Source organism: Methylobacterium sp. W2, assembly GCF_020662345.1.
Classification (GTDB): Bacteria; Pseudomonadota; Alphaproteobacteria; order Rhizobiales; family Beijerinckiaceae; genus Methylobacterium.
Map to the genome: position 1 here is coordinate 1 of NZ_VMOA01000011.1, position 56,389 is coordinate 56,389.

At 66.6% G+C, this 56,389-nt stretch carries 53 protein-coding genes, 2 tRNA genes and 3 pseudogenes (1 of these 58 cut by a window edge); 37 read left to right on the forward strand and 21 right to left on the reverse strand.

The features are described from left to right. Positions 1–395: 395 nt before the first annotated feature. The 7 genes from FPV16_RS07940 to FPV16_RS07970 form a co-directional block, all read right to left on the reverse strand. Positions 396–1,256 carry a hypothetical protein gene (locus tag FPV16_RS07940; protein ID WP_227437695.1) on the reverse strand — a complete coding sequence of 287 codons (861 nt, stop codon included), beginning with the start codon at positions 1,254–1,256 and terminating at the stop codon, positions 396–398. 95 nt (positions 1,257–1,351) lie between these two features. Continuing rightward, positions 1,352–1,657 (reverse strand): helix-turn-helix transcriptional regulator, encoded by a 306-nt coding sequence (locus FPV16_RS07945; protein ID WP_227437696.1) that lies wholly within the window; start codon positions 1,655–1,657, stop codon positions 1,352–1,354. A gap of 117 nt (positions 1,658–1,774) precedes the next feature. After that, a complete protein-coding gene (locus tag FPV16_RS07950) occupies positions 1,775–2,800 on the reverse strand; it encodes a hypothetical protein (protein ID WP_227437697.1) in 1,026 nt (341 codons plus the stop codon). Positions 2,801–3,156: 356 nt separating this feature from the next. Further along, complete coding sequence (locus FPV16_RS07955) at positions 3,157–4,326, reverse strand: alpha/beta hydrolase (RefSeq protein WP_413629225.1); 1,170 nt, start codon at positions 4,324–4,326, stop codon at positions 3,157–3,159. Between the two features lie 473 nt (positions 4,327–4,799). Then, positions 4,800–4,875: transfer RNA gene (locus FPV16_RS07960), tRNA-Phe, on the reverse strand. A 100-nt stretch (positions 4,876–4,975) separates the two neighbouring features. Next, positions 4,976–5,170, reverse strand: a complete 195-nt coding sequence (gene yacG / locus FPV16_RS07965) for a DNA gyrase inhibitor YacG (protein WP_227437698.1) — start codon at positions 5,168–5,170, stop codon at positions 4,976–4,978. Further along, complete coding sequence (locus tag FPV16_RS07970; RefSeq protein ID WP_227437794.1) at positions 5,167–5,814, reverse strand: Maf-like protein; 648 nt, start codon at positions 5,812–5,814, stop codon at positions 5,167–5,169. Before FPV16_RS07970 ends, yacG begins: the two co-directional genes overlap by 4 nt. Before the next feature lie 302 nt (positions 5,815–6,116). Between FPV16_RS07970 and FPV16_RS07975 the strand changes: the two genes are divergently transcribed. From FPV16_RS07975 to FPV16_RS26050, 4 genes and pseudogenes are all read left to right on the forward strand, one after another. Continuing rightward, positions 6,117–6,191, forward strand: a tRNA-Gly gene (locus tag FPV16_RS07975). Between the two features lie 225 nt (positions 6,192–6,416). Further along, positions 6,417–6,590: pseudogene (locus FPV16_RS07980) on the forward strand (arsenical resistance protein ArsH); the annotation flags it as partial. Between the two features lie 398 nt (positions 6,591–6,988). Beyond that, positions 6,989–7,231, forward strand: coding sequence for a cupin domain-containing protein (locus tag FPV16_RS26045; protein WP_264483749.1), 243 nt, complete (start codon positions 6,989–6,991; stop codon positions 7,229–7,231). Beyond that, positions 7,170–7,778, forward strand: a complete 609-nt coding sequence (locus FPV16_RS26050; protein WP_319802227.1) for an AraC family transcriptional regulator — start codon at positions 7,170–7,172, stop codon at positions 7,776–7,778. The genes FPV16_RS26045 and FPV16_RS26050 overlap by 62 nt, the downstream gene beginning before the upstream one ends. Positions 7,779–7,842: 64 nt before the next feature. Here the strand turns inward: FPV16_RS26050 and FPV16_RS07995 are convergent, their stop codons facing one another. After that, a complete protein-coding gene (locus FPV16_RS07995; RefSeq protein ID WP_227437699.1) occupies positions 7,843–9,015 on the reverse strand; it encodes an MFS transporter in 1,173 nt (390 codons plus the stop codon). Between the two features lie 18 nt (positions 9,016–9,033). Beyond that, positions 9,034–9,738, reverse strand: a complete 705-nt coding sequence (locus tag FPV16_RS08000; protein ID WP_227437700.1) for a type 1 glutamine amidotransferase domain-containing protein — start codon at positions 9,736–9,738, stop codon at positions 9,034–9,036. A gap of 105 nt (positions 9,739–9,843) precedes the next feature. On the opposite strand from FPV16_RS08000, the gene FPV16_RS08005 reads away from it, so the two are divergent. The 10 genes and pseudogenes from FPV16_RS08005 (at position 9,844) to FPV16_RS08050 (ending at position 17,267) form a co-directional block, all read left to right on the forward strand. Next, complete coding sequence (locus FPV16_RS08005) at positions 9,844–10,737, forward strand: LysR family transcriptional regulator (protein ID WP_227437701.1); 894 nt, start codon at positions 9,844–9,846, stop codon at positions 10,735–10,737. 116 nt (positions 10,738–10,853) lie between these two features. Next, a pseudogene (locus FPV16_RS08010) lies at positions 10,854–12,016 on the forward strand (IS3 family transposase). A gap of 267 nt (positions 12,017–12,283) precedes the next feature. Continuing rightward, positions 12,284–12,502: a hypothetical protein gene (locus tag FPV16_RS08015; RefSeq protein WP_227437702.1), complete on the forward strand. Its 219-nt coding sequence runs from the start codon at positions 12,284–12,286 to the stop codon at positions 12,500–12,502. Positions 12,503–12,617: 115 nt separating this feature from the next. Next, positions 12,618–12,830, forward strand: coding sequence for a hypothetical protein (locus FPV16_RS08020; RefSeq protein ID WP_227437703.1), 213 nt, complete (start codon positions 12,618–12,620; stop codon positions 12,828–12,830). Beyond that, on the forward strand, positions 12,827–13,603 hold the full coding sequence (locus FPV16_RS08025; protein ID WP_227437704.1) for a hypothetical protein: 777 nt from the start codon (positions 12,827–12,829) through the stop codon (positions 13,601–13,603). The genes FPV16_RS08020 and FPV16_RS08025 overlap by 4 nt, the downstream gene beginning before the upstream one ends. A gap of 100 nt (positions 13,604–13,703) precedes the next feature. Next, positions 13,704–13,916 (forward strand): hypothetical protein, encoded by a 213-nt coding sequence (locus tag FPV16_RS08030; RefSeq protein WP_227437705.1) that lies wholly within the window; start codon positions 13,704–13,706, stop codon positions 13,914–13,916. A gap of 94 nt (positions 13,917–14,010) precedes the next feature. Continuing rightward, on the forward strand, positions 14,011–14,199 hold the full coding sequence (gene rmf / locus FPV16_RS08035) for a ribosome modulation factor (protein WP_227437706.1): 189 nt from the start codon (positions 14,011–14,013) through the stop codon (positions 14,197–14,199). Positions 14,200–14,239: 40 nt separating this feature from the next. Next, complete coding sequence (locus tag FPV16_RS08040) at positions 14,240–14,425, forward strand: hypothetical protein (RefSeq protein ID WP_227437707.1); 186 nt, start codon at positions 14,240–14,242, stop codon at positions 14,423–14,425. Between the two features lie 108 nt (positions 14,426–14,533). Then, positions 14,534–15,508 (forward strand): annotated as a pseudogene (locus FPV16_RS08045) (IS630 family transposase). 535 nt (positions 15,509–16,043) lie between these two features. Continuing rightward, entirely contained in the window at positions 16,044–17,267 is a 1,224-nt protein-coding gene (locus tag FPV16_RS08050; protein ID WP_227437796.1) for a divergent polysaccharide deacetylase family protein, read from the forward strand. A 294-nt stretch (positions 17,268–17,561) separates the two neighbouring features. Here FPV16_RS08050 and FPV16_RS08055 read toward each other — a convergent pair whose 3' ends face one another. Together FPV16_RS08055 and FPV16_RS08060 are read right to left on the reverse strand one after the other, a co-directional pair. Continuing rightward, positions 17,562–18,464: a DNA-binding response regulator gene (locus tag FPV16_RS08055; RefSeq protein ID WP_227437708.1), complete on the reverse strand. Its 903-nt coding sequence runs from the start codon at positions 18,462–18,464 to the stop codon at positions 17,562–17,564. Further along, entirely contained in the window at positions 18,457–21,891 is a 3,435-nt protein-coding gene (locus FPV16_RS08060; protein ID WP_227437709.1) for an ATP-binding protein, read from the reverse strand. The genes FPV16_RS08055 and FPV16_RS08060 overlap by 8 nt, the downstream gene beginning before the upstream one ends. A gap of 336 nt (positions 21,892–22,227) precedes the next feature. Between FPV16_RS08060 and urtA the strand changes: the two genes are divergently transcribed. The 9 genes from urtA to FPV16_RS08105 all read left to right on the forward strand — a co-directional run bounded on the left by urtA (position 22,228) and on the right by FPV16_RS08105 (position 31,341). Further along, positions 22,228–23,487 (forward strand): urea ABC transporter substrate-binding protein, encoded by a 1,260-nt coding sequence (gene urtA, locus FPV16_RS08065; protein WP_227437710.1) that lies wholly within the window; start codon positions 22,228–22,230, stop codon positions 23,485–23,487. Between the two features lie 235 nt (positions 23,488–23,722). Further along, positions 23,723–24,649, forward strand: a complete 927-nt coding sequence (urtB, locus tag FPV16_RS08070; RefSeq protein WP_027171118.1) for an urea ABC transporter permease subunit UrtB — start codon at positions 23,723–23,725, stop codon at positions 24,647–24,649. Positions 24,650–24,662: 13 nt separating this feature from the next. Beyond that, positions 24,663–25,829, forward strand: a complete 1,167-nt coding sequence (urtC, locus tag FPV16_RS08075; RefSeq protein WP_027171119.1) for an urea ABC transporter permease subunit UrtC — start codon at positions 24,663–24,665, stop codon at positions 25,827–25,829. Positions 25,830–25,843: 14 nt separating this feature from the next. Then, positions 25,844–26,629, forward strand: a complete 786-nt coding sequence (urtD, locus tag FPV16_RS08080) for an urea ABC transporter ATP-binding protein UrtD (RefSeq protein ID WP_018041704.1) — start codon at positions 25,844–25,846, stop codon at positions 26,627–26,629. A gap of 77 nt (positions 26,630–26,706) precedes the next feature. Then, positions 26,707–27,396, forward strand: coding sequence for an urea ABC transporter ATP-binding subunit UrtE (gene urtE, locus FPV16_RS08085; RefSeq protein ID WP_227437797.1), 690 nt, complete (start codon positions 26,707–26,709; stop codon positions 27,394–27,396). Between the two features lie 53 nt (positions 27,397–27,449). Next, on the forward strand, positions 27,450–28,466 hold the full coding sequence (locus FPV16_RS08090) for an alpha/beta fold hydrolase (RefSeq protein WP_227437711.1): 1,017 nt from the start codon (positions 27,450–27,452) through the stop codon (positions 28,464–28,466). 114 nt (positions 28,467–28,580) lie between these two features. Next, complete coding sequence (gene fmdA / locus FPV16_RS08095) at positions 28,581–29,810, forward strand: formamidase (protein ID WP_027171122.1); 1,230 nt, start codon at positions 28,581–28,583, stop codon at positions 29,808–29,810. Between the two features lie 117 nt (positions 29,811–29,927). After that, positions 29,928–30,245: an FmdB family zinc ribbon protein gene (locus FPV16_RS08100; protein ID WP_227437712.1), complete on the forward strand. Its 318-nt coding sequence runs from the start codon at positions 29,928–29,930 to the stop codon at positions 30,243–30,245. A 67-nt stretch (positions 30,246–30,312) separates the two neighbouring features. Next, complete coding sequence (locus FPV16_RS08105; protein WP_227437713.1) at positions 30,313–31,341, forward strand: aliphatic amidase; 1,029 nt, start codon at positions 30,313–30,315, stop codon at positions 31,339–31,341. Positions 31,342–31,410: 69 nt separating this feature from the next. Here the strand turns inward: FPV16_RS08105 and FPV16_RS08110 are convergent, their stop codons facing one another. After that, positions 31,411–33,111 (reverse strand): sensor histidine kinase, encoded by a 1,701-nt coding sequence (locus FPV16_RS08110; RefSeq protein WP_227437714.1) that lies wholly within the window; start codon positions 33,109–33,111, stop codon positions 31,411–31,413. Between the two features lie 245 nt (positions 33,112–33,356). Between FPV16_RS08110 and FPV16_RS08115 the strand changes: the two genes are divergently transcribed. Together FPV16_RS08115 and FPV16_RS08120 are read left to right on the forward strand one after the other, a co-directional pair. Beyond that, complete coding sequence (locus FPV16_RS08115; RefSeq protein WP_227437715.1) at positions 33,357–34,244, forward strand: aldose 1-epimerase family protein; 888 nt, start codon at positions 33,357–33,359, stop codon at positions 34,242–34,244. Then, positions 34,241–34,924, forward strand: coding sequence for a TenA family protein (locus FPV16_RS08120; RefSeq protein WP_227437716.1), 684 nt, complete (start codon positions 34,241–34,243; stop codon positions 34,922–34,924). Before FPV16_RS08115 ends, FPV16_RS08120 begins: the two co-directional genes overlap by 4 nt. Here the strand turns inward: FPV16_RS08120 and FPV16_RS08125 are convergent. Continuing rightward, entirely contained in the window at positions 34,921–35,754 is an 834-nt protein-coding gene (locus tag FPV16_RS08125) for a class II glutamine amidotransferase (protein ID WP_227437717.1), read from the reverse strand. The genes FPV16_RS08120 and FPV16_RS08125 overlap by 4 nt on opposite strands. Before the next feature lie 254 nt (positions 35,755–36,008). On the opposite strand from FPV16_RS08125, the gene FPV16_RS08130 reads away from it, so the two are divergent. Next, a complete protein-coding gene (locus FPV16_RS08130; RefSeq protein ID WP_227437718.1) occupies positions 36,009–38,561 on the forward strand; it encodes an ATP-binding cassette domain-containing protein in 2,553 nt (850 codons plus the stop codon). Between the two features lie 132 nt (positions 38,562–38,693). Beyond that, positions 38,694–39,887, forward strand: coding sequence for a L,D-transpeptidase family protein (locus FPV16_RS08135; protein WP_227437719.1), 1,194 nt, complete (start codon positions 38,694–38,696; stop codon positions 39,885–39,887). A 287-nt stretch (positions 39,888–40,174) separates the two neighbouring features. Here the strand turns inward: FPV16_RS08135 and FPV16_RS08140 are convergent, their stop codons facing one another. The 4 genes from FPV16_RS08140 to FPV16_RS08155 all read right to left on the reverse strand — a co-directional run bounded on the left by FPV16_RS08140 (position 40,175) and on the right by FPV16_RS08155 (position 45,126). Beyond that, a complete protein-coding gene (locus FPV16_RS08140) occupies positions 40,175–41,269 on the reverse strand; it encodes an acyltransferase family protein (protein ID WP_227437720.1) in 1,095 nt (364 codons plus the stop codon). Between the two features lie 136 nt (positions 41,270–41,405). Continuing rightward, positions 41,406–43,535, reverse strand: a complete 2,130-nt coding sequence (locus FPV16_RS08145) for a TonB-dependent receptor (RefSeq protein WP_227437798.1) — start codon at positions 43,533–43,535, stop codon at positions 41,406–41,408. Between the two features lie 363 nt (positions 43,536–43,898). Further along, on the reverse strand, positions 43,899–44,267 hold the full coding sequence (locus tag FPV16_RS08150) for a restriction endonuclease (protein WP_227437721.1): 369 nt from the start codon (positions 44,265–44,267) through the stop codon (positions 43,899–43,901). A gap of 25 nt (positions 44,268–44,292) precedes the next feature. Next, complete coding sequence (locus FPV16_RS08155; RefSeq protein ID WP_227437722.1) at positions 44,293–45,126, reverse strand: alpha/beta hydrolase; 834 nt, start codon at positions 45,124–45,126, stop codon at positions 44,293–44,295. A gap of 219 nt (positions 45,127–45,345) precedes the next feature. Here FPV16_RS08155 and FPV16_RS08160 point away from each other — a divergent pair, with 219 nt between their 5' ends. The 4 genes from FPV16_RS08160 to FPV16_RS08175 all read left to right on the forward strand — a co-directional run bounded on the left by FPV16_RS08160 (position 45,346) and on the right by FPV16_RS08175 (position 48,479). Beyond that, complete coding sequence (locus FPV16_RS08160; RefSeq protein WP_227437723.1) at positions 45,346–46,125, forward strand: site-2 protease family protein; 780 nt, start codon at positions 45,346–45,348, stop codon at positions 46,123–46,125. A gap of 56 nt (positions 46,126–46,181) precedes the next feature. Further along, positions 46,182–46,436, forward strand: a complete 255-nt coding sequence (locus FPV16_RS08165) for a hypothetical protein (RefSeq protein WP_227437724.1) — start codon at positions 46,182–46,184, stop codon at positions 46,434–46,436. Between the two features lie 113 nt (positions 46,437–46,549). Next, entirely contained in the window at positions 46,550–47,557 is a 1,008-nt protein-coding gene (locus tag FPV16_RS08170) for an SDR family oxidoreductase (RefSeq protein ID WP_227437725.1), read from the forward strand. 1 nt (position 47,558) lies between these two features. After that, positions 47,559–48,479 carry an alpha/beta fold hydrolase gene (locus tag FPV16_RS08175; protein ID WP_227437726.1) on the forward strand — a complete coding sequence of 307 codons (921 nt, stop codon included), beginning with the start codon at positions 47,559–47,561 and terminating at the stop codon, positions 48,477–48,479. A gap of 28 nt (positions 48,480–48,507) precedes the next feature. Here the strand turns inward: FPV16_RS08175 and FPV16_RS08180 are convergent, their stop codons facing one another. Next, positions 48,508–48,885 (reverse strand): winged helix-turn-helix domain-containing protein, encoded by a 378-nt coding sequence (locus tag FPV16_RS08180; protein ID WP_227437727.1) that lies wholly within the window; start codon positions 48,883–48,885, stop codon positions 48,508–48,510. Positions 48,886–49,099: 214 nt separating this feature from the next. Here FPV16_RS08180 and modA point away from each other — a divergent pair, with 214 nt between their 5' ends. The 4 genes from modA (at position 49,100) to FPV16_RS08200 (ending at position 53,002) form a co-directional block, all read left to right on the forward strand. Then, positions 49,100–49,897: a molybdate ABC transporter substrate-binding protein gene (gene modA, locus FPV16_RS08185; RefSeq protein WP_227437799.1), complete on the forward strand. Its 798-nt coding sequence runs from the start codon at positions 49,100–49,102 to the stop codon at positions 49,895–49,897. Between the two features lie 12 nt (positions 49,898–49,909). Then, a complete protein-coding gene (locus FPV16_RS08190) occupies positions 49,910–50,119 on the forward strand; it encodes a TOBE domain-containing protein (RefSeq protein ID WP_227437728.1) in 210 nt (69 codons plus the stop codon). 463 nt (positions 50,120–50,582) lie between these two features. Beyond that, positions 50,583–51,938 carry an O-acetylhomoserine aminocarboxypropyltransferase/cysteine synthase family protein gene (locus FPV16_RS08195; protein ID WP_227437729.1) on the forward strand — a complete coding sequence of 452 codons (1,356 nt, stop codon included), beginning with the start codon at positions 50,583–50,585 and terminating at the stop codon, positions 51,936–51,938. Between the two features lie 2 nt (positions 51,939–51,940). Further along, positions 51,941–53,002 carry an isopenicillin N synthase family dioxygenase gene (locus FPV16_RS08200; protein ID WP_227437730.1) on the forward strand — a complete coding sequence of 354 codons (1,062 nt, stop codon included), beginning with the start codon at positions 51,941–51,943 and terminating at the stop codon, positions 53,000–53,002. Here FPV16_RS08200 and FPV16_RS08205 read toward each other — a convergent pair. Then, complete coding sequence (locus FPV16_RS08205; protein ID WP_227437731.1) at positions 52,969–53,133, reverse strand: hypothetical protein; 165 nt, start codon at positions 53,131–53,133, stop codon at positions 52,969–52,971. The genes FPV16_RS08200 and FPV16_RS08205 overlap by 34 nt on opposite strands. A gap of 29 nt (positions 53,134–53,162) precedes the next feature. On the opposite strand from FPV16_RS08205, the gene FPV16_RS08210 reads away from it, so the two are divergent. Further along, a complete protein-coding gene (locus tag FPV16_RS08210; protein ID WP_227437732.1) occupies positions 53,163–53,789 on the forward strand; it encodes a beta-class carbonic anhydrase in 627 nt (208 codons plus the stop codon). 127 nt (positions 53,790–53,916) lie between these two features. Then, entirely contained in the window at positions 53,917–54,147 is a 231-nt protein-coding gene (locus tag FPV16_RS26405) for a CLI_3235 family bacteriocin precursor (RefSeq protein WP_227437733.1), read from the forward strand. Positions 54,148–54,180: 33 nt separating this feature from the next. Here FPV16_RS26405 and FPV16_RS08220 read toward each other — a convergent pair whose 3' ends face one another. Continuing rightward, complete coding sequence (locus tag FPV16_RS08220; protein WP_227437734.1) at positions 54,181–55,341, reverse strand: VWA domain-containing protein; 1,161 nt, start codon at positions 55,339–55,341, stop codon at positions 54,181–54,183. Next, on the reverse strand, positions 55,338–56,389 hold the 3' portion of the coding sequence (locus FPV16_RS08225; protein ID WP_227437735.1) for a DUF5682 family protein. It continues 1,285 nt past the right edge of the window; only the last 1,052 of its 2,337 coding nucleotides appear in the window; the start codon falls outside the window, past its right edge; its stop codon occupies positions 55,338–55,340. Before FPV16_RS08225 ends, FPV16_RS08220 begins: the two co-directional genes overlap by 4 nt.

Here is a 56,389-nt window from a genome sequence, read left to right on the forward strand (position 1 = left end):
GCCCTGGGGGCTGCTGCGGGGCGTTCTGGGGCGGTGAGGCGTGTTACAAGGGGCCGAGGCCCATGCACTCGTTCGTTCTCCATTTCGACAACAGCCTGCTGTAGCTTTTGGAGCATGAATTGCGGAATCTTAAGCTTTATCATATGGGCGGTCCTACAGTTATGATTAGATAGGATCTCAGTGACATGATAGTTTACGCGACCTCGTAATATCTAATCGACTTATTTGTCGGCAGATGTGGCGGTTGTTAGCCCATCTCAAACAAATCATCTGCGAAGGTGCGGGCAAGTTAAGTGCAATGGTGTTGCCTCGATCAATGGATGAGACAGCCTGAGCAAACAAAAAAGGCGGGACTTTTAGCCCCGCCTTTCGCGCTGCGTGAAGGGGCTAGATGGCTAGCCCTCGTCGTCGTCCTCCCAGTCCGGTCCCACCGCACCGATCACGGTCAGGCCGTTCTTGTAACCCCGGTTCTCAAGGTAGTAGGGCATTGCCCCCCGGCGGTGCCACCGAACGATCTGCCGGGTGGCGTCGTCGGTATCGACGATGAGCTGCCGGTTGGGATCGAAGGGGTAACGCTCGCCCTCGATCACAACGTAGCTCTCGGGTTCCATGACGACGTTCTCGTTGTCCGTTCCGGTCGGACCGTGACCGCTCACAGCATCGTTGTCATCGTCATTGTCGTCGCTGTCACTGGTGACCGGCTGACCCTTCTTCTCCGGCACGCTGACACGGTCGTCACCCTGATCGCTGGCCTTCGGCAAGGAACCAGGCTCCTCCAATCCGTCAGACCCATTGCCGAGCTGATCGAACTTGGCCAGACGACCCTCGTCCTTGATGCTTTCCAGCACCCCAGCGAGCTTCTGGCCCTCAAGGCGATCAGCGACGGTCTCGGGATCGGTACCCTTCGCAAGGTGATAGTCGATCACCTTGGCGTAGCTGCGGGCCTTCTCGTAGTCGCGGTGGCGGGTATCGAAGTTCTTCATCACGAAACGGACCGAGGTCCGCGTGACTTCGGTGGCCTTCGGCTTGTAGCCGTTCTTCCAGCAGACGTGTCCGTAGAGTTCGTCCTTCAACTTCTTCGAGCTGTTCACGTCGGCAACGAAGCCCGTGAGATAGCCCACCGTTTCGTACACCGTTCTGTTGCGTTCGTTCGTTGATGCCTGGTACTGATCCCGGCAATGGATCAGCGAATCCATCGGGTTCGTTTTCAGCATTTCAAGCAACTGCTTGAGAGACATTTTCGGCTTCCGGGTCATAGCTGTTCCTTATCGGTGATTTGAATTTCCATGCGCCTGGAAATTGGAGGCAGGCAGCGCACTGATGCGTCACCTGCTGTTGTTGGTTTCGGGGATTAGCCGTTGGCCAGTCGGGCGGTGACCGCCGTCGAGTGCTTCATGACCGAACCCTGTGCCGCCGTGTGAGCGGTGCATGGGTTGGCGAGGAACGCGCGCACGTCCTCGACACGGAAGCCAGCGATTCGACCCGGCCCCACACGGTGCGGTGCGGGGAAGGCACCTGCCTGGATCCATGCGTAGATGGTGGAGCGACAGGCTGGCACCGGTCCGCTCGGCGCCAGGATCTGAGACAGCCGAACAAAGCCCGAAAGGGGCAGGCCGTCAGCAGGCCGGTCGTTCTGAAGGGTGGTGTATATTGCCATTTCCTGTTCCTCTCGTTCGAGAAGCTGAAGTGCTCTCTGAACGAGGGAGAAGGTGTCACCACATCGAATGTGCCGGTAGATAACTGCGAGGTTACTAGACGTTAAGGTGCTGGTAAATCAGCGCTTATCGCCTCTGCCAAACTCGCGCATTATCTGATCAGTGAGAATCGGAAGGCTTGGTGGCTCAACGACCTCTGATACCAACGAAGCCGGAAATACTGGAAAGCGCACCGCTAAAAGCGCTCGCCTGTCAAGCTTACCGTTCAATAAGTCTACGATACCTCGACATCGCGCAAGGTATCGACGCAGCTCTGCCCTCTTTAGGAATAATTCATCGACGATTTCTGTAAAATCAGGAGAGGATGGATCGAGCGTAAACTCAAGCGTTGGATGAAATCGTTCGATGTAATGGAACGGCGATGCAGCTCCATAGCTCAGCCATACTGTGCGGAAAGTTCTATGCGATATCGGCCAGCTGTACCTAAAAAGTTTCGCTTGAATAGCGTGATATGCCTTATTCAGACTAGCTGCATCGCGTAGCTTGCTGGTTGGTGGCTGATAAGCAACCAGGAACCAGGCAATATTAGCGAGCATGTCTAGCTGTGTAATGGGGGTACCTTCGATATTCCAAAGCTTGAATGAAGGATAAATAAATACCTCATCTGAAAATGCGCTTTTTAGTACGTCTAATCGTAAATGGCGATGCAATAGTGATCTATCGTCTGAGTTTAGTTGATCAACCGTACTCACGTTTCTGCTGCCTGAAAGATACGCGATTACGCAAACGGTAATAGCCGCAGGATGCTCTCCAACTAGGTTGGGCCAACGGAGCCAAGCTATGAATTTAAAGAGCGCCTCTAAATACGTCAGACGGTCTTCATTCTGGTCGTCAGCTAGACGAGCAATGGCTGATTCAATGCTTACTTCTTGAGCATGGGTCGGAGGTGGATAATACTTAGCCGGGTTTCGCGCTCGCATCCATCGATAGACAGTTGCGAGTGACGTCTCCAGCCCGGCGATGGCGGCTGCAGGTTGGATGCCTTTTTCTCTTGCAGCACTGAATCGAGCTATAATGAGATCCTGTTCGGCAAAGGTATGACGCTTCGGCGGCGGTTGGCGCTGCGTTGGTCGCGACTTACGCACTTATCAAATCTCAGTATTGCATGAGTTATGGAGGGTGTTAGTTCTAAGGGATTGAGCCCAAGTTTCCATCATCTCGCGTCGCTTCGCCAGAAGGTCGCCTCGACGATTAACTGCCTTGACCCGGTTCTCAACGGCATGGGTTAGGGCGTTTAGGATGTAGATAGCACGTCCTGAATGCGATGTTGGTAATCCGGACAGCCGACTAGAAATTAAAGGAGTAGCTGCGCGTACCGTGGTCAATAGCGGCGGTCCTACAACGGCCGTTTCCAAATGGCGCCCTCAGGGTAGTTAGGCGTTGCAAGTGGCCGGGTGGAAAGGATCGTGCGCGTTCCTATCCCACTGCCCGTCGCACCGATTTAGTGCGTCTTGGCCACGATCCAATCAATGATCGCGTCGGCGACCGCGCCGTTGTTCGCCTCCAGCATCATCATATGCCCGTTGCCATGAATGCCGTGTTCGGCGAGCGCGAGACGATCCGGCTTTGCGCCGGCTTGAGCCAGAAAAGCACCCGTGCAGTCGTCCATCGTCGCCCGGAACGATGCTTCGCCGGTGACGATGACAGCCGGCACCTTTGCGAGGTTTGGAAGCTGCCGGGCAGGTTCAGCCTGCAACCAGCAGCGGATCTGATACGGCCGAATTAGCTGGTCGGCCTGCATGACCGTCAGGTCGGTTGGGGAGTTCACTGGGGGCTCGAATTTGAGCGGCACCCGGGTGATGCCGTAGGGCCGAGCGCGAGCGTCACCGACGCGCTCGTACCACTCAGCGCCGCCTTTGAACCGTATGTCGTAGAAAGTCGGTCCGTTCGGCTCGATGGCCACGTGCGCCTTCACAAGATCCGGCCGCTGGTCAGAAACGGCCCAGCCGAACACTCCCGCCTGCGAGTGAGTCAGAATGACCGAGGGGCCGATCTTCTCGAGCAGCGCAATCAGCGCCGGATTCACCAGCTCCTCGCTTTTCAACGCATTCGCGATGTACGGGACCTGTGAGAGGTAGAACTGGTCGAAGGCGTCATTGCCCTTCACGCCAGCACCGCCCGGCCATTGGGTATGGAGCTTGGCCTGCGGGAAGAGTTCGAACCGCTCCTGCCCTGTGAATATGCTTTCCAAATCGCCCGGCGTGAGTCGAGCGTAAGGCCCATAAACCTCTGGGTTGTCGCCCGACCGGCCCCGGCCGACCTGATCGACGACGTAGACGGCAAAGCCGCGCTTTACGAAGTGATCTACCCATCCGGTTCGACCATCGGGCGTGGCGAGGAAGTTGACGCCAGTCTGCGCGGTGCCATGCACCATGACCACAGGGAAAGGCTGCGTGACCTCCGCCGGGGCGTGGAACTGGACGAACATCTGCCCAGTGGCAAACTCCTTCTCGCCGAACGTCTCGTAGCGGCCGCCGACGAAGAAATAGCCCTCACGTTGAGCCGGCTTGAAGGTCGCCGGTACGTCGGGGGTGACAGGAGCAGGCTCGGCCTGGGCCGCCATGCTGAGAACGAACAGGGCGCTGGCCACAAGCAGCGTCAACTTCCGCATCGGAAACCTCCCGTGGACGTCTGACGCGTCCTTTCAGGAGTATCGACGGGGATCGTACTGCGTGTCCACCAGTGGGGCTCGCACTCTCGAACATGCCTGCCGCGCTGTCTCCAGCTTCGTCAGCGAAATCGGCGAGAGGGCTCAGAGCACGGTGGAGATTTTTATCAGATCGACGCGGTGGCTGTCGCAACGAGGAGGGGCATAAACGCACAGTGTCCGTACCCATGGCGCTGCATGCTTTGCTTAACGTCGAGCGGTGTGTTTGCCCCTCACGGATCTTGTCGGTCGATTCGGCGAGGTTGGGGCCAGACATAATCTCGATGAAGAGTTTAAGCTGGAGCCGGCGCTTGGGCCGTTACCGGCAGCGACACTGTCACCCTGCACATTTGTGCCCCCGGTGTGACCCGAAAGCTCAGCTAAGCAGCGACCGCGAGACCTGCCTCGCTGCAAGCTGTTGAAAAACAAAGGAAAAATGGTGCCCAGGGACGGAGTCGAACCGCCGACACTGCGATTTTCAGTCGCATGCTCTACCAACTGAGCTACCTGGGCCTCCGCCGAAGCGCTTGGCGCTCTCGACTGGAGCGGGGGTATAGTGAGGTGATGGGGCCCTGTCCAGCCTCCTTCTCACGCATCCTGCAATCGGATCGATTCAGGATGAGCGCGGCGGGGCGTCGTCCTCGGTTTCGTCCTCGTCGGTGGGGATCGTATAGCGATCGGTGAGCCAGCGGCCGAGGTCGATATCGGCGCAGCGGGTCGAGCAGAAGGGCTGGAACTCTGCTTGCGCGGGCTTGCGGCAGACCGGGCACGGCTCGGGCTTGCGCTTGGAGGGAGCGGTCCCGCTCATGCCATCGCCCCCCAGGCTTGCCGCACGGGAAATCCCTCGCCGTCGAGGAGGTTGATCGTCTCGTAGAGCGGCAGGCCGACCACGGCGCTATACGAACCGACGAGCTTGACCACGAAGGAACCGGCGAGACCCTGGATGGCGTAGCCGCCGGCCTTGCCCCGCCACTCGTCCGAGGCGATATAGCTTTCGATGTCGCGGCCGGAGAGGCGCTTGAACCGCACCCGCGTCTCCACCACGCGCTCGCGGCGGTTGCCCTTGGGGGAGAGCACACACACCGCCGTATAGACGCGATGCTGGCGCCCGGAGAGCAGGCGCAGGCAATCCGTGGCCTCGTCGGCCAGTTCCGCCTTCGGCAGGACGCGCCGGCCCACGGCCACCACCGTATCGGCCGAGACGATGTAGCTGTCGCGCATGTCGTCGCGACGACGGGCGGCGTCTCCCGCCACGTCGAGCTTGGCCCGGGCGAGCCGCCGGGCGAGCTCGCGCGGTGCCTCGGACTTGTTGGGGGTTTCGTCGATATCGGCAGGCAGCAGGGCGTCGGGTTCGAGGCCCGCCTGCTGCAGCAGCGCCAACCGGCGCGGCGAGGCCGAGGCGAGAACGAGGCGCGGCCCAAGACGGGGCGTCCCGCCGGAGGCATCGTTCATCGTGGCGTGCGTGCCGCCCTGCGCGGAGGAGATATCCATCGGTGCTTTTTGACAATCCACATGCTGGGGATGGGCGCCGTGCCGAAGAGGCGAGCCGACCCGGTCGCGCGCGAGGGGCCGGATCAATGACCGGTTCGACGTGCCGAACCAGCCGCTACGCTATCGGAAAGCCCACCCCTTGGGAACGTAAACCCTCGCGGCACGCCGCGACGTGACCGTGGACAAAGTGGGCCGCTCTGATATGGTCCGCCCCGCTGGAATGCTGGAACTCGCTTGTCGAGGCCTTTTCCGCAATTCGGCACGCGGGCGTAGTTCAGTGGTAGAACGTCAGCTTCCCAAGCTGAATGTCGTCGGTTCGATCCCGATCGCCCGCTCCAATGATTTCATAGACTTAGCTGCTACGCGCGGATCGCAAAAATTCATCGATACCACCTCCGAAGTCTGGCCTGTGGTATCGCTCAGCTGACCTGGGAGTTGGCAGGTGGCTTCGATAATCACTTTAAGTTGCATCGCTATCCTGCGTAGGCCGACACCGATGACGAAATCGCATCTGGCTGTCATCGCTGAAGGCATGCGATCGGTCGGCCGGACCGACTGAAGCCCGGCCAGGGCCCCTCTACGACCGGGCGGTCGATGTCTGCGAGGAACTGTTCAAGGTCACGCTCCTGACCCGTGAGCGCTCCGACTACCTCGTCGACCGCGACTTGGAGCGCAAGGAGCGCGAGCCGAAGCGGCTTAAGGCCGTCGCCGCCGACATAGGGCTCGTCAAGCGCTGACCGCCTCGGTGATGGGGGCGTCCGGACTTTAGCGGAACGATCCGTCACTCATCCCGGGCAAATTGACTGCGTGATCCCGAGTCTCGGGCCAGCCCAGCTTAACTGGTGCCGAAGGGGTTGGCCGCGCCTTTCAACGGAGCGCCACCAAGCGCTTCGAATTTTCATGGACGGGAAGATTTCAGAGAACAAAGGACGAACGTATCCGTTCAGACTCCAAGGGCGAAGCTGCGCTTTGGCGAGCCCCCCCGGGGGACGAAGCCGGATGGTCCCAGTCTTTGAAGCGGCCGCACAGCCCAGGACCTCTCCGGACGCGGGAGGGGTCGTTTGCCCAAGAACCTCGTGGTCTTCTCGGATGGCACCGGCCAGGACGGTGGCGTCCGCCCCGAACAAACGCGGTCATGCGGGGCGCTTGCTGGGTCGCGGTCGAAGGCGAAGCCGTGCCACATCGGATCGAGGCCGGAGATTGCTTCCTGCTGACCCGTGGACGCCCCTTCGTCTTTGCGACGGACCTCGCACTGCCGGCGATCGAGTCTCCGGCCATGTGTGACGTGGCGGTGGACGGCATCGCGACCTGCAAGCGTGGCGGTGATTTTTTTCCTGATGGGCGGCCGTTTTTCCTTCGCGGGCGACCACGCCGATAGGCTGCTCGGCGCACGGCCGGCCATCGTCCACGTGCGTGATACCTCGAACCCGGCCAGGGTGCTGCGGTTCGCGCGGGAGCAGCGTGCGATGGAGCTGAAAAGCCGCCCACCCGGCGGCGCGCTCCTGGCTGAACACCTTGCGCACATCATGCTGCTCCTGGTTTTGCGGCTCTGGCTCGCCTCGGATGGGGACCGACGCTCGGGCTGGCTGGGCGCACTTTCCGACCCGCCTTTGGCGAAAGCCTTCGGCGCCCTTCATGCCGAACCCGCCCGACGCTGGCGGCTTGTCGAGTTCGCGGACATCGCCGGGATGTCGCGCACCAGCTTCGCGGTGCGGTTCCGCGAGGCGGTCGGCCAGCCGCCGCTCGACGATCGGATCGGTTGGCGGATGCGCCTTGCCGCCGACCGGCTGCGACGCACGCAAGATAGCGTCGCCACGCTAGCCGTCGCGGTTGGTTATGAATTGGAAGCGACCTTCAGCACCATCTTCCGGCGCGCCATGGGCTGCGCGCCGGGGAAGTATCGCCGCACGCCGCTTCGCGCCTGAGGGCCCTTTCGACGAACGGGTGGTCCAAGTCTGTATGTGATAGCCCGTCTTCATGGACATCGGGCTACCTCCGCTGGAAGAGAAGCACGGCGATCCCGGCTATCGCCGCCGCTGCGCCGATCGCAGCGGTCGCCGCCAGCCCCATGATTGGGATCACCCCGCCGCCGATGAGCGACCCGAGCGCGATGCCGGAGTTGAAGCCGGCGATGTTCAGTCCGGCGGCGGCCGCGAGCGCTCTTGGCGCATGGTGTTCGGCGATGCCGATGACACGGGCCTGCATCGCGGGCACTGCCGCGTAGGTGAGCGCGCCCAGGACCGCCACCAGCACTGCCATCAGGGGAATCGATGCGGCCGAAAGCCAGATCGCCGCCAGCACGATCGCCAGTCCGATCAGGACGAGCATCACCGCGCAATCCGCCCCGAGCCGGTCGGTCATGCGCCCACCGACGACGTTCCCGATCGCCGCGGCTACGCCGTAGACCAGCATCATCGCGCCGACATGCCCCGGCGCCATGCCAGTGACCTCGATCAGCAGCGGCGAGATATAGGAGAACAGGCAGAAGGAGCCGGTATAGGCGAGCACGGTAATCAGCGCCGCGCCGAGCAGTTTGCCGTTCAACAGCGCGCGCAGGCTCACCAGCGCATCGCGCGGCGCACCGCCATCTTTCGCGTCCGGCATCAGGACCGCGAGACCGAAGAGCCCGACCGCGCCGCAGGCGGCGACGCCGAAGAAGATCACCTGCCAGGACCATAGTCCGCCCAGCCATGTGCCGAGCGGCACGCCGAAAGCGAGCGCCAGCGTCAGCCCGCCGAATACGGTGGCGACGGCGCTGCCCGCGCGTTCCGGTGCGACCAGCCGCGTTGCGGCGCTGGAGGCGACGGCGAGGAAGACGCCATGGCCCAGACCCGAACCGAACCGGGCCGCCAGCAACGCCGGCAGGCTGTCCGACAGCGCCACCATGACGTTGCAGAGTGTGAACACCGCCATCGCCGCCAGCAGCAGGTTCTTGCGGCTCCAGCTCGCGCCAAGCGCGGTCAGGATCGGTGCGCCGATGGTCGCGCCGATCGCAAAGGCGGCGACCGCACCGCCGACCTGGGCCACATCGACCTCGAGACTGGCGGCGATGTTCGAGACGAGGCCGATGGTGACGAACTCGGTGAAGCCGAGGGCGAAAGCCGAAAGTGCGAAAACGTAGATGACGATCGGCATCCGGACCGAGGAAGCTGGGGTGGTCATGATGCTCCTTCCTGCCGATCAGCGAACCGAGGCGGCGAGCGCCTCGATCGTGAGTTTCGCCGTCAGCGCCGATGATGCCGGATTCTGACCGGTGACCAGCCGGCCATCGGCGATGGCGAAGGGCTGGAAGTCCGCGACGCTCTCGTACCGGCCGCCCAGGTCGCGCAGCCGCGCCTCCAGCAGGAACGGCACCGCCTCTGCCAATCCGACGGCGCGTTCCTCGCTGTCGGAAAACCCGGTGACGCGGCGGCCTTTCACCAGCGGCGCGCCCGTTTCATCCGTCACGTTCACCAGCCCGGCCGGACCGTGACAGACGGCGGCAATCACCTTGCCGCTGGCCCAGGCTTTGCCGAGGAGCGCGGCCAAAACATTGCTCTGCGGCAGATCCCACATGGTCCCGTGGCCACCGGGCAGGAACACCGCATCGTAATCCGACATGTCGATCTGTTCGATCAGGATCGTCGCTCGAAGCGACGCGGAAGCGGCCTCGTCGCCGAGGAAGCGTTCGACGCTCGCCCCATTCTCCCCCTTTGGCTTGACCGAGCGTGGAGCGATCGGCGCCGGTCCACCCGCGATCGAGGCCAGCGTTACCGAAACATCGGCATCGACGAAGGCATAATAGGGCGTCGCCAGTTCCTCGAACCACAGGCCGGTCGGCTCGGGCGTGTCGCCCATGGTGGCGCTGGAGGTGAGGATCATCAGGATTTTGAGCTTGGTCAGCATCGAGTCGGCTCCGTTGTTGGAGCGGAACCATGCCGAACTTCTGATGGTGGCCGAAATCGCGTCATCTGCTATCAGTCATCAGAATATTTATGGCTTTCAATGGCGATGAACCATCTCCTCTATCTGCGCACGTTTCTGGAAACCTACCGCGCCGGCTCTCTGACCCGCGCGGCCGAACGCCTGGGTATCACCCAGCCGGCTGCGTCCGGACATCTGTCCGCATTGGAGACGATGCTGGGCAAGCCGCTGTTCCTGCGGCAGGCGCGCGGGGTGAAGCCGACGCCGGCGGCTGACGATCTCGCCCGCTCGATCGCGGCGAACCTGGATGGCATCGAGGCGACCATGAGCGCGGCGCGGGCGCGCTCCAGTCAGCTCACCGGCACGGTGCATCTGGTCGGTCCCGCCGAATACCTCTCCGCCCAAATCGCACCGGCGCTGGCGCCGCTCACGGCAGAGGGCCTGCGCTTCCGTATCCAGACCGGAAATCGCGAACGCATCTATGCGGCATTGGAAGACGGCCAAGCCGATCTTGCCGTAACGGCCTCGAAGCCGGATGGACAGCAATTCGGTTTCGCCAAGCTCGATACCGAAAGGCTGGTGCTGGTCGCCGCGCCGGAGATCGTGGCGCGGGCGAAGGCGCGCATCGTCACCGCCGACTTTCTCTGCGGCCTACCCTGCATCGCCTATGACGAAACGCTGTCGCTCGTCCGGCCCTTCTTCGACCATGTCCTCGGCAAAGCCCCGGACATGCAGGCCGTGGCGACGGCGCCGGACTTGCGCATCCTGATCGGTATGGCGGAGGCAGGCACGGGATGGACGGTGCTGCCGGATTATCTGTGCGCCGATGCGCTGGCAGCAGGACGGTTGGTAGAACTGCGCACTGCCAAGCCAGGGCCGGACAATGCGCTCTACCTCGCCTGGAACAAGTCGGCGCTCCGCCATCCCCGCGTCGTGCATGTCAGGGATTTCCTGCTCCAGTCAGTATCGGAAGCGGGTTAGCCACGAAGGAGGCTTGCAGTCCTAATCCCCCTTGCCGACTGACCCTGACCCAGCAAACTGGTTCACGCTGAGCGCCAGTTTTTCGGGCATCCTGATTCTGAAGGATGGCGGATGCCATGCCTCGCAAACGCTTCACGAACGAACAGATCGCCTTCGCCCTGCGGCAGGCGGAGAACGGTGCGTCGGTGGACGAGGTCTGCCGGAAGACGGGCGTATCCGAGCCGACGTTCTACCGCTGGAAGAAGCAGTTCGTCGGCATGGGTGTGCTGGAGATCCGGCGGCTCAAGCAGCTGGAAGACGAGAACGGCAAGCTCAAGAGGCTGGTGGCCGACCTGACGCTGGACCGCTCAATGTTTCAGGATGTCCTGAAGGATCAGTGGTGAGGCCCTGCGCTCGCCGTGGAGGCGCCGGTCACCTGCAGGTGGCCTACGGCATCAGCGAGCGTCGGGCCTGTCTGGCCACCGGCTTGGGCCGCTCATCTGAGCGCTACAGGAAGCGCTCGGACCCGCAGGTCGCGCTGCGGATGCGGCTGAAGGAGTTGACTGCCGCACGGGTTCGTTACGGCTACCGGGCGGCTGCATATCCTACTGCGACGGGAGGGCTGGGAGGTGGACCACAAGCGCACCTACCGGATCCACCGGGATGAGGGGCTATCGATCCGGTCCAGGCTGCCCAAGCGCAAGCGAGCCTGGCGCTACCGGCAAGGAAGGCGGGCAAGGGAGGCCGGCAATCGGCAGGCCGAACGAGGTCTGGGCCATGGACTTCATGTCCGACTGCCTCTTCGATAGTCGTCCGTTTCGGATCCTGACCGTTGTCGATTGCCATACGCAAGAGGCGCTCTCGCTCACACCGAGAGCGAACTTTCGCGCCTTCCAGGTGACCGAGGCTCTGGACGCCTTGGTCCGGCTGCGGGGCCGACCCAAGGGCCTGCGAGTCGACAACGGGCCGGAACCGAAGGACCGCGGCAGCGAGTTCGCCGGGCGTATGCTCGATCAATGGGCCTACCTGAACGGGGTCGAGATCGAATTGGTCGCTCTGCGTCCGCCTCCGGCTCTCCCGACCGGGCAAGCCGACCGACAACGCCACTATCGAGTCGTTCAACGGCCGCCTCCGAGCGGAATGCCTGAACGCCTCGTGGTTTCTGTCGCTGGCCGATGCCCGCGAGCGGATCGAGGAATGGAGATGCCACTACAACGACGATCGACCTCATACGGCTCCTGACGGCTTGACGCCCCAAGCCTTCGCCAAGCAAGCTGTCACAGCCCGAGAACTTGCATAAGCTGTCGATCACAAACGGGGTCAACTTCAAGATGGCTCGAAGCGATACCTCAGGGAGGACCACTTTTCAGGGGGCAGGCCACTTCATTGAGCAGAATGGTGAGGGGCCGGAGGCGCCTTCTGAACGGGAAGAAGCAGGCGGCAAGCGCCTAACGTAGCCGCCCCGCCCGTTCCGGGGGACGAAAGACGGGAGCGGAACCAGCTTGGGAGCCACCACCTTTGCTCCTTCGAGGACGCTTCAGGTGAAGTGGCCGCAGGAGTCGTATCCATGCAGAGCAAGCTCACGAAGACGATCATCGGTGCTGTCATCGCCGTCGCTCTCGCCGCTGCCGTATCCTACGGGCTCATCAACCAGCAGACGGCGGATCAGCTGCAGACCAAGGCGAACCAGACGTTATCGGACGATCAGGCCGCACCCGGCACGGCTCCTCAGCAGCCATCGCCTGCGCCGCAGAGCCCCGCTCCCACGCCCGCACCTCGGCAGTGAAGGTCGCGGATCGAGTACCTCCAGCACGCTTGCAGTCCGCCGGCTGAAACCGCCCGGTAACCCTCCGGCTTTAGGGCTCGTTAGGCACGAAACCGCCGAACCGAGACGGATACCGATGACCAGGGACCAGCTTTCCGCCGAACTGTCGCGCATGGCGAAGATGCAGATCAGCGATATCACCCGGGCGGTGAAGAGCGGCGACAAGGCTATCGCCTTGAACGAGGTGAGCGACCTCGCGCTACGCTTGAACCAACTCGCTGATGCCATCGCCGGCGTACCGGCCCCAGCGCTTGCGTCTACGGTCTCCCGCGTCCTCGACCCGGCGTGACCGCTGCATCGGAGTGGCGTGCGGAGCGCAATGCACGCTCCCGCGTCCGGCTCGAACGAGCACTCCCGGCCGTCTTCCCAGCACCGGTGCTGCAGCACGCCCTGTCCCGCCCGCTGATGCCACCGACGCCGCGCCTCGCCGTCGAGAGCTACTGGCGCAACCATGTGCTTAGGGCCGATCGGCTGGCGCGGGCACTGGCCACACGCTCAGGCCAACCGGAGGAATGGACGTGGCGCTTGGGCTCCGAGAAAGGCTCGGGCCTCGCCGCGACCTTCCGGATGCCACCATCCCCCTATCGCGAGCCCGCGCATGCCCGTGGCCCCGGCCATTGCTGTATCTGCGGACAGCCGGTCTTCCGGTTCGGCTGGCATAAGGATCTGTGGGGCACCGGCACGCCGAATAAGAACGCCCGCTGGCATTCGGCCTGCGTCACGGCCTGGAAGTTCTGGGTGGCGCCAAGCGATCAGGTGAAGGTCCTGAAAGCGCATCAGCGCCATCGCTGTGCTGCGTCCGGGAAGCGCCTGCTAAAAACCGCCGAGGTCGACCATCGCACGCCGCTCTATCGCGTCTGGCGCGAGCACCGTGATGCCCCTTGGCCTATCCTTCTGGCCTACTGGGGGGCGCCGAACCTTCAGGCCGTCAATCGCGTTGTCCACGTAGAGAAATGCAGCACCGAGGCAGGCGAGAGGGCGCACCAACGGCGTGCCCTCATGTCTGAAATGTCCCTCAATTTGGAGTTGGACGTGCCGATGCTTCTCCCAACGCAGGCTTAAGCCCCCTGCCGGAGAAAGTTTTTATCACGCCTGCTCGTCGAGCGCCCTGGTGTAGAGGGTAGTCGCCCGGTGCGGCGCCGCGCCAATCGGAGGAATTCACGTGACGGATGACAAAGGCGGACATCAGGATCGCAAGGACACCAAGGCAGCCAAGGCCGCAGAGCGCGCTGACATTGCTGGTCAGGTCTGGGAGGAAGTCAGGGGCCGAGAGACGGCGCGTGACGATCAAATCGTTCGCCTGAAAGCTCAACGCCTCGAGCGAGACGCCGCGGACGCCGCTGCAGAGAAGCCCCTTACCAAGCGGTCGAAGTGAGCGAGCGGTAGGATCTGACTGAACCCTTTAGCCGCGGGATCAGAGGGCAAGTGGCGCGGGTTGATTGATGACAACCGCACTCGGAGCCAGTCCCATGGCCGACATTCGTCACTCTTACTCCGATCCGATCGAGCAGGGCGCCCAGGCCCGGATCCACGGTCACCCCAAGGATGCCTGCCCCTATCCCCGAGACAGCGAGGAGCGGACCTCCTGGATGGAGGGCTATGACGGCACGCCGCGTGAGAATGGGCCAGACCTGCCAGCGAGCGAGAGTAATCGCTGAGCGGGCTCAAACCCCTACCTCCCACCGAAAGGACGATTTCATGGCGATCTCGTTCAAGGGCCTCTGCTTCCGCCCGCCGAAGCAACTCCGTCCGACTCACGTTCAGGTCCAGGATGGAGAGCAGATCGAACTGAGGCTGCCGCTGGCGAAGTACGGGGCCCACGGCGGCCAGCCGCCCTGGCAAAGCCTGTCTTGGCAGGGCGAGGAGGGCCCTGCCACCGACTGAGGGCAAGGACGTTCCTCCTAGAGCCGTGCCCTGGCGAATTGAATCGTTTGGGGTAGGCAGCTTGGCTCGCATGTGATTCACTGGTTGGGCTTATGAGGGAGGATCACCATGCCTTCAGCTCTCTCTGTCGATCTGCGTGAGCGTGTGGTTGCCGCGATTGAAGCGGGCACATCGCGGCGTCAGGCAGCCAAACGCTTCGGTGTCGGAGCGGCCAGCGCGATCCGCTGGCACGACTGCTTTCGGCAAGAAGGGCGGATCGCGCCCAAGCCCATGGGCGGCGACCGCAACTCGCAGCGCCTGGAAGCGCAGGCCGCCCTGATCCTTCGGGCCAACGAAGAACACCCGCAATCCTTCCTGCGCGAGCTCCGTGACGTCCTCTCGGAACGCGGTGTCCAAGCGAGCACGAGCAGCCTGTCACGCTTCTTCGCCCGGCACCGCATCACCCGTAAAAAGGGGCTGTCCACGCGGCCGAGCAGGAGCGGCCGGATGTGAAGGCCGCCCGCGAGGACTGGTTCGAGCGCCAACCCGATCTCGATCCGAATCGCCTGGTCTTCCTCGACGAGACGGCCGCCACGACCAAGATGGCTCGCCGCTACGGTCGCGCGCCACGCGGCCAGCGCTGCCGGGTCGCCGTGCCTCACGGGCACGACAAGACCACCACCATCACCGCCGCCCTGCGGGTCACGGGACTGATCGCCAAGACCGTCTTCGACGGAGCGACGAACGGTATGCGGTTCCGAGCCTACGTCACCGACACCCTGGCCCCTGTGCTCAAGGCTGGCGACACCGTCATCCTCGACAATTTGAAAGCCCACAAGGTCGCCGGGTGAGCGAAGCGATCGAGGCGGTCGGCGCACGGGCTCTTTACATCCCGCCCTACAGTCCGGAACCGAAGGACCGCGTAGCGACTTCGACCCCACCGAACAGGTCTGCGCCAAAGCAAAAGCCCTCCCTCGGACCGCCGCAGCGCGAACTGCAGACGACCCGACCATCGCCATTCAGAATGCTTTCGCTGCCCTTAGACCTGACGAATACCGCAACTCTATCACTGCTGCTGGATACGATGGTTATGATCCAATCTGAAAGGGCACGGCTCTAGCAACCCTGTACGTAACCGCAACGATATTCGATGCGGCTGCGTACTCCCATGAACTGATCGAAACTCGAGGCTCCTGCGCGCGGGAGGTCGCCAGATCTTTCTTAAGCTCCTTGATTCTTTTTGTCTCGGTCCTCTCCGACGGCGGCCGCCGCCACCCGGGTTGATCATCTCTGTTGCCAGCCTAAGGCCGCTTGCGGCCGAGGCCGGACCAGTATCGTCGGTGAAGAGCCTTACGACATGACCGAACGACGCCGCCTGTAGCGTCGGTACGATGCCACCTGCCTTTCGTACGAACGCCGCGCCGAACCGAAGCACCGCGTCGCGATATCGACAACGCCTTCTCCAGCCTCGCTGCGAGCCTGATCACTCTCAATCCAATCAGGCGGTTCTGTTCGGCGCTCTTAAACAAACGTTAACCAGCGCGGCCCGCAATGTCGGTGAGAATCGACTTTGCGGGCCGCTTCGTTTCTCACATCGTGCGCGCTCAGCATCCGCCGGTCGCGAGCTTTCAGGGAACGGCTGACCGTGGCCACCGACGACATCCTGACCCGTCCGCTGGGAACCGTGAGTGCTGCGGCGCCCCGCTCGCTCGGCCAGCGGTTGCGCGGCGTCTCGATGCCTCGGATGAGCCCGGCGGCCGTGGTCGCCATGGCGGTGGCGGGCCTCGCCGTCGGCGGCACCATCCTGGCGATGACCGGCGATCCCCAGGGCGGCGAGCCGTCCGCCGTCGCGACGATCACCCTGCGCGAACCGGCCGCTCCTCCCCCCGTGGCGAAAGCGCCCGAGCCTCCACCATCGGCCCCACGCTCGGCCGGCGAGGTCGAGACGGCATCGGGCGTCCATGTGGTGCGGCCGGCTGGTACCGCGGCCCCCACCGAGGCGGTGATCATCCGCGTGCCCAATGCCGAGCCCCTGCGCCTCGCCGCCCCCGACCCGAGGCTGATGGAACGGGGCCGCCACGGCAGCCTGCCCAAGATCGGCGACGACCGCCGCCGGCCCCTCGACGTCTATGCCCGCGCCGATGCTGCTGCCGGGGCACCCGGCGCGCGCATCGCCCTTCTCGTCACCGGCCTCGGCGTCGGGCAGGCTGCCACGGCAGGCGCCATCACCAGGCTGCCGCCCGCAATCAGCCTCGCCTTCTCGCCCTATGGCGGCGACCTCGAACGCAGCGTCGCCCGCGCCCGTGATTTCGGCCACGAGATCCTGGTCCAAGCCCCGATGGAGCCGTTCGACTATCCCGATAGCGATCCCGGTCCGCAGACCATGCTGACGAGTTCGCGCGCCCCTGAGAACCTCGACCGGCTGTCCTGGGTGATGAGCCGGTTCGGGGGCTATGTCGGCCTCGTGAACTTCATGGGGGCCAAGCTCGGGGGCGATGCGGCCGCCTTCGAGCCGGTGCTGCGCGAGATTGGCGCCAGGGGGCTCGGCTTCGTGGATGATGGTACCTCGTCGCGCTCCCTGGCGACGTCTCTCGGCGGCAAGCTGAAGACCCCGGTCGCCCGCGCCGAGATCGTCCTCGACGCCATGCCCCAGGCCGAGGCGATCGACCGCGAACTCGCCCGACTCGAAGCCCAGGCCAAGGCCAACGGGTTCGCCCTGGCCTCGGCGGGCGCGATGCCCATGACGATCGAGCGGATCGCCCGCTGGTCACGCGACCTCGAAGCCCGCGGCGTTCGCCTCGTCCCCGTCAGCACCGCCCTGCGAGGGATGCCGCCCGCGCGCCTGTCGAGCGCGGGTCCCTAGGACGGTTTATGGTCGAACGGTTCGGCTGTATCTGCTGGTCGCTGAAAGGCCGGGAGAAAAGGTTATCGTCCGTGGTGCGGGCCTGGCGTGAGCATCTCCTCGCCCCGCCTGTCGGGCTACTGGATCCATACAACTCTGACGGGGCTAACGACGATTGGGCATGAAGCGCACCGGAACTCTCCTGGAAGGTGAGGGGACCAGCGCCAGGACCCGAACCGTTCAGCCGATCGGGATGAGGGATGGGCAGTCTCGAAATCCGGTGTTCGCCTACTTCAGACACATCGAGGCTCGGTCTCAGGCCTGATCGTCGATGTAGCGGGAGGCGATCATCGAGGCGGCGGTGCGGTTCTCCACGCCGAGCTTGGCGTAGATGCTCTCCAGATGCTTCGTCACCGTGCGCGGCGACAGGCCGAGGATCTCGCCGATGTCGCGGCTCGCCTTGCCCCGCGACAGCCAGAACAGCACGTCGGCCTCGCGGGCGGTGATCGGCAGGTTGCCGCGCAGGCGCTCGATCCCGCTGGCGGAGGCGTCGCGGGAGAGGCGCAGCAAGACCTCGTCGCCGGTCGTGCCGATGAGGCTGAGGCTATGGGCGGCGCCCTCCGCATCCAAAACGACGACGGCGGCGGCATTGCCCCCCTTGAGCTGCTCGGCGAGCCAGAGGCGGCCCGTCTCCGGCAGGCGCGCCCCCCCGTCCCCGAGCTTGGCCAGCACGCGGGCGGCCTGCGGCGTGCTCCAGAGGACGACACCCTGGCGGTCCACGGCGAAGAGCGTGCGCCCGGTGGTGTCGAGGGCGGCGCGCGCGCTCTGCGCGGCCCGCGCGCTCGCCAGATGCACGCGGATACGAGCCAGGATCTCGTCGGGGGCGATGGGCTTGGTGACGTAATCGCTGCCGCCCGCCTCCAGGCCCTTCACGATATGCTCGGTTTCGGACAGGCCGGTCATGAAGATCACCGGCACCAGGGCGAGGTCGCTGCGCGCCTTCAGGCGGCGGCAGGTCTCGAACCCGTCCATGCCGGGCATCATCGCATCGAGCAGGATAATGTCGGGGGTGATCTCCTCCACCAGCGCCAGAGCGAGGTCGCCGGCCACCGCCACCAGGACGGTGGCGCCGGAGCGCTCGATCGCCTCGGTGAGGAAGCTCAGGGTCTCGGGGGAATCGTCCACGACGAGGACGATGTCGCGCTGCATCTCAGCCATCGCGCATCCCTTCGAGGACACGCACGTAGCGTCGGAGATCGTAGGAGGCGACGAGCCCGCGCATCTGTGCCGCGATCTCGGCCGGGATGGCGGCGTGGCCTTCGAGCTCGGTGAGCTTGGCCTCGATGCCGCGGACATGGCCGATGCGGCCGAGGCGGATCAGCTCGGCGATGTGGTCCTGACGCAGGGAGGCCCCGTTTTTCCCGTTCCCCGGCGAGGCCTTCGCCGCGGCGGCGGGAGGCGGGGCGGGCTGGCCGAGGGCCAGCAGTCGCTCGATGCGCTCCAGAAAGTCGCGCAGATCGAAGGGTTTGGGGATGATCTCGTCATGCGGGGCGTCATCGCCCCGGATCGGGCTGATCTCGTGGACGTTGGCGGACATGATGGCGATCCGGGACGAGAGCCCGGCATCGCGCAGGGCTTTGGCCACGGCCCAGCCGCTCATTCCCGGCATGGCGATGTCGAGGAGGACGATGTCCGGCCGCCGCTCCATCGCCTGCGCCAGGCAATGCGGCCCGTCGGGGGATTCGAGCACGACGAGACCCAGCGGTTCGAGCACGTCGCGCATGAGGGCGCGATGCGAGGCATCGTCGTCGGCCACCAGGACCACGCGGGGCGGCCCGTCATGGGCCGGCCTCGCCCGCCGATGGCCGCCGACGGGCTCGGGCGCCTCCACGGGCCTGGGACCGGCCGGCCGATGCATCGAGGTGAGCATGAGCCGGAGGCTGAAACAGGTGCCGCGTCCGACCTCGCTGGTGACGGTGATCTCGCCACCCATCACCTGGGCGAGGAGATGGGCGATGGTGAGCCCGAGCCCCGTGCCCGGCGTGTTGCGCGCGGCCGGCAACGAGCCGCGCTCGAAGGGCCCGAAGATCCGCTGCAGGTCGCCCTCGGGAATGCCGAGGCCGCTGTCGCGGATCGAGAACACCGCCACCTGGCTGCGATAGCTCATCTCCAGGGAGACCCAGCCGTTTTCCGTGAACTTGATCGCGTTGGAGAGGAGGTTGAGCAGGATCTGGCGCAGGCGCTTCTCGTCCGCCGCCACCACGACCGGCAGCGTGGGCGGGCGCGAGAACCGGAATTCGAGGCCGGCGGCGTTGGCCTGGAGCCGGACCATGTCGACGATCTGGTCCAGGAAATCCACGAGGCGGAACTCGTTGCGGTGGATCTGGAGGCGTCCCGCCTCCATGCGGGAGATGTCGAGGAGCCCGTCGATCAGGCCCGACAGGTGCTGGGCGCTGCGCCGGATGACGCGGATGCCGTTGCGGCGGGCCATGGGGATGTCGTCGTCGCCCTCCAGCAATTGCGCGTAGCCGAGGACGGCGTTGAGCGGGGTGCGCAGTTCGTGGCTCATTCCCACCACGTAGCGGCTCTTGGCGAGGTTGGCGGCCTCCGCCGTCTCCTTGGCCTGCTGCAGCTTGGCGTCGGTGATTTTGTGGGCCTCGATCTCGGCCTCATAGAGGGCGGTCTGGCGGGCGGTCTCCTCCTGCGCCACGCGGCGGCTCTCCTGGGCGAGGACGAACAGCCAGGCGACGATGCCGAGGATCACCACGAGGATGAAGAACACGCTGGTCAACGCGGCGCGCAGGGTCTCGCCGTGCTCGGGCTGGGCGGTGGCGATGCCGGCATGGACGATCCCGAGGATCAGCCCGATCACCGAGACCAGCGTGAGCATCAGAGCGAGGTAGCGCCCGAGGGGCGCCCCGATCCAGGCGGCGGTCTTGGCCGGCATGATCCGGGTCAGCGCGCTCTGGGCCTGGGCCTCCAGGCGGCCATGCGGCTTGCACAGGTCGCCGCAGCGGGCGTCCAGCGAGCAGCAGAGCGAGCAGATCGGCCCGGCATAGGCCGGGCAATGGGCCATGTCCTCCCCCTCGAACGGATGCTCGCAGACGGTGCACTGGATCTCCGGGCGGCCGCCCCAATCGGCGATGGCGGGCCTCGCCAGATAGTAGCGTCCGCCGGTGGCGAAGGCGATGGCGGGCGCCGCCGCGAAGGCGGTGACGAGGGAGAGCAGCGGCGCGAAGTTCTGGAGCCCCGCGCCGAGCAGGCCCGCATGGGCGAGGAAGCCGGCGAGCAGCGCCAGGGCCGAGGCGCCGGTGCCGACCGGATTCACGGCGTAGAGATGCGCCCGCTTGAACTCGATGCCCGGCGGCGACAGGCCGAGGGGCTTATTGACGGCGAGATCCGCCGAGAGCGCGCCGACCCAGGCCGACACCACCACCGCGTAGAGCGAGAGCGTGCTGGCCAGGGTCTTGTCGATGCCGAGTTCCATCAGCAGCAGCGCGATGGCGACGTTGAAGACGAGCCAGACCACGCGGCCGGGATGGCTGTGGGTGAGGCGCGAGAAGAAGTTCGACCAGGCGATGGAGCCGGCATAGGCGTTGGTGACGTTGATCTTGAGCTGCGAGATCACCACGAAGAGGCCGGTGAGGAGCACCGCCCCTTCCCGCGACGGCATGACGTAGCCGAAGGCGACCACGTACATCTGCGTCGGCTCGGCGGCCTGTTCGTGCGGTACGCCCTGCCCCAGGGCCAGCACCGCCAGGAAGGCGCCGAGCATGATCTTGAACATGCCGGGCAGGATCCAGCCCGCCCCGGCCCCGAGCACGGCGAGCCACCAGCGCGGATTGCTCCCCGATTCGGACGTCTCGGCCTGCGGCACGAAGCGGAGGAAATCTACCTGCTCGCCGATCTGCGCCAGCAGCGCGAGGAGGATGCCGGAGGCGAGGCCGAACTGGGCGAGGTCGAAACCCGAGATCGGGTAGCCCAGGACCGTGGAGATTGAGCCGACGGCCTCCGAGGCTCCCGGATAGGACAGGAGGTTGCCGAAGGCAGGGCCACCCTTCCACGCGATGAAGCCGAGCGGCAGGAGGTTGAGCCCGATCCAGAGCGGCTGTGTCCAGATCTGGAACCGGCTGATCAGGCTGATCCCGTAGACGACGAGGGGGATCACCACCACCGCGCTCACGACGTAGCCGATCCCCAGCGGCAGGCCGAGGCAGAGCTGCAGCGCCAGAGCCATGATCGACGCCTCGATGGCGAAGAACAGGAAGGTGAAGCTTGCATAGATCAGCGAGGTGATGGTGGAGCCGAGATAGCCGAAGCCGGCCCCGCGGGTGAGGAGATCGATGTCGACGCCGTAGCGGGCCGCGTAGAGGCTGATCGGCACGGCGGTGGCGAAGATCAGCACGCCCACGAACAGCACCGCCGTCACGGTGTTGGTGAAGCCGGTGGCCAGGACCAGGGTGCCGCCGATCGCCTCCAGCGCCAGGAACGAGAGCGACCCCAGCGCCGTCTGCGCCACCTGCAGGCTCGACCAGCGCCGCGCTTTCTTCGCGGTGAAGCGAAGAGCGTAATCCTCGAGCGTCTCGTCCGCGACGAAGCGGTTATAGGCCCGCCTGATCGGGGGAATCTGCTGGCGGCCGCTCATGGGGTCGTTCAGTCTGCCCGGTCAGCGTCATGGGTGAGAATGGCCGGCCCACATGCGCCTGCGGGCGAACGGCGGTATCAGCAATCCCCGTGCCGCGGGGCCGGGAGACATTGGTACACCAGGAGAGCCGCGTCGAGGCCCGCCTCGCGGGGACGGCACGCCCCGCACAGGGAAGATCGTCCTCCGGCGGGCACGGGAAGCGGAGCGCGCAGTCTCCGCCCTACGCAAAACAGCGTATATGCTGCGCCGCGCCATCCCGCCTAGCTTCCGCCCCACCGCAACGGCCCGCCTTATGCAGGAGCCGGCGGCATATCTCGTGGAAGGGGTTCACGCACGATGGCAGCCGACAACGAGCACGGACCGCACTCGGCCCTCCGTCGCAAGCTTCTGATGGGTCTGGCGAGCATTCCGGCCATGGCCATGATGCCGCGCAGTGCTTTTGCTGCGGCTCCTCCGACCTCGGCGGTGAACACCACCGGGCTCGCGGTGACCGATACCGAAGTCACCGTCGGCATCCTCCACTCGGCCACCGGCACGATGGCGATCTCCGAGACCGGCTCGATCCAGGCGGAGAAGCTCGCCATCGCCCAGATCAACGAGGCGGGCGGCGTGCTGGGCCGCAAGATCAAGGTCATCCAGGAGGACGGCGCCTCCGACTGGCCGACCTTCGCTGAGAAGGCCAAGAAGCTCCTCGTCAACGACCATTGTGCCGCTGTGATGGGCTGTTGGACCTCCGCCTCGCGCAAGGCCGCCCTGCCGGTCTTCGAGCAGTATAACGGCCTGCTCTACTACCCGACCTTCTACGAGGGCCTGGAGCAGTCCAAGAACGTCATCTATACCGGCCAGGAAGCCACTCAGCAGATCCTGGAGTCGCTCAACTGGGTGACCAAAGAGAAGGGCGCCAAAACGTTCTTCTTCATCGGCTCGGACTACATCTGGCCGCGCACCTCGAACAAGATCGCCCGCAAGCACATCGAGAATGTGCTCAAGACCAAAGTCGTCGGCGAGGAATATTTCCCGCTGGGCCATACCCAGTTCAACTCGGTGATCAACAAGATCAAGCTCACCAAGCCCGACGTGATCTTCACCGACGTCGTCGGCGGCTCGAACGTGGCGTTCTATAAGCAGCTCAAGGCGGCCGGTATCGACCTCTCCAAGCAGACCCTGCTGACCATCTCGGTGACGGAAGACGAGATCGACGGCATCGGCGGCGACAACATCGCGGGCGCCTATTCCTGCATGAAGTACTTCCAGTCGCTCAAGAACGCGAACAACGAGAAGTTCGTCGCCGCCTTCCACAAGATGTGGGGCGAGAAGACCGTGATCGGCGACGTGACCCAGGCCGCCTATCTCGGACCGTTCCTGTGGAAGATGGCCTGCGAGAAGGCCGGCTCCTTCGATGTCGACAAGGTGGTCGCGGCCTCCGCCGATATCGAGTTCAAGGAGGCCCCCGAGGGCTACGTCAAGATCCACCCGAACCACCACCTCTGGTCGAAGACCCGCGTCGCCAAGGCCCTGCCGAGCGGCCAGTTTGAGATCGTCTACGAGAGCCCCGCGCTGATCGAGCCGAACCCCTTCCCCAAGGGCTACCAGTAGGGCCAGCCCCCCTCGCCATCGCAGGACGAGTTCCAGCCTTGGCGCGGGTCCCCTCTCCTGGAGGGAGAGGGACAGGGTGAGGTGTGTGACCTGTCTGGATGTGGACCACACCTCACCCCAACCCTCTCCTTTCAGGAGAGGGAGCCGGCGGCAAAGCTTTCCTCTGCGTGGCGCCGGCCATCGAACGGCCTGATGCTTGCAAACCGGAAGCCGCATTCTTCGGAAGGTCGGAAACATGCTCGGTGACTATTCCCTCGGAGATCTCGGCGCGATCTTCGCGATGCAGGGCTTCGCCGGACTGATCCTGTTCTCGGTCTACGTACTGATGGCCCTCGGCCTCGCGGTCATCTTCGGCCAGATGGGTGTGATCAACATGGCGCACGGGGAGTTCATGATCCTCGGCGCCTACGTCACCTACCTGTGCTCGACCTTCTTCCAGACGCACTTGCCCGGCCTGTTCGGCATCTACTTCTTCGTGGCGATGATCCTGGCCTTCCTGGCCTCGGGCGCCCTCGGAATGATCGTCGAATGGACGCTCATCCGCCATCTCTACAAGCGCCCCCTCGATACGCTGCTCGCCACCTGGGGCCTGTCGCTGATCCTGCAGCAATCCTACCGCACCATCTTCGGGGCCCGCGAGGTCGGCGTCGAGCTGCCGTCCTGGCTCATCGGCTCGGTCCAGGTCACCGACACAATCGAGGTGCCGATCAACGGCCTGTTCGTGATGGCGATCACCACCCTCATCACCGTCGGCGTCGGCCTGCTGATGTATCGCTCGCGCTTCGGCCAACAGGTGCGCGCGGTGATGCAGAACCGCCCCATGGCCGGCGCCGTCGGCATCGATACCGAGAAGGTGGATCGCTACACGTTCGGCCTCGGCTGCGGCATCGCCGGTGTGGCGGGCTCGGCCTTCACCATGATCGGCTCCACCGGGCCGACCTCGGGCCAGCTCTACATCGTCGACACCTTCCTGATCGTGGTCTTCGGCGGCGCGGCCAGCCTGCTCGGCACCATCGCCTCGGCCTTCTCGATTTCGCAGACCCAGTCGACCCTCGAATTCTTCCTGTCCGGCTCCACCGCCAAGGTCCTGACGCTGCTCGCCGTCGTCGGGATCCTGATGGTCCGCCCGCAGGGTCTGTTCACCCTCAAGGTCCGGCGCTGAGGAGGCCATCCCGATGACAAGCCCCGTCCAGACCCTGTCGAAGTCGCTCACCGTGAACGACAATCCCTTCATGAAGCCGATGGAGTGGGTGAGCCTCGCGCTCCTCGCCGCCTTCATCCTCATCGTCCTGCCGGCGACCCTCGACGCGTTCCGTCTCAACCTGGTGGGCAAGTACCTCACCTACGCCTTCGTGGCGCTCGGCCTCGTCATGTGCTGGGGCTATGCCGGCATCCTGTCTCTCGGACAGGGCGTGTTCTTCGGGCTCGGCGGCTATTGCATGGCCATGTACCTGAAGCTCGAAGCCTCCAGCGTCGAGAACACCAAGATCCAGTCGACGCCGGGCATCCCGGACTTCATGGACTGGAACCAGATCACCGAACTGCCCCTGATGTGGAAGCCGTTCCAGAGTCTGCCGCTGACGCTGATCCTCGTCGTGGCCGTGCCGGTCTTCTTTGCCTTCGTGATCGGCTTCGCGATGTTCACCCGCCGGGTCGGCGGCACCTACTTCGCCATCATCACCCAGGCCATCGCCGCCATCCTGACGATCCTCATCGTCGGCCAGCAGGGCTACACCGGCGGCATCAACGGCATCACCGATCTGCGCACCCTGCACGGCTGGGACATCCGCACCGACAGCGCGAAGTTCATCCTCTACTTCCTCAATGGCGGGCTGCTCATCGGCTGCATCCTGGCGGCGCAATACGTGAAGAAGGCCAAGCTCGGGCGCATCCTCCTCGCCATGCGCGACAAGGAGGACCGGGTCCGGTTCTCGGGCTATTCCGTGGCCGGGTTCAAGGTCTTCGCCTTCTGCCTCGCGGCCGGCTTCGCCGCCATCGGTGGGGCGATGTTCACCCTGCAGGTGGGGTTCATGTCGCCGTCCTTCGTCGGCATCGTGCCCTCCATCGAGATGGTGATCTACGCCGCCGTCGGCGGGCGCCTGTCGCTGTTCGGCGCGGTCTGGGGCACGCTTCTGGTCAACTGGGCCAAGACAACCTTCTCGGAGAGCTTCCCCGAACTCTGGCTCTTCGGCCTCGGCGCACTGTTCATCGCCGTCGTCCTCGCCTTCCCCAACGGTCTCGCCGGCATCTACCGCAGCTATGTCGAGCCTCGGCTCACCCGCAAGGTGAAGGCCCTCGCGCCCGTGGGGGCGCCCGTCCCCCACGGCACCCCCGCCGAATAGGAGCGAGACCCACGATGAACGCCGCCATCCTGAGCTCGCCGATCATCGGCGAATCCCCCGACGCGAAGGACTTCCTCCTCTCGGTGGAAGCCCTCACCGTCTCCTTCGACGGCTTCAAGGCGGTGAACGACGTGTCGTTCTACGTCGATCCCAACGAGATTCGCGTCATCATCGGCCCCAACGGCGCCGGCAAGACCACGGTGCTCGACCTGATCTGCGGACGGACCAAGGCCAGCGCCGGCTCGATCAAGTTCAAGGGCCAGGAACTCACCAAGATTTCGGAGAGCGCCATCGTTCAGGCGGGCGTCGGCCGTAAGTTCCAGACGCCGTCGATCTATGACGACCTCACGGTGTTCGAGAACCTCGAGATCTCGTTCCCCCGTGGCCGCACGGTCTGGGGCGCGCTGACCTTCAAGCGCGATGCCGAAGTCCGCGACCGCATCCACGAAGTCGCGACGATGATCTTCCTGAAAGACCAGCTCAAGGAGCGGGCGGAGTTCCTGAGCCACGGCCAGAAGCAGTGGCTCGAGATCGGCATGCTGCTGATCCAGGATCCGGAACTCCTCATGCTCGACGAGCCGGTGGCCGGCATGAGCGTCGGCGAGCGCATCAAGACCGCCGAACTCCTCAACCAGATCATTGTCGGCCGCTCGGTGCTCGTCATCGAGCACGACATGAAGTTCGTCGAGGACATCGCCCACCGGGTCACCGTGCTGCACCAGGGCAAGGTGCTCTCCGAAGGCTCGATGGAGCGGGTGAAGAACGATCCGAAGGTCATCGAAGTCTATCTCGGCCACTGAACAGGACCGGCGCCATGCTTCAGACCAGTTCCGCCTCGGCCCCCCTCCCGCCGGTGACCTCCCTCGGGGGGCAACCGATGCTGGCGATCCGCGACCTCCATTCGGCCTACGGCCAGAGCGAGGTGCTGCACGGCCTCGACATCAGCATTGCGCCGGGCGAGATCGTCGCCGTGATGGGCCGCAACGGCATGGGCAAGACCACGCTGATGAAGACCCTGATGGGGATCGTTCCGGTGAAGTCCGGCACCATCACCGTCGACGGCCGGGACATCACGGCCCTCAAGAGCCACCAGCGCGTGGCGAGCGGCCTCGCCTACGTGCCGCAGGGCCGGATGATCTTCTCGGCCATGACGGTACAGGAGAATATTGAGACGGGCCTCACCGTCACCAAGGAGCGCAAGGTTCCGCAGGACCTCTACACGATGTTCCCGGTCCTGCTGGAGATGAAGGGACGACGCGGCGGCAATCTCTCCGGCGGCCAGCAGCAGCAACTCGCCATCGCGCGGGCGCTGGCCAGCCGGCCGAAGGTGCTCCTCCTCGACGAGCCGACGGAGGGCATCCAGCCCTCGATCATCCGCGAGATGGGACGGACCCTGAAGAAGATCCGCGACGAGCGCGGCCTCTCCATCGTCGTCTCGGAGCAGGTGCTGAGCTTCGCCCTCGACGTCGCCGACCGGGTGCTGGTCATCGAGAACGGCAACATCGTCCACGAGGCGATGCGGGCCGATATCGACGAGGCACAGGTCGCCCGCTTCCTCTCGGTCTGATTGCCGGGGGAGTATCCGCCCGCCGTTCCGCAACACAGCTCCAGGCAGCCCCCATGGCGGATTACGAGATCTTCGAACTCGGCGACTATGTGCTCCAATGCGGCAAGACGCTGCGCGGGGCCAAGCTCGCCTTCAAGACCTTCGGTACGCTTAACGCGGCCAAGGACAACGCCATCGTCTATCCGACCTGGTATTCGGGCCAGCACACGGAGAACGAATGGCTGATCGGGCCGGGCAAGGCTCTCGACCCCGATCAATACTTCATCATCATCCCGAACATGTTCGGCAACGGGCTCTCGTCCTCGCCGAGCAACACGCCCGCCCCCTGGGACGGGCCGCGCTTTCCCAACGTCACGGCCTACGACAACGTCGTGGCCCAGCACCGTCTGGTGACCGAGCATTTCGGCATCGAGAAGTTAGTGCTGGTGACCGGCTGGTCGATGGGTGCGCTCCAGACCTACCATTGGGGGGCGCTCTATCCCGACATGGTCCCGCGTATCCTGCCGTTTCAGGGGTCGGCCAAGTGTTCGCGGCACAATTTCGTCTTCCTCGAAGGGGCGAAAGCAGCACTTCAGGCGGACGCAGCCTTCGCGGAGGGCTGGTATACGACGCCGCCGAACAAGGGCCTGCGCGCCTTCGGCCGGGTCTATGCCGGCTGGGGCCTGTCGCAGACCTTCTACCGGATCGAGGCCGACCTGACCCATATGGGCTACGCGTCCCTGGAGGATTTCCTCGTCGGGTTCTGGGAAGGCCTGTTCTACACCCGTGACGCCAACGATCTGCTGGCCATGCTCTGGACCTGGCAGAACGGCGATATCGGCGCCAATCCGGTCTTCAAGGGCGATACCAAGGCCGCCCTCGCCGCGATCCGCGCCAAGGCGATCCTGATGCCGGCCTCCACCGACCTGTATTTCCCGCCGGAGGACAACCGGATCGAGGCGCAATCCATGCCGAACGCCGAGTTGCGGGTGATCGAGACCTGGTGGGGCCATTTCGCCGGCGGTCCCGGCACCAGCCCCGACGACATCGCCACGCTCGACGCCGCCCTGAAAGAGCTGCTCGCGAGCTGAACGCCGGGCAGCGCCGCCAAGGGCGCCGCCGGCCATCGTCCACGGCCCGCCGGATGAGCCGGCCGGCCCAAACGGGGCGCACGCCCCGGTCACGCCAGAGGGAGTCGAACAACGATGGCTGAGACCCTGATCAAGGTCGACCTGACCCAGTCGGCCTACGACAACGACATGGTCCACAACCGCTGGCACCCGGACATTCCGATGGTGGCCATGGTCAAACCCGGCGACGACTTCATCGTCGAGACTTACGACTGGACCGGCGGCTTCATCAAGAACAACGATTCCGCCGACGACGTGCGCGACATCGACCTGTCGATCGTCCACTTCCTCTCCGGCCCCATCGGCGTCGAGGGCGCCGAGCCCGGCGACCTCCTGGTGGTCGATCTGCTGGACATCGGTGCCAAGCCCGAGAGCCAGTGGGGATTCAACGGCTTCTTCTCCAAGAAGAATGGCGGTGGCTTCCTCGACGAACACTTCCCCCAGGCCCAGAAGTCGATCTGGGATTTCGAGGGCATGTTCACCAAGTCGCGCCACATCCCCGGCGTGCGCTTCCCCGGCCTGATCCATCCCGGCTTGATCGGCTGTCTGCCCGATCCGAAGATGCTGGAGACCTGGAACACCCGCGAGAAGGCACTCTACGACACCAATCCGGGCCGGGTGCCGGCGCTCGCAACCCTGCCCTTCGGCCCCACCGCCCATATGGGCCGGCTCCAGGGCGAGGCGAAGGACAAGGCTGCGGCCGAAGGCGCCCGCACGGTGCCGGGCCGCGAGCATGGCGGCAATTGCGACATCAAGGATCTATCGCGCGGCTCGAAGATCTACTTCCCCGTCTACGTACCGGGGGCGGGCCTTTCCATGGGCGATCTGCATTTCAGCCAGGGCGACGGCGAGATCACCTTCTGCGGCGCCATCGAGATGGCGGGCTGGGTCCATCTCAAGGTCAGCCTGATCAAGGACGGCATGTCGAAATACGGGATCAAGAACCCGATCTTCAAGCCGTCGCCGATGACGCCCAAATTCGACGACCACCTGATCTTCGAGGGCATCTCCGTCGACGAGTACGGCAAGCAGCATTACCTCGACGTCACCGTGGCCTACCGCCAGGCTTGCCTCAACGCCATCGAATACCTGAAGAAGTTCGGCTATTCGGGCGCCCAGGCCTACTCGATCCTCGGCACCGCCCCGGTCCAGGGCCACATTTCCGGCGTCGTCGACATCCCCAACGCCTGCGCCACGCTGTGGATTCCGACGAAGATCTTCGACTTCGACATCAATCCGGGTGCCGACGGGCCGATCAAGCATATCGACGGCTCGATCCAGATGCCGCTCTCGCCGGATCTTTGATCCACCCTCCAGCCCGGCGCGGGCCCCCTCTCCCAAACGGGAGAGGGGGCCCGTCGCGACCATGCCCGACGCGGCGATTACTTGGATCGCGCCTGATTCCCGATCGAAGAGGCCCCGATGCCCGTCTACGATTATGCCTGCGACGCCTGCGGGCCCTTCACGGTGCTGCGCCCGATGGCGCAGTTCAAGGACCCGCATGACTGCCCCGATTGCGGGTCGTCCTGCGGCCGCGCCTTCCTCACCGCGCCCAACCTCGCCTCCATGGATGCGGGACGGCGCAAGGCCCATGCGGTCAACGAGCGGAGCGCGCACGCGCCCCGCAAGTCATCGGGGCACGGGGCCGGCTGCGGCTGCTGCTCGGGGACGTCGAAAACCAAGCAACCGGCGGCCGCGAAAAGCTTCCCCAACGCGCGGCCGTGGATGATCAGCCACTGACCGCTGGGCGCCTACCCCTCTCCCCGCGTGCGGGGAGAGGGGACGCACACAACAGGAGGAACACCCCATGATGCACGGCGACATTTCCTCGAGCAACGACAGCGTCGGCGTCGCGGTCGTCAACTATAAGATGCCGCGTCTCCACACCAAGGCGGACGTCTTGGAGAACGCGCGGAAGATCGCCGACATGGTGGTGGGCATGAAGTCCGGCCTTCCCGGCATGGACCTCGTGATCTTCCCCGAATACTCCACCCACGGCATCATGTATGACAGCGGAGAGATGTACGACACCGCCTCCGCCGTGCCCGGCGAGGAGACGGCGATCTTCGCGCAAGCCTGCCGTAAGGCGAAGGTCTGGGGCGTGTTCTCGCTCACCGGCGAGCGCCACGAGGAGCATCCGAACAAGGCGCCCTACAACACCCTTATCCTGATGAACGACCAGGGCGAGATCGTGCAGAAATACCGCAAGATCATGCCCTGGACCCCGATCGAGGGCTGGTATCCGGGCGATTGCACCTATGTCTCGGACGGGCCGAAAGGCCTCAAGATCAGCCTGATCATCTGCGACGACGGCAATTATCCCGAGATCTGGCGCGACTGCGCCATGCGCGGCGCCGAACTCATCATCCGCTGCCAGGGCTACATGTATCCGGCCAAGGAGCAGCAGATCCTGATGTCGAAGGCGATGGCGTTCGCCAACAACACCTATGTGGCCGTGGCCAACGCGGCGGGTTTCGACGGCGTCTATAGCTATTTCGGCCATTCGGCGATCATCGGCTTCGACGGCCGGACGCTCGGCGAATGCGGCACCGAGGAGATGGGCATTCAATATGCCGCCCTCTCGAAATTCCTCATCCGCGATGCCCGCGCCAACATGCAGTCGGAGAACCACCTCTTCAAGCTGCTGCACCGTGGCTATACGGGCATGATCAACTCCAAGGAGAACGAGCCCGGCAAGGCCGATTGCCCCTACGATTTCTATCGCCGCTGGATCGAGGATCCCGCCGGCACCCGCGAGGCGGTCCGCGCCATCACCCGCCCCGATCTCGGCACGCCGGAATGCCCCATCGCGGGCATCCCCAACGGGGCCGAATAGGACGTCGCCAAGACGAGGCCTCGGTGAGCCCGATATGGGCCGGGCTCACCGAGCCTTGGTAGAACGAGATCAGTGGAAGCGGGTGACCGGCGCTGTCTCGATCGGCACGTCGATGCGGCAGCGCAGGCCTTCGGCGAGGAAATCGAGTTCGACCGAACCTGCGAGTTCGCGGGCGATGCCGCCGGTGATGAGGCGGGTGCCGAAGCCGCGGCGCTTGGGCTGCGCCACCGCCGGGCCGCCGCGCTCCCGCCACTCGATCTCCAGGCGGCGCCCGCCCATTCCGTCCTCGACGACGCGCCAGATCACCGACAGGCGGCCCTGGGTCCCCGACAAGGCACCGTATTTCGCGGCATTGGTGGTGAGTTCGTGGGCGGTCATCCCCAGGGCCAGGACGTAGCGCGGCGGCAGGTCGATATCGGGGCCGTCGAGCTCCATGTGGTCCGCCGAGCTGCGGTAGGGGCTGAGCTCGTTCTCGAGCACGGCCCGGAGCGGCGCGCCGGTCCAGTCGTCGCGGGTCAGGAGATCGTGGGTCTTCGACAGGGCGAGGATGCGGCCCTCCAGCTGCGCCGCCTGCCCCTCGCCGCCGCGCGATTGCCGGGCGAGGGACTGCACCGTGGCGAGGGTGTTCTTCACTCTGTGATTCAGCTCGTGCATCATCGTCACCTGCTGCTCCTGCAGGCTGCGCGTGCGTTCGAGTTCGGCCCGCAGCCCGTCCTCGTGCTTCTCCAGCCCGGCGGCCATGGCGTCGAAGGCCTGGCCGAGCTGGCCGAATTCGGAGCGGCCCGTCAGGCCCGACCGCGCGAAGAGCTGCCCTGAGCGCCAGGCGCGGGAGGCCTTCAGCAGGCGCCGCACCGGCTTGCGGATGAAGACGCGACCGCCGATGAGCGCCGCGACGATGGCGACCAGCGTCCCGAGGAAGATCAGGATCACCCCGCGCCGGGTCGCCGCGTCGATATCGGCGAAGGCGGTGTCGCGGGCGAGGCCCACGGCGACGGTCATCCCGTCGAGGGCGCCGCCGGGATGAACCACGCCGGTGATGCGGCGGACGCCATCGAGGCCGGGCATCTCGCCGACGCTGCCTTCGGTATCCGCCTTGCTCAGGTCGGACGCGAAGGCCGCCGGCATCGCCTTGCCGACCCAGGAGCCGAGGTCGGGATTCTGGACGATGATCGTACCGCTGCGGTCGGCCACCGTGACGGCGGCGTCCTTCGGCAGGCCGGCATGGGCCAGGCGATCACCGAGCCAGGCGGGATCGAAGCCGAAGATCAGCAGGCCGGAGGATTTGGCGTCGGAATCCCGGATCGGATAGGCGAATTGGATGGTGGGAACCCCGCTGCCGCGGCCGAGTACGTACTCGCCGATCACCGGCACGCCCGACACCATCGCCTTCTGGAAGTAGGTCCGGTCGCCGATGGAATAGGCGCCTTGTTCCATCCCGCGGCTGTTGCAGACCAGACGACCCTCGGCATCCGCCACGATGAGGATCGTCGCCCCCGAAAGCTTGCGGATGATCGAGCGCAGGAAGCTGGTGCAGCCCGCGGCCTCCTGATCGCGGATGAACGGAGCCTCCGCGAGGATGTCGAGGAGCTGGCGCATCCCGCCGGCGAATTGGGTGAGATCCTCCGAGACCGCGTGGGCGTTGCGCAGGGCCGAGGCCGTCACGGCATCCTCGCGGGCGCTGCGCAGGGCATGCTCGTTGAAGCTCTGGACCGCGATGGCGGGGACGAGGGCGAGCACGACCAGCGCCACGATACGGGAGGTGAGCGTCATGACGGGGGTCGGCCAAGGGGGAGGTGTCAGCCACGCGGACCCGGCTCGGCAGGCCGAATCAGCTTGGCCATATACTGTATGCCTGACTTGCCGGACCAGCCGTATCGGTAATTTGGCACGGCGCCGGGATTTCTCCGTGACGGTGAACGCTCAAACGTCCGTGTTGAGGCTGGACCAGCGCTGCGCCTGCGGCCACAACCACGCCAGTGTGACAACCCCGAGCGTGACAACCCGAGGAAGACGACATGAGCGACCGCATCACTCTCAAGGCCGGCGACGGCACCGTGGCGGTGGTCTCGTCGGCCGGTGCCGAGCCCGTCTCCTGGCAGGTGGGCGGCCGCGAGTATCTCTGGAGCGGGGATCCGGCGCATTGGAACCGGCATGCGCCCTGGCTCTTCCCGGTGGTCGGCGCCTCGTCCGGCGGCGTGGTCCGGGTGGACGGCATGGCCTATCCGATGGGCCAGCACGGCTTTGCCCGCGACCTGCCCTTCACGATCGTCTCGCAGAGCGACGACACCGTCACCCTGCGCCTCACCGAGAACGAGGCGACGCGCGCCCGCTACCCCTATTCGTTCCAGCTCGACATCACCACGCGGGTCGGCCCGGCCCATCTCGATTTCGAGGTCTGGATGGAGAATACCGATGACGTGCCGCTACCCTACGCGCTAGGCTTCCATCCGGCTTTCCCCTGGCCCTTCGCCGGTGGCGAGCGCAAGGCCGGAGGCGGCTACGCGGTGGAGTTCGAGCACCCCGAACGGGCGATGGCGCCCGAGGTGGGGGATGGCGGCCTGCTCCTGCGCCGGGAACGGCCGTTTCCCCTCGAAGGTCGCATCCTGCCCCTCGATCCGGACCTATTCGCCGAGGCCATCGTCCTGCGCGATGCGGCGAGCGCGCGGATGCGCTTCACCGCGCCCGATGGCAGCGCCATCCGCATGAACGTCTCGGATTTCCCGCATCTCGCCATCTGGACGAAGCCCACCGCGCCGTTCCTGTCCCTGGAATGCTGGACCGGTTACGCCGATTGGGCCGGCTTCGGCGGCGACCTGACCGATCGGGATTCGCAGCGCCTCATCGCCCCCGGCCAGCGTGCCCGCCACGGGGTCAGCCTCACCCTGGAAGGTCCGCGCTCATGATCCGCCCCGCTGACGAGAACGGCTTTGCGGCCGAAGCCTGGGCGCGGAACGCGCGAGCCTACGAGACCATCCGCACCATGCCGTTCAACGCGGAACTCGCCGCCGGCACCCTCGGCGAGGCCCGCTTCCGCCACTACATCCTGCAGGACGCGCATTACCTCATCGGCTTCGGACGGGCCCTGGCACTGGCCGCGGCGAAGTCGCCCGAGCCCGAGGGCATCGTGCAGTTCGCGAAAGCCGCCGAGACGGCCATTGTGGTCGAGCGCTCGCTCCATGGCGGGTTCTTCCGGGATTACGGCATCTCGGCAGAGACCTTCGCCGCCACGCCGCTGTCGCCCCCTTGCGACCACTACGTGTCCTATCTCCTCGCCACGGCCTACGGCGAACCCTACGAGGTGCTGGTCGCGGCGCTGCTGCCGTGCTTCTGGATCTATGCCGAGATCGGCACCGACATCCTGTCGCGGGCGGGCGCCGGCAATCCCTACGCCGCCTGGATCGACACCTATGCCGGCGAGGAATTCGGCACCGCCGTCGCCGAGATGATCGCGGCTACGGACGCCGCGGCGCTCGGGGTCTCGCCCTCGCTGCGGGCACGGATGCACCGCGCCTTCACCCGCGCGACGCAGCTTGAATGGATGTTCTGGGACGGGGCCTACCGCGAGGCGGCCTGGCCGGTCTAACCGTCGGCGAGCCCGCTTCCGGAACAAGGTGGCGGAACCCGCACCGGCTTCGGCACTCCCGGCTTGACGATGCGGACGATGCCGTCGCGCAGGGACAGCATGTGGCCGCGCTCCACATCGGTCCAGCACTCGTCGCGGGTGAGCGCCTTGGTGGCGATGACGGTCACCACGTCGTCGGTCCGCGTCTCCTGTGCAAAATCCACGTGCCAATCCTCGTCGATGAGGGTCGCGGTGCCGAAGGGGGCGCAGCGGGTGAGGTAGCACAGGCGCTTGCCGCAATGGGCATAGAGCGTCCGGCTGTCGCTGAGCAGCATGTTGAACACGCCGAGCCCGTGCAGCTCGGCGCAGAGTTCGGCCACCGCATTGTCGAGCCGCGCCGGGCTCGGCAGGCTGGGATAGCGCGCCTGCAGCCGGTCGAGCATCCAGCAGAAGGCGTATTCGCTATCGGTGGAGCCCACCGGCTTGAACCAGGTCAGCGGCCACTTTTTCACACCCTTGAGCTGGCCGTTATGGGCGAAGGTCCAGCGCCGTCCCCAGAGCTCGCGGCTGAACGGATGGGTGTTCTCGAGCCCGACCCGCCCGCGATTGGCCTTGCGCACATGCGCGATGACGATCCGGCTCTTGATCGCGTAGTCGCGCAGGAGCTTGGCCAGCACCGAGCGCGCGCTCGGCTCGGGCTCGTGAAAGGCACGTGCGCCGCGCCCCTCGTAGAAGGTGATGCCCCATCCGTCGGCGTGAGGCCCGGTCTCGCCGCCGCGCCGGGCGAGGCCCGCGAAGGAGAAACGGATGTCGGTGGGCACGTTCGCGCTCATGCCGAGCAATTCGCACATGGAAAATCTTGCAGCTTCTGGCGATGCGCTTGCGACGAGAAAGCGGACTATGGGGGGAGTGGGCGTCGGGAACGCCGGGGAGACACAAACCTAGGAGTGTTTGGTACGCCCGACAACCGCACCGGCGCATGTGCCGGGCGACACGACAAGATTCCTCACCGGTGGACTCGTGCCTTCCCTGCCCGGCGGCGATCCTCTAAGCCGACCTCGGATGATGGACCGTACCCGGCGCGGGCCGCCGGAGGGAAACGTCGATGGATCGTGATCCGATCGCCTTCGCCTGGAAGTCGGCGCGGACACTCCAGGTTTCCGCCATCGCCCTGACGCTGGGCATCGGCCTTCCCCTCGCTCTGTTCGCCCTGCTCTGCCTGCGCGATCTCGTGAGCGTCCTAGTCCAGGCATCGGCGCAGACCGTCCCCTTCCTCCGGATCGCCATGGAACGGCCCTGGAACGTCGCCGGTGATCCGGCCCTGGTGGCCGCCTCCGGCTGGCCCCTCCCGCCCGTTGACGTGATCCTGTGGGCGCTGACCGGCCTCGCCGCCGTCGCAATGCTCGCGGCGGCCCTGGGCTGGGTCGTGGCCCGCCTGTGTTTCTCCGCCCAGTCCCGGACGATCCGTCTCCTCAACGAGCGGGTGACCACGGCGATCCTGCATGCCCCTACGGCCGCACGGGACGAGGCCCGCAGCCTGACGCAGCATGTGGGCGCGATGCTGGCGCGGATCGACACCCTGTTCGGCCTCGGCATCGTCGTCCCGGTCACCGCTCTGGCCACCATGATCCTGGCCCTCGCCATGGCCGGCCTCGCCGCCCCGAGGCTGGTGCCGGCGGTGGCGGTGGGCCTTCTCGCCGCCGCCCTCGCCCGCATCCTGATCCTCCGCCGCACCCGCGTGCGCACGATCCTGCGCCTCAGTTCCGGTGTCTCGGCGGAACGGTTCCTCTCCGACCTCATCCGGCGGGTTCCGGCGGTGCGCGCCCATGGCGCCGAAGCCTTCGAGCGCGGCCGCCTCGCGGCCAAGGGGGCGGCGATCCGCGATGCCCTTGCGGCCGCCGAATCCTCCCTCGCCTTCGCGCGGGCGCCCTCTCTCGCTCTCGGCGTCCTCCTGCCCGCCATCATGCTGGCCGTGGCCCTGTGGCGCGGCGAGAGCGGCACCGCGCCTCCCGTGGCGCCGGGCGCCCTGGTGGCGGCCGGCGGCGGCTTCGCCCTCGCGGTCCTGGCCCTGGCGGTGACTCTGCGCCTGCGCTCGATCCACGAGGGGGTGTCCCCGGTCTTCCGCGAGCTTGCGGTGACGCTCGTGTCCCTCGAAGGTCGCGGCAGCTACAGGCCCGGCCCCTTCGCCGCCTTGCCGAAGGGCGGGGCGCTGGCCGCGTCGGGGGTCGGCGCCTACGATCCCGCCAGTGGGGAACGCCTCACCGGTGTCGACGTCACCGTGGCGATGCCTTCCCATCTGGCGATCGTGGGCGAGCGCGGCAGCGGCGCGCGGGCGCTGGCCGCCCTGCTGGCCGGCCAGCTCGAACCCACCGCGGGGTCGGTCACGTATGACGGGATCGACCTGCGCAGCCTCGATCCGGCCGAGCGGGCCAGCCACATCGCCCTGGCGGGCGCCGAGGCGATCCTGATCAAGGGCACCTTGGAGCAGAACATCCTCTATGGCGCGGCGCGCCAGGAGCGTCCCTCGGAGGCGGACCTCATCGAGGTGCTGCGCCTGACCGGGCTCGACGCCTTTGTCTATGCGCGCGGCCTCGAAGGCACGGTGGACCCGGCGGCCGAGCCGGCCGTCGCGAAGACGATCGTCGCGGCCCGCCACGCCGTGCGCGAGGCCCTGGTGGCGGACAAGGCGGCGCGGCTGGTGGAGCCGTTCGATCCCGCCCGCTACAACCATCAGGCGACGGTGGGAGAGAACATCCTGTTCGGCGAAGCCGTGGGGTCCGCCTTCTCCGGCAGCCATATCGCCGCCCATCCCTACCTGCGCGCGGTGCTGGAGGCCGAGGACCTGACCCGGCCCTTCACCGAGATCGGGCTGCAGGTGGCGCGCAGCACCATTGAGATCTTCGCCGACCTTCCGGACGATCACCCCCTTTTCGATGCGTTCTCGCTGTTCCCGGCGGCCGAGCGCGGGTTCTTCGAGGATCTCGTCAGCCGTCAGCCGGAGGCGAAGGGCTGGCGCCGGGGGCCGGCGGGCCAGCGCGACCGCAAGCGCCTGATCGGGCTGGCGCTCCGCTACAGCGAGACCCGGCACAGGTTCGGCCTGATCGACGCCGCCTTCGAGGACCGGATCGTCGCCGCACGCCATTCCTTCGCGCGGCTGATGCCGCAGAGGCTGCGCGCGAGCGTCGAGTTCTACGATCCGACCCGGCTCAACCCGGCCGCCAGCCTGGAGGAAAATCTGCTGTTCGGCCGGATCAACGGCGAGGAGGCGGGGGCCGAACAGCGCGTGCGGGCGCTGGTACGCCGGGTCCTCGTCCAGCAGCACCTCGAATCCGCCGTCTACCGGCTCGGCCTCGCCAGCCGCGTGGAGCCGGGCATGGGCGGCGGCGGGGCGAGCCTCGGGGAGAACGCCATCGGCTCGCGCGAGCGCATCGGCATCGATCTCGCCCGCTGCCTCGTGCGCAAGCCGGACATCGTGGTCATCGCCATCGCCCTCGACGACGGCAAGACCGCCGAGATCCGAGAGCGCCTGGCCAGTCTGCGCGCGGCGAGGGCCGGCCGCGGCCTGATCGTCTGCCTGCCGAGTGCCGACACTCTCGACGCGAACGACCCCTTCGGCGCGGTGCTGCATGTGGAGCGCAACACGGTGCTCGCCGCCTGATACGGCGGGGGCAAAGCAACGGACCACGCCCTTCCCCTATTGCCGCCCCATTGGGATGGGATAAGCAGGGATTCGTGCACCCTGTTGCACGGCGCCGGCGGTCAGTCGGCGCATCCCTCTCCAGGGCCGGGCATGGTCGTTCTACCCTCGCCAGTCGTACAGCGCCGCGCCGCTGCCTGGCTTCTCCTGTTCGCTCTGGCGCTCGCCGTGCCCGGCATCGCGCGGGCGCAATCGGCAAAAGCCACCGCGCCGATCCCGGCGGCGACCCTCGCGCTGATGAGCCAGAAGGGCACCAGCGCCTCGGCGCCGGTCCTGTTCCGGGCCTACAAGAAGGAATCCGAGATCGAGGTCTGGAAGAAGGCCGCCAGCGGGCGCTTCGTCCACGTCAAGACCTTCCCGATCTGCCGCTGGTCGGGTCAGCTCGGCCCCAAGCGCAAGACCGGCGACCGGCAGACGCCGGAGGGGTTCTACACGGTGCCCCAGCGCCAGATGAACCCGAATTCGAGCTACTACCTCTCCTTCGATGTGGGCTATCCGAATGCCTACGACCGCGCGCAGGGCTCCACCGGCTCGGCCGTGATGGTCCACGGCGTCTGCTCGTCCATGGGGTGTTTCGCCATGACCGACCAGGTGGTCGGCGAGATCTACGCCATCGCCCGTGATGCCTTCGCCGGCGGGCAGGCGGCGTTCCAGTTCCAGTCCTTCCCGTTCCGGATGAATGCGGCGAACATGGCCCGCTACCGCACGGACCCGAACATCGCCTTCTGGCGCCAGCTCAAGGAAGGCTCGGACCGGTTCGAGGCGACGGGCGAGGAGCCCAACGTCACCGTCACCGCCGGCCGCTACGCCTTCCTCCCCTATAAGGACCCCGCCCTGGAATCCCTGGTGACGACGCGCCGGGTGCAGGAGGAGGCGCGCATCGCGAGCCTCGTGGAGGAAGGGAGTGCGGCCGTGCGCACCACCTATTCCGACGGGGCGCAGCATCCGTTCTGGGCGGCCCTCTCCGCCAAGGGCGTCTCCCTCGGCGATGTGAGCCGGCCCGAGGCCCTGGCCTATGCCGGCCAGGACGTGATCGTGATCCCGGCCCAGCGCCGCCCGATCCTCGTCGCCGAGGCGGTCTGGTCGCGTTGGATCGCGGCGGCTTCGGTTCCCGCGCTCATGCGGGTACGCGGGTTCAAGCCGGCCTACGAGCAGGCGCCGCTGCGCTTCGCCGCCCTCGTCACGCGCTACGATCAGACCCTGCCGACGATGCTCTCGGCCTCCCTCGCCGGACAGATGCTGGCCCCGACCCCACCGGCAATCGTCGAAACACTGGCGCAGCGCTAGCGCATACCGATGAGTGGGTTCCCCGCTCCCCGCACGCGGGGAGAGGATCACAGGCACCTTGTCGTGCCTGTGATAAGCGGAGCGAGGGTGAGGGGGCGAAGTCGAAGAAGACTCCCTCGGAATCGGCCCCTTCACCTCCGGCTACCGGCTCGACGCGCTCCCCGCGCGCCTCCGATGTTCACCCATCTTGCGGGCACCACGGGTCCCCTCTCCTTGGAAGGGAGACCGTCACGAGCAGGTCGACGGGGGCGATCACCCGGAAACGCTATCACTGATGCTTTGCCGTCTCAGCGCGCCGCCGCCGTCCTGGCGGATCGCGGCGGCGTTTCCGCGACGATGTGGAACGCCGCCGGGCGGCGGAACAGGAAGGCGACGGGCGTGTGGCGCACCACCCGCTCGATGGCGAGGGGCACGAGCACGGCCACGATCGTCACGACGAGGCTGGCGAGCCCGATATCGGCGATGGCGCCGGTCTTCACGATGAGCGTCCGCGTGGCCGCCATGGGCAGGAAGAACGCAAGGTAGATCACGATCGAGCGCTCGCCGCAGGCTCTGAGCGCCGACGTCACCGGGCCGCCGGCGAGGGTGAGGAGTGCGCCCGTGGCCACGATGGCGAGTGCCCCGGCGCCGCCGAGGGCGAGGCTGACGAGGGGCAGGCTCGCCAGGGTCGGAAAGGTGTCGTGGCCGGTGGCGGTGAAGGCCAACAGTCCGTTCACCACGGCCCAGGCCGCGAGGCCGCCGAGCGCGGTGAGGGGGCGGCTCTGGACGAGGCCGGCGAACCGGAAGATCCGGGCCGCGAACAGGTAGCCGGCGACGAACCAGACGTAGCGGCCGCAGAACTCGGTGACGAGATCCGAATATCCGTCGAGGGGAAGGCTCTGGAGCAGGGCGGCCCCACCGAGGAGAAGCGCCGGATGCAGGCCCCGCAGGAGCTTCGTCAGCACCGAGAACACGGCGAGCAGGTAGATGAACCAGAGGGTGGAATAGGGCTCCACCAGAGCGTGGGCGAGATGGGCGAGAAAAGCCCCCGGCCCGGCGCCGTCGACGATCTGGCCGTATTTCACCGCCGATTGGATGAAGACCCAGAGCAGGTAGAAGTAAGCGAAATGGACGACCCGCCGGTCGGCGAAGAGGCGCCAGTCCCGATCGATCACCCGCCCGACGAACAGGCCCGACAGGAGGAAGAAATCGGGGATGCGGAACGGCTTGGCGAAGGCGACCACGGTGTGGAGGAAGCCCTCGCCACCCATCTCGTTGCCGGTGCCGAGGGTCGAGTGCATCATCACCACGAGGACGATGCACAACCCCTTGGCGACATCGACCCAGGCCAGTCTCAGGGCCTCCTCGGCGCCGGGGCCTGGGATCTGGGTCGCTGGCGCCAAAGCTGCACTCCGTCGCTATCCGGGGACGAGCATGGCCGATCCGAGGTTAACGCCGGCTGCCGCTGATGCGGTTGTCCTTGATCCATGGCGAATGCCCGGTCAACGCAAGGGCTCGGATGCCGGGCAGTCCCCTCCCTCAGAAGTCGAGGGAGGCCGACAGAATGAAGGTCCGGGGCGATGCGACGGTCACGAAGGTGCCCGTCGTGAGCCAGTACCGGTTGTCGGCCACGTTCTCGACATTGAACCGGAAGGTGATGGGCCGGTCATAGACCAGCGTCGCGTAGCGAAGGCCGAGATCGACCCGGGTCCAGTCGGGGAAGCGCAAGGTGTTGGCGTCGGTGAGGTACGAGCCGGACGAGTAGATCACCCGGCCGTTGAGGGAGAGGCCCCGCACCCAGGGCGTATCCCATTCGAGGCCGGCGGAGACGGTGAGATCGGACACGCCGGCGGCGTCGTTCCCCCGCCGCAGCGGATCAATCGGCTTGGTCAGTTCGGGGCGCAGGAAGGTCGCGCTCGCGAACCCGCGCAGGCTGGGCGCGATGGCGCCGTAGGCCGACAGTTCCAGGCCCTGGTTGCGCTGCTCGCCATTGTAGGCCTGGGCACCGGAGGCGGTCTGGACCAGATCGGGCCGGCTGATCTGGAAGAGGGCGGCCGTGGTCGTGATGGTCCCCCAATCGACCTTGATCCCGACTTCCTGCTGATCCGACTGGTAGGGGCTGAGGATCGCGCCCGTGTTGCTGAAGCCGGGACCGACGATGGTGCCCGCGGTCAACCCCTCGGCGTAGTTCGCGTAGAGGGACACGTTCTGCCAGGGCTTGATGACGATGCCCGCGAGGGGCGACGTGGCATTGGCGTCGTATTCGCTCGTCCGTGCCTGGGTCACGGTGTCGAAGCTCTTCTGGTTCACCATCTGGTAGCGGACGCCCGCGGTGAGCAGGAGCCGGTCATCGAAGGCCGACATCGTGTCGACGACGGCGACGCTCGTCAGCGACGTGTCCGCATAGCGTTGGGGATTGAGGCGCGCCCCGGTGACCACGGGAAGCGGCGCCGGCCGGTAGATGTTCGACGGCACCGACTCACCCGGTGTGTTCGAGACATAGGCGAAGCCGTCCTCGCGGTTGAACCCCGTGAAGACGAGGTTCAGCGAGTGGTTGATGGGGCCTGTGTCGAACCGGGCTTTCACGCCGGCATTGCCGCTGATCGTGCTGCTGTCGGAATCGTAAAAGGCGTTGATGAGCCGGAAGTTGCCCAGGGCATCGACCCCGTTCGAGATGCCGAAGACGCGGGTATCCGGAAAGGTCTGCTGATTGGAGCCGGCGCGATAACCGATCCCGCCATAGGCGGTCAGCCAATCCGTGAGGTCGTATTCCACGAAGGAGGCGACGGTGTTGTCGCGCTGCTTGAGCAGCGTCCCTGGAAACCAGTTGCTCCGGGCATTGGGTGGCTGGGGAATGAAGGGGATATCCGATTGCAGGGTCAGCTGCGGCCGGAAGTTCTTGGTGTCGTCGTTCTGGGAGATGATATCGAGGGCCCAGCGCAGGCGCTCGCCGCGATAATCGAGGGAGAGGGCGCCGATACCGCTCTGAACGTCGCCTCCGTTGATCGAGGCCTCGCCGGTCCGGCCCAGGCCGTTGAAGCGGATGCCCCATTCCTTGTTCTCGCCGGCGCGGGTGCCCGCATCGACATGGACGCCGAAATTGCCGTCGCTGATGAATTGCGGCGTGACACGCACGAAGGGGATATCGAGCGCGCGCTTGGTCACGATGTTGATGCTGCCGCCGACGCTCCCGCCCGGCGGGATGCCGTACATGAAGGCGCCGGGCCCTTTGAGCAGCTCGATGCGCTCGATGTACTGCGCCGCCACGCGGTTGGAGGGAACCAGTCCGTACAGGCCGTTCAAGCCTACATCCTGTGACTGAACGGGAAAGCCGCGGATCTGGAACGTGTCGTCGAACCCGTTGCTGCCCGTCGTCAGGCGCACCGAGGAATCGTTGATGAGCGTATCGGCGACGGTGCGCGCCTGCTGATCCTGGATCACCTGCTGGGTGAAGTTGACGGTGCTGAAGGGCGTGTTCAGCACATCCCTGGTGCCGAGGATCCCAAGGGATCCGCCGCGCGCGACCTGTCCGCCGGCATAGGGCGGCGGCAGGTCTCCCAGGCGCCCCGACCCCGAACTGCCCCGGCCCGCGCCGCCGGCCGAGGCTTCCACCGACAACTCGTCCAGCCGCACCGCGGTCTGCGCCCAGGCGCTCGATGACGATCCCATCCAAGCGAGACCGAGCGAGGCGGCGCCGATGGCGGAGTAACTCAGGGTTGTTGCCAGTGTCGAGACGCGCTTACGCACCGTTGCATTCCTGTTGTTGCGACAGGCATGCGAGCTTTCGGCTCGTAGCCAGCGCATCGATGATTCAAATATTTTGGGATCGACTTCGTGTATACGAAATTGAATAATTTATTACATGAATTTCAGCAAGAACTTGGGAATCGTTGCTCGGGCATCGTGCTTCCAGGGCAACAAAGCCGAATTGTTCTAAAGAAAAACAGCTGATCTCTTGAGGTGACCACCACATGCCCGGAAACCGGGCAGGGGCGATCGTCGAAGCGGATGGCGGGCCCGGGATAGGGGGCGTCAGGAAACCTTGCGGCGCGAGAGCTTGCGCGACCGCGTCATCCGCGTGGCGGCGTGGAAATCGTCCGGCTTGGTACGCACCCAGGCGAGGAAGCCGCTGATCTCGGGATCGGCCCGCAGAACCTCGATGTCGGCGAGGCGGCGAGCGATCTCGGCCTCGCTGTAGCGGGCATGGATCGCCGAATGGCAGATCTGGTGCAGGCGGACGGTGCCGGCTTTCGCGCCGCCCTTCAGCTTGGGCGTGAGGTGATGCAGGCTCGATTTGGCGCGCGGCGGGATCGGCCTTTCGCAGAGCGGGCAGATCGCGGGACCGGCGGGCCGGTCCGCATTCCCCTCGTCCTCCCGCCATTGCCGGTCGCGTCGTCCCAAATCCCCGTCTCCCGTCCTGCCGGTATCAACGCGGCATTGCCGGAATGGGCTCGGCGCTCCTGACGGGACGGAACGTCGCTTCCGCCTCCGCGTCGCGCTGGCCGAGGAGCGAGACGTGGTCGCCCGGCACGGCGACGAATTGCGCCCTCGGTCCGGCCATGGCCGCGAGGTCGCGCCCATGTGCCACCGGAATCACGGGATCGTTGGTGCCGTGGACGATGAGGATGCGCCCGGCCGCTTCGCCGATGCGGCGATCCGAGCGCCAGGTATCGCGCAGGAGCAGCCCGGGCAGCAGAGGGGAGTGTTCGCCGACGAGGCGGGCGAGGGAGACGAACGGCGCTTCGAGATAGAGGCCGAGATGCGGCGCGCGCGCGGCCACGGCGACAGCCACCGCCGCCCCCATGGAATGGCCGTGGAGCAGGATCGGCGCACCGGGGGCGCGGTGGGAAACAAAGCGGTCGGCGGCCATCCCGTCCTCAATGAGACCCGCCTCGCTCGGGGAGCCGGTCGAGCCCGGATAGCCGCCATAGGCGATGGCGAGGCTGCCCCAGCCGGCGTCGCGCCAAACCCCGCTCGAGAATCGCGCGGCATGCGGCTCGGGCAGCGAGCCGTTGCCGTGGAAGGTCAGCACCACCCCGCGTCCGGGTTCGGGCGCCCGCCACAGGCCGTAGAGTCGGCGGCCATCGGCCGTTGTCACCGTGACCGCCTCCGTCCCGGCCGGCACCCGGCGTTCGCCCTCGCCGAGGCCGGCCCGGAAGGCGCCCGGATAGATGAGATGGCGCTGGAACAGATACAGGGCGCCGAGGACCGAGGCGGAGAGCCCAAGAGCCAGGAGCAGGATGACGCGGAGGAGGATCATTCGCGGTCGGCTTGGTTCATGGAAGTATGGAAGAGAAGGGCGGTCGGGGGCGGCGCGCTGTTGAGACCACCACGTGATCGTGTCATGCGCACGAAGCTCCCGCGATGCGACGGTGCCGCGCGCAGGACTGCGAGCGCATGAGGCGTTCGAGAATGGCGGAATCGGGGAGCGCCACCGGCCGCCGCCCGTCTTTCGGTCCGAGGCTCCATCGGGGGTGAGATGTCGTCAGAGCTTCCGCCAAGCCAGGTTCGCGCCGCCACCGTGCCGGTCGGCCCCAGCGCGAACTTCCTGCTCATCGCCCTGATCTTCCTCGGGACCGGCCTCGCCATCGGCACCGGCGCCGTGGAGGGCTCGGGTGTGGCGTTCGTCTTCGTGATGGCCGGCTGGCTGCTCAGCCTGTGCCTGCACGAATTCGGGCATGCCTTCGTCGCCTGGAAAGGGGGCGATGCGGACATCCCGCAGAGCGGCTATCTCACCCTGGATCCGCGGCTTTATGCGGACGCGATCTCCTCCATCGTCCTGCCGCTGCTGTTCACGATCCTCGGAGGGATCGGGTTTCCCGGCGGGCGGGTGTTCGTGAACACCCGCCTGTTGCGGAGCAAGGTCTGGATCTCTGCCGTGGCGGCGGCCGGCCCGGCGATGAACGGTCTCGTCCTCCTCGCGCTGGCCCTTCTCTATTCCCTCACGGGTGGGGAATCCGACACGCTCCGCGCGGTGCTGGCCGTCTCCGCCCTGTTCCAGGGTACCGCCATCCTCCTCAACCTGATGCCGCTTCCGGGCCTTGACGGCTACGGCATTCTCCAGCCCTGGCTGCCCGAGCCGGTGCGCCGCGTCACCGATCAGGTTGCCTTGCACGTCAACCTGATCCTGGCGGGCCTCTTCCTGTTCTCCAGCGCCTTCGGCCCGGCGGTGTTCCGCGTCAGCCTCTGGATCATCGGCCTCCTCGGCATCGAGATCGTGGATGCGCGCGTCGGCTACGGCCTGATCCGTCTCTGGTAAGGCGTCCGCACCCGGCCTATGAGGCAGGAAGGGCGGCGCGGCCCACGGAGATGGCAATGGCCCTGAAGACGACGTTCGTGGTCCAGACCTTCGTGATCAAGCGCAAGCGCCTCGTGCCCGGCGACCGCGAGATCACGCCCACCGAAAGCGGCGCGTTGAAGAAGGCGGAGGCCATGTCCGGCCGCATGCCCGGCACCGCCGCCCTGAAGGTGGTGGCCGACGACGAGACCGGCGAACTCGAGAGCGCGACGATCCTCGGCCAGTTCGGCGAGGTCCCCGACGATTTTGCCGAGAGCCTCACCGGAGGCTGACGCGACGGCGCGCGTGAAAACCGCGCAGGCTGGCGCCATCGGCAACGCATCCCCCGTTCGTGCGTAGGCTTGGAGACTTATCCAGACCTCGCAGTGACCGGAAACCCCCGCCGATGAAACACAAGCCCCTGCGCGAGCAGGTGATCGTCATCACGGGCGCGTCGAGCGGCATCGGCCTCGCCACTGCCCGCATGGCGGCCGAGCGGGGCGCGCGCGTCGTCCTCGCCGCACGGAGCGGGGATGTCCTCGCCAAACTCGGCGAGGAACTCGGAGGCCCCGGCCGGGCCGTTTCCGTCGTTGCCGATGTGGGACGCCGCGAGGATGTCCAGACCATCGCCGACACCGCCATCGCCACCTTCGGCGGTTTCGACACCTGGGTGAACGTCGCCGGCCTCACCGTCTATGGGCCGCTCTCGGAAATCACCCAGGAGGACCACGAACGCCTCATCCAAACGAACCTCTGGGGCACGGTGAACGGGTCCCTGATCGCAGTGAAGCACCTGCGCCGGCGCGGGGGGGCGCTCATCAATGTCGGGAGCATCGCCTCGGACCTCGCCTTTCCGTTCCAGGGCCTCTACGCGACCTCGAAACACGCGGTGAAGGGCTTCACCGATACGCTGCGGATGGAGCTGATCGCGGAGGATGCGCCGGTCTCCGTCACGCTGATCAAACCCGCTTCCATCGATACCCCGCTCCCCGACCGCGCCCGCAACTACATGGACCGGCGGCCGACCCTGCCGCCGCCGATCTACCCGCCGGAGGAGGTCGCCAACGCCATCCTTCACGCAGCGGAGCACGGACAGCGCGACATCATCGTCGGCGGCGGCGGCAAGCTGTTCGTCATGGGCAAGGAATTCGCCCCCGGCGCCTACGACCAACTGGCCTCCGCCATCATCGCGCTCCAGAAGCGATCCGAGCCGGCAGAGCATTCCGAGGGGGCCCTGCATGCTCCGCGCGACGCGGGCGAGGTCAGGGGCTCTCCACCGTTTCCCGTCATGCGATCAAGCGCCTATACCCGGGCGACCCTGCATCCCCTTGTGACCTTGAGCGCAGTGGCGAGCCTCGCCGCCACCGCTGCCCTTCTTCTCGGCCGCAAGCCGTCCCCGCGAAGGCGGTCCTGAGATGGCGGAAGTGATCGACGGCCAGTCCCGGCGGGATGCGTCTTCCCCACCGGTGCCGGTCCGGGCGGATATGCCGCCGCGCCGCTTCCTCGACATCCCGGACGGGCCGCGGATCGCCTATGTGGAGGCAGGGTCGGGTCCGGACCTGATCCTCGTCCACGGCGCGCTGATGACCCTGGACGACATGTGGCTCGGCCCGATGGAGGCACTGTCGCGGCATTTCCGCGTGGTTGCCATCGACCGGCCCGGTCATGGCGAGAGCGAGCATATCCGCCTGAGCGATGCGTCGGTCTGGCGGCAGGCCGAGATCGTCCGTGAGGTCTCGCAGGGCTTGGGGCTCCGGCGTCCGCTCCTCGTCGGCCATTCCTTCGGCGGGGCCGTCTGCCTGGCCTTCGGCATGGCCTATCCCGACGAGGCGGGCGGCGTGGTCGCCATCTCGCCGATCTGCTTTCCCGAGCTTCGCCTCGAGCAGGTCCTGTTCGGTCCACGCGCCAGCCCGATGGGCGGGGACGCGCTGTCGCGGATGCTCGCCGGCAGCGACGCGCTGCTGATGCCGTTGCTGTGGCGGGCCATGTTCCTACCGCAGCCGATGCCGGCGCGTTTTGCCGCCGAGTTCCCCTTTGGCCTCGCGGGCCAGTCCCGGCGCCTCGTCGCCGATGGCGAGAACGCCAACATGCTGTGGAGCGACCTGTCCCGCAGCGCGCTCACCTACGCGACCTGCCGCGTCCCCGTGGCCATCCTGTGCGGCAGCGCCGACATCGTCACCAACCCGCTGATGCACGGGCGGCAGGCCGCACGCCTGATCCCGGACGCGACCTTCCGATGGCTGCATGGCCTCGGCCACATGCTCCATCACTTCGCTGGCGAGGCCGTCGTTGACGCAGCGATCGAGATCGACCGGCGGCGCGCCAGCCGCGCTTGAGGCCGGCCGTGGTCCGACTATGGCGCTCTCATTCGGTGCGTTCGACGGGTGCCCCCTCGACTTCGCTGAGCGGGACCGTCTCCCCGTCGAGCCCGTTCAGGAACGGCGCGGCCGCCTCGGCCGCCGCCATCTCGATGGCGCGGTAAGCGCGGACCAATTCGGTGCCGGATGCCGTCAGGCGCGCGCCGCCGCCGCTCCTGCCGCCGATCTGGACCTCCACCACCGGCCGGCCGAAGCCGGCGTTCAGTGCCTCGGTGAGGGTCCAAGCCCGCCTGTAGGACATGCCGATGGCCCGGCCCGCCGCCGAGATCGAGCCATGCTCGGCGATCATTTCGAGGAGCTGGATCTTGCCGGGACCGACGCGGTTGCCGGGGCCGAGATCGATCCGGATGCTCAACCTCGCCATCTGCCCGCCTCCCGCCCGCCCGACACCCCGGACCCGTTCCGATGAGGGGGCGACGATAGGCCGAATGGCCGGGCATTTCGACCGCGCGCACCGGGCGGGCGATCCTTGAGTGATCGATATGTCTGGATGTATATAGCGCTATGCCGGGCTATCGTCATCCTCGTGGCCGCCTGACGGTTTTACCCCACTGCATGCCTTCGGAAGACCATTCATGATGTCCACGTCCCTCCGTGCCCTCGTCCTCGCCGGCTTCGTCGCCCTGGCGCCTGTTATCCTCGCTCCCGCCGCCCGAGCCGCCGAGACGGTTACGGTGTTCGCGGCGGCGAGCCTGAAGAACGCCCTCGACAATGCCGGCAAAGCTTTCACGGCCAAGAGCGGCGTCGAGGTGAAGGCGAGCTACGCCGCCTCCTCGGCCCTGGCGCGGCAGATCGAATCCGGCGCACCGGCCGACCTGTTCGCTTCGGCCGATCTCGAATGGATGGATGATCTCGGAAAAAAGAGCCTGATCCGCCCCGAGAGCCGGGTGAATCTCCTTGGCAACCGCATCGTCGTCATCGCCCCGAAGGATGCCGGGACCGCCGCCGTGCCGTTCACCGCCGAGGGCTTCGCCGCCGCCCTCGGACCCGACGGGCGTCTCGCCACCGGCGAGGTCAATTCGGTGCCCATCGGCAAATACGCGAAAGCCGCCTTCGAGAAGCTCGGCCTTTGGGGAGGCCTACAGCCACGCCTCGCCCAGGCCGACAACGTGCGGGCCGCTTTGCTGCTGGTCTCGCGCGGGGAAGCGCCGCTCGGCGTGGTCTACGAGAGCGACGCCAGGTCCGATCCGGGGGTGAAGGTGGTGGGCGTGTTTCCGGCGGACAGCCATCCCCCGGTGGTATACCCGTTCGCCGTCACGGCCGAGGCCAAGGGGGAGGGCGCCGCCAAGCTCCTCGACTTCCTGAAGAGCGCAGAGGCGAGGCCCTTCTTCGAAGCCCAAGGCTTCACCATCCTCGGCGCCAATTCCGCACGGTAAAAAGGAAACACCATGAAGATCAGCGCGCGCAACACCCTCAAGGGCAAGATCGTCGCCGTCGAGAAGGGCGCCACCACCGCCCATGTGAAGATCGAGATCGCCGACGGCACCGTCGTCACCGCCTCGATCACCAACGAATCGGTGGATGCGCTCGACCTTACCGTGGGCGGCGAAGCCTATGCCGTCGTCAAATCCTCCGACGTGATGATCGCCGTCGATTGAAGAGTTGCGGGAGGCATCGTCCCCACCGGGGCGTTGCCTCCCGACCGATCGGGGATCCTCATCCCAGCGACCAGAGCCGTTCACCGCTGAAGCGCACCGCCAGTCCGCGCGTGACGAGGCGCTACCTCCACCGAAGATCGAGGCCGTTCAGGCCGGGCCGGGGAGAGAAGTGAAAATTCACTCTCCCAATGCGCTCGTCGCCAAAGACTTTGCGCCGATCTACCCTGAAAATCGAAAATCCATTCCGTTGACAGAGACTGTAAGTGCCTCATGATACGAGGGCAATCTTGAATAGTTTCTGTGCGTGACCGATCAGTATTGAGAAAGTCTGTCGGTTCTGTTGTGATCGACTGCCTCGACACTTCTGTCGCGGTCTGGTTCACGCCGTTCCTTTGGAGCGGCGATCGGCCTCCCATGGCCTGTCCGGAGCTCACGCCGACCCGACGTCCAACGGAGCTGTCCCATGTCCAATCCGAGCACGTCCAATCCGAGCACGACGACAACGCGCCCTGCCGCCTCGCTTCACCCCGAGACCCTCGCCCTGCATGCCGGCTGGCGCGCCGATCCGACCACGGGCTCGGTGGCGGTGCCGATCCACCAGACCACCTCGTTCCAGTTCCGTGACACGGCCCATGCCGAGAACCTGTTCGCCCTGAAGGAACTCGGCCATCTGTACACCCGCGTGACCAACCCCACCGTCGACGTGCTGGAGCAGCGCCTCGCCGCCCTCGAAGGCGGGGCGGCGGCCCTGGCCCTGGCTTCCGGGCAGGCCGCCTCGGCCCTGTCGGTGCAGAACCTCGCGCGGGTGGGCGACAACATCGTCGCCTCCACCGACCTTTATGGCGGCACCTGGAACTTGTTCGCGAATACGCTCCCCGAGCAGGGGATCGAAGTCCGCTTCGTCGATCCGGCCGACCCGGAGAATTTCCGCCGCGCCACCGACGATCGCACCCGCGCCTATTACGGCGAGACGCTGGCCAACCCGAAACTCGCCGTCTTCCCCATCGCGGAGGTGGCCGAGATCGGCCGGAGCTTCGGCATCCCGCTCATCGTCGACAATACGGCGGCGCCGCTCCTGGCGCGCCCGTTCGACCACGGCGCCGCCATCGTGGTCTATTCCACCACCAAGTATCTCGGCGGCCACGGCATCGCCATCGGCGGGGCGATCATCGATGGCGGGCGGTTCGACTGGTCGGCCAACCCTGAGCGCCAGCCCGCCCTCAACACCCCCGATCCGAGCTATCACGGCGCGGTCTGGACCGAGGCCGCCAAGCCCCTCGGCCCCATCGCCTATATCCTGCGCGCCCGGGTCCGGCTGCTGCGCGACCTCGGCCCGTCGGTCTCGCCATTCAACGCCTTCCTGACTCTGCAGGGGCTGGAGACCCTGGCCCTGCGCATCGAGCGCCACAGCCGCAACGCGCAGGCGGTGGTCGACTATCTCGCGGCCCGGCCGGAAATCGAGCGGGTCATCCATCCCTCGCACGCCACCGGCAGGGCGCGGGAGCGGGCGGAGAGATATCTCAAAGGCGGCTATGGCGGCCTCGTCGGGTTCGAACTCGTCGCCGGGCGCGAAGCCGGCCGGCGCTTCATCGAGGCCCTGTCGCTGTTCTATCACGTGGCCAATATCGGCGATGCGCGCAGCCTCGCCATCCATCCGGCCACCACCACCCACGCGCAGCTCTCCCCCGAGGACCAGCGCGCCACCGGCGTGTCCGACGGCTATGTCCGCCTCTCCATCGGCCTCGAACATATCGACGACATCCTGGCCGATCTCGATCAGGCGCTGGCCTCGGTCGGCTCCTTCGCGAAGGCCGCCTGACCGTGGCGGCCTCCCCTCTGGCTTCATGGACAGCGCCCGAATCCGGTGCTCAAGCCGCCTCGATTCCCCGTCTCGACCTGCGCCGCCTGGATGCCGGACCGGCCGAGCGGGAGGCCTTCCTCGCCGAACTGCGCGCCGCCGCCCGCGATGTCGGCTTCTTCCACCTCGTCGGCCACGGTATCGCGGCGGCGGAGATCGCGCAGGTCCAAGCCCTGGCCCGTCGCTTCTTCGTCCTGCCTCTCCCGGAGAAGCAGGCCGTGGCGATGGTGCGCTCGCCGCATTTTCGCGGCTACACAGCGGCCGGCCGCGAGATCACGCGGGGCGCGCCGGATTGGCGCGAGCAATTCGATGTCGGCGCCGAGCGCGAAGCCCTGCCGCAAACCGCCGCTTCGCCCCCCTGGACCCGGCTGCAGGGGCCGAACCAATGGCCCGTCGGCCTGCCGGAACTCCGCGTCGGCCTGCTGCGCTGGCAGGCGGCGGTGACGCAGCTCGGCATCCGCCTGCTGCGCGCCTTCGCCCTCGCTTTGGGGCAGCCGGAGGATGTGTTCGCCCCGATCTACCAGGGCGCGCCGAACCAGCACATCAAGATCATCCGTTATCCCGGCCGCGAGGCCACGCAGGGGGACCAGGGCGTCGGCGCCCACAAGGACAGCGGCTTCCTGACCCTGCTGATCCAGGACGGGCTGGGCGGCCTCGAAGTCGAGGGGCCGGATGGCTGGATCGCGGCCGAGCCGGTGGAGGGGAGCTTCGTCGTCAATATCGGCGAGCTGCTCGAACTCGCCTCCAACGGCTATCTGCGTGCCACGATCCACCGGGTCGTCACCCCGCCGGCGGGGCGCGACCGCCTCTCCGTGGCGTTTTTCCTCGGCGCCCGCCACGACGCCACGGTGCCTCTCCTCGACCTGCCGGCCGATCTCGCCGCGGAGGCGCGCGGGCCGGCGAGCGACCCCGGCAACCCGCTCTTCCACGAGGTCGGCCGCAACTACCTCAAGGGCCGCCTGCGTTCCCATCCCGATGTGGCGGCGCGGTTCTACGGCGACCTCGCCGTGACGGGGGCCGCATGAGCGGCGGCCCCCGGCGTGTGATGTCCGGCCTGCTGAACGCGTTCCTGCGCGGTCCGCCCTGGCACGACGATGGTCCGCGCGGCATTCCCGACGCCGCTCATCTCGGCGGTGTCGCCGCCATGTTCAGCCACGCCACCTTCCTCAGCGAGGTTTCCCCTCCATGGCCGCCGACATCGCCGTCTCCGACCCGGAGCCCCAGGCCTATCGAGACATCCGCGCGGCCAACGCGCGCTATGCGGAGAGTTTCGACAAGGGCGACCTCGCCCTTCCGCCGGCCCGCCGGTTCGCCATCCTGACCTGCATGGATGCGCGCCTCGATCCGGCGAAATATGCCGGCCTCGGCGAAGGCGACGCCCATGTCATCCGCAATGCCGGCGGACGGGCCAGCGGCGACGCGATCCGCTCCCTGGTGATCTCGCACAAGCTCCTCGGCACCGAAGCGTTCTTCGTGATCCACCACACCGATTGCGGGATGGAGCTGTTCACCGATGCCGTCATCGGCGATCTCCTCGCCGACAATCTCGACACCGCGCGCTTCGACGGCACGGAATGGTCGAACCCGCATCATGGCGGTGGCTCGCCCGCCGGCTATGCCATCGACTGGCTGACCATCCCCGAACAAAGCCATGCCGTGACCTCCGACGTCCGGCGCATCCGCGCGCATCCCCTCGTGCCGAGCCGCATCCCGATCTTCGGTTTCGTCTACGACGTCGCCACGGGGCTCCTGAACGAGATCGCCGCAGCCAGCGAGGCCGGCCGGCCCACGCCGCCGCTCCATCTCGGGTAGGGCGCTGCCATGAGACGGACCCTATGGCCGATCCGCGCCCGCTCCCGTCGGATGCTGCAGCGCAGGCTGCGGAGGGCGAGGGCGTTCCACCCGGCCCTGTTGCGCCAGCGAGCCAGGCTCCCGGCCGATGCGTCGGCTGACGAAACAGCTTCGGAATAGATGCGTCCCGCTCAGAGCCTTTTTGATTGAATGTTTCAGCGGATGCTCATGCCAAAGTAGATCGTCTGCCAAAGTCGATCATCCAAGCAGACCTCCTCATCCTGACGCGCCCGCGTCAGCGGGCCTCGAAGGAGGCCTCCCGTTGACGCGCGATCCCTGGAGCCCTCCTTCGAGGCCGCTACGCGGCACCTCAGGATGAGGTAACGCCTTGGAAAACAACTCAAACAAGCTCTCAGCCGGGCGCGCCCGCTGCCGGGATCGCGGCGATGCCGGCCGAGGCGGCCCAGGCCGTGAGGTCGGATTTCCGGATCGCCTCCGCCATCAGGTCGGGGAACAGGTCCGGCGTGCAGGCGAAGGCGGGCACGCCCAAAGCGGCGAGCCGGCCCGCCAGCGCCCGGTCGTAGGACGGCGCGCCCTCGTCGGACAGGGCCAGCAGCGCCACCACCTGCACGCCCGAGGCCACCATCCGCTGTGCGCGCGCCAGGAGCCCGGCCTCGACGCCACCCTCGTAGAGGTCGGAAATCAGGACCAGGATCGTGTCCTCGGGGCGGGTGATCCGGGATTCGCAATAGCCCATCGCCCGGTTGATGTCGGTGCCGCCGCCGAGCTGGACCGAGAACAGCACCTCGACCGGGTCTTCCAGCTCGTCGGAGAGGTCCACCACCTCGGTGTCGAACACCACGAGGCGGGTGGTCACCGCCGGGAGTGACGCCATCACCGCGCCGAAGATGCTCGAGTAGACGACCGAACTCGCCATCGAGCCGGATTGGTCGATGCACAGGATCACGTCCTTAAGGCTGGCGCGCTGGCGCCGGCCGTGGCCGAACCGGGTCTCGGGGATGATGGTGCGGTACTCGGCTTGGTAATGGCGCAGGTTGGCCCGGATGGTGCGGTTCCAGTCGATCTCCGCATGGCGCGGGCGCCGGTTCACGCTGGCGCGGTCGATGGCCCCGGTCACCGCCTGGCGCAGGGGCTCTTCGAGCTTGCGCATCAGGGCCTCGACGACCTTGCGCACCACGAGGCGGGCCGTGTCCTTGGTCTTGCCGCCCAGCAGCCCGCGTAGGGAGATCAGGGTCGAGACGAGGGCGACGTCGGGGACCACCGCCTCCAGCATCTCGGGCTCGGTGAGCATGCGCTTGAGGTCGAGGCGCTCGAAAGCATCGCGCTGCATCACCTGCACCACGGAGGCCGGGAAATAGTCGCGGATATCGCCGAGCCAGCGCGGCACGGAGGGGGACGAGGCGCCGAGCCCGCCCTTCCGGTCGGAATCGTAGAGGGCGCCGAGCGCCCGGTCGATGCCGACATCGCGGCCCGACAGGCCGCAGCCGGTGCCGTCCGCCGCGCCCCCGCCGAGGACGAGGCGCCAGCGGCGCAGGCGCTCGGTGTCGCTCATGGCGTGTCCTCCGTCGTCTCGTTCTCCACAGGCGCCAGGAGGAGGCGCAGGATCGGCAGCACCCTGGCGGCGCGTTCGGCATCCAGGATGCGGGCGGATTCCCCTCCTTCGGAAAAACCGGCCCGATGGCGGTTCAAAGCCTCGCCGATGGCGCGTCGCTCGCCCTGAGAAATCGTCGCGAAGGTGCGTCGCAACAGGGGGAGCAATTCGGCAAAGAGCGTCCCGTCGAGGCCGGAGAGCCATTCGTCGAGGACCGCGAGCAGGGTGCCGCCGTGGACCAGGACCGTGCCGCTCTCCTCCAGGAAACCCTCGATCCAGGCGGCGGCCGCCATCGTGCCGGAGGCCCGGGACAAAGCGAGGCGAAGCCGATCTCCGGCCTGCTCCGCCGTGAGGGCCCGGTCGTCGAACAGCAGCCGCACGGCGCGTCCGACGACGCGGCCATGCACATGGGTCTGGTCGGCCAGGCCGCGAAGGGCCTCCTGCCAGACCGCCTTCAAGTCGGGCTCCTCCAAGAGGGAGATCGCGGCGTGGACGCCCATGATCCGCCGCATGGCCGACGCGGCGGCCTCGTCGTCAAGGCTCTGGCAGGCCGCCGTCAGCCCGGCGGCGGCGCGGGGCACGAGCCCGCGCACCACGCCGAGCACCGGCCCCGTATCGGAGGAGCGCACGGACCCGTAGCGCGCCAGTTCGGCGAGCGGGGGCAGCGCCTCCATAAGGTCGAACACGTCCGCCGAGACGGCGGCGCGGTCGTTGAGGGCGTGGATCACATCCTCCCCGGCTCCGGCGAGATCGGCGTCGAGGAGCGTGCCGATGAGGCCGGCCAGTTCCGCGACGCGGGTCGCCTCGCGAGCCCGCCTCCGAACCCGGCTGGCAGCGGCCTCGGCCACCGTGCCGCCATCGGCGGAGGCGGCGACCAGATCCACCACCCATTCGGGCTGCCAGGACAGGAACCACGCCTCCTTGAAGGTGCCGCGCCCGCGCGCCTGCTGGCGCCGGCCCCAGGGAATGCCGATGAGATGGAGCCGGTTGAGGAAATGGCTGCGGGCGA

Excerpts from the sequence above, each read along its gene's own strand:
- FPV16_RS07940 (WP_227437695.1), bottom strand. The coding sequence starts at position 1,256 with ATGACCCGGAAGCCGAAAATGTCTCTCAAGCAGTTGCTTGAAATGCTG.
- FPV16_RS07945 (WP_227437696.1), bottom strand. The coding sequence starts at position 1,657 with ATGGCAATATACACCACCCTTCAGAACGACCGGCCTGCTGACGGCCTG.
- FPV16_RS07955 (WP_413629225.1), bottom strand. The coding sequence starts at position 4,326 with ATGCGGAAGTTGACGCTGCTTGTGGCCAGCGCCCTGTTCGTTCTCAGC.
- yacG (WP_227437698.1), bottom strand. The coding sequence starts at position 5,170 with ATGAGCGGGACCGCTCCCTCCAAGCGCAAGCCCGAGCCGTGCCCGGTC.
- FPV16_RS07970 (WP_227437794.1), bottom strand. The coding sequence starts at position 5,814 with ATGAACGATGCCTCCGGCGGGACGCCCCGTCTTGGGCCGCGCCTCGTT.
- FPV16_RS26045 (WP_264483749.1), top strand. The coding sequence starts at position 6,989 with ATGCGGGGCGCTTGCTGGGTCGCGGTCGAAGGCGAAGCCGTGCCACAT.
- FPV16_RS07995 (WP_227437699.1), bottom strand. The coding sequence starts at position 9,015 with ATGACCACCCCAGCTTCCTCGGTCCGGATGCCGATCGTCATCTACGTT.
- FPV16_RS08000 (WP_227437700.1), bottom strand. The coding sequence starts at position 9,738 with ATGCTGACCAAGCTCAAAATCCTGATGATCCTCACCTCCAGCGCCACC.
- FPV16_RS08005 (WP_227437701.1), top strand. The coding sequence starts at position 9,844 with ATGAACCATCTCCTCTATCTGCGCACGTTTCTGGAAACCTACCGCGCC.
- FPV16_RS08015 (WP_227437702.1), top strand. The coding sequence starts at position 12,284 with ATGCAGAGCAAGCTCACGAAGACGATCATCGGTGCTGTCATCGCCGTC.
- FPV16_RS08020 (WP_227437703.1), top strand. The coding sequence starts at position 12,618 with ATGACCAGGGACCAGCTTTCCGCCGAACTGTCGCGCATGGCGAAGATG.
- rmf (WP_227437706.1), top strand. The coding sequence starts at position 14,011 with ATGGCCGACATTCGTCACTCTTACTCCGATCCGATCGAGCAGGGCGCC.
- FPV16_RS08040 (WP_227437707.1), top strand. The coding sequence starts at position 14,240 with ATGGCGATCTCGTTCAAGGGCCTCTGCTTCCGCCCGCCGAAGCAACTC.
- FPV16_RS08055 (WP_227437708.1), bottom strand. The coding sequence starts at position 18,464 with ATGGCTGAGATGCAGCGCGACATCGTCCTCGTCGTGGACGATTCCCCC.
- FPV16_RS08060 (WP_227437709.1), bottom strand. The coding sequence starts at position 21,891 with ATGAGCGGCCGCCAGCAGATTCCCCCGATCAGGCGGGCCTATAACCGC.
- urtA (WP_227437710.1), top strand. The coding sequence starts at position 22,228 with ATGGCAGCCGACAACGAGCACGGACCGCACTCGGCCCTCCGTCGCAAG.
- urtB (WP_027171118.1), top strand. The coding sequence starts at position 23,723 with ATGCTCGGTGACTATTCCCTCGGAGATCTCGGCGCGATCTTCGCGATG.
- urtC (WP_027171119.1), top strand. The coding sequence starts at position 24,663 with ATGACAAGCCCCGTCCAGACCCTGTCGAAGTCGCTCACCGTGAACGAC.
- urtD (WP_018041704.1), top strand. The coding sequence starts at position 25,844 with ATGAACGCCGCCATCCTGAGCTCGCCGATCATCGGCGAATCCCCCGAC.
- urtE (WP_227437797.1), top strand. The coding sequence starts at position 26,707 with ATGCTGGCGATCCGCGACCTCCATTCGGCCTACGGCCAGAGCGAGGTG.
- FPV16_RS08090 (WP_227437711.1), top strand. The coding sequence starts at position 27,450 with ATGGCGGATTACGAGATCTTCGAACTCGGCGACTATGTGCTCCAATGC.
- fmdA (WP_027171122.1), top strand. The coding sequence starts at position 28,581 with ATGGCTGAGACCCTGATCAAGGTCGACCTGACCCAGTCGGCCTACGAC.
- FPV16_RS08100 (WP_227437712.1), top strand. The coding sequence starts at position 29,928 with ATGCCCGTCTACGATTATGCCTGCGACGCCTGCGGGCCCTTCACGGTG.
- FPV16_RS08105 (WP_227437713.1), top strand. The coding sequence starts at position 30,313 with ATGATGCACGGCGACATTTCCTCGAGCAACGACAGCGTCGGCGTCGCG.
- FPV16_RS08110 (WP_227437714.1), bottom strand. The coding sequence starts at position 33,111 with ATGACGCTCACCTCCCGTATCGTGGCGCTGGTCGTGCTCGCCCTCGTC.
- FPV16_RS08115 (WP_227437715.1), top strand. The coding sequence starts at position 33,357 with ATGAGCGACCGCATCACTCTCAAGGCCGGCGACGGCACCGTGGCGGTG.
- FPV16_RS08120 (WP_227437716.1), top strand. The coding sequence starts at position 34,241 with ATGATCCGCCCCGCTGACGAGAACGGCTTTGCGGCCGAAGCCTGGGCG.
- FPV16_RS08125 (WP_227437717.1), bottom strand. The coding sequence starts at position 35,754 with ATGTGCGAATTGCTCGGCATGAGCGCGAACGTGCCCACCGACATCCGT.
- FPV16_RS08130 (WP_227437718.1), top strand. The coding sequence starts at position 36,009 with ATGGATCGTGATCCGATCGCCTTCGCCTGGAAGTCGGCGCGGACACTC.
- FPV16_RS08135 (WP_227437719.1), top strand. The coding sequence starts at position 38,694 with ATGGTCGTTCTACCCTCGCCAGTCGTACAGCGCCGCGCCGCTGCCTGG.
- FPV16_RS08145 (WP_227437798.1), bottom strand. The coding sequence starts at position 43,535 with ATGGGATCGTCATCGAGCGCCTGGGCGCAGACCGCGGTGCGGCTGGAC.
- FPV16_RS08155 (WP_227437722.1), bottom strand. The coding sequence starts at position 45,126 with ATGATCCTCCTCCGCGTCATCCTGCTCCTGGCTCTTGGGCTCTCCGCC.
- FPV16_RS08160 (WP_227437723.1), top strand. The coding sequence starts at position 45,346 with ATGTCGTCAGAGCTTCCGCCAAGCCAGGTTCGCGCCGCCACCGTGCCG.
- FPV16_RS08165 (WP_227437724.1), top strand. The coding sequence starts at position 46,182 with ATGGCCCTGAAGACGACGTTCGTGGTCCAGACCTTCGTGATCAAGCGC.
- FPV16_RS08170 (WP_227437725.1), top strand. The coding sequence starts at position 46,550 with ATGAAACACAAGCCCCTGCGCGAGCAGGTGATCGTCATCACGGGCGCG.
- FPV16_RS08175 (WP_227437726.1), top strand. The coding sequence starts at position 47,559 with ATGGCGGAAGTGATCGACGGCCAGTCCCGGCGGGATGCGTCTTCCCCA.
- FPV16_RS08180 (WP_227437727.1), bottom strand. The coding sequence starts at position 48,885 with ATGGCGAGGTTGAGCATCCGGATCGATCTCGGCCCCGGCAACCGCGTC.
- modA (WP_227437799.1), top strand. The coding sequence starts at position 49,100 with ATGTCCACGTCCCTCCGTGCCCTCGTCCTCGCCGGCTTCGTCGCCCTG.
- FPV16_RS08190 (WP_227437728.1), top strand. The coding sequence starts at position 49,910 with ATGAAGATCAGCGCGCGCAACACCCTCAAGGGCAAGATCGTCGCCGTC.
- FPV16_RS08195 (WP_227437729.1), top strand. The coding sequence starts at position 50,583 with ATGTCCAATCCGAGCACGTCCAATCCGAGCACGACGACAACGCGCCCT.
- FPV16_RS08210 (WP_227437732.1), top strand. The coding sequence starts at position 53,163 with ATGGCCGCCGACATCGCCGTCTCCGACCCGGAGCCCCAGGCCTATCGA.
- FPV16_RS26405 (WP_227437733.1), top strand. The coding sequence starts at position 53,917 with ATGCGTCGGCTGACGAAACAGCTTCGGAATAGATGCGTCCCGCTCAGA.
- FPV16_RS08220 (WP_227437734.1), bottom strand. The coding sequence starts at position 55,341 with ATGAGCGACACCGAGCGCCTGCGCCGCTGGCGCCTCGTCCTCGGCGGG.